The sequence below is a fragment of the Streptomyces sp. NRRL B-1140 genome (assembly GCF_001280065.1).
GTDB lineage: Bacteria > Actinomycetota > Actinomycetes > Streptomycetales > Streptomycetaceae > Streptomyces.
Map to the genome: position 1 here is coordinate 1 of NZ_LGEA01000111.1, position 50392 is coordinate 50392.

The following is a 50392-nucleotide window of genomic DNA, read 5'->3' on the forward strand; positions in this document are numbered from 1 at the left end:
TCCTCCACGTCTACAACTACCATCGCTGCCACACCGCACTCGGAGGCCAGCCACCGATCAGCCGTGTGAACAACGCTCCAGGTCAATACACCTAGGTCGCGGTCGGGGCGATCCCTATGAAGGTTGGTGTCCCCGCCATAGTGCACGAGATCGGTGTCCCTTGTCAGCTCGACCGTGCCCGATTCACACCGGTTCGAGCCCCCCGCGTTTCCCACGTGACGGGATTCGCACAGCCTGTTTGCCCTGTTCACGGCATTAGTCACGAAGATTCTTCGGGGTGGAGTGTCACACCGACCCCGGTCCGCGGCACCTATACCGAGAGGGGGGCCCATGTCCTCCTGGCGGCGCCGGCCGCCGCGGTGCTCCGGAGCTCCGTCCCGTGGGGCGGGACGCGATCCGAAGTTCCTGCCCGCCGGGCGGGAGGGAGCAGGCATTTCACCGCTGCTCGGAATCTGTCCACAGGCAACCTGCGCAAGGCTGCCGAGATGATCTCTTTCTCGTCCGTGTGTGTGGGCCGATGAGCGCGGTCGCGGCGTCGGCCGCTGCCGTGGAAGAGTCCGCGCCGGTTCGGCGGCAGCGGGTGCGGGTGCCGATGCGTCTGGTGTGGTCGGCGGCGTACGCGGATGTCGCGCTGTCGGTGTACGTGAAGGTGAAGGCGCTCGGGATGCGTCCGGAGGGGTGCCAGGCGAAGTCCACGACGATCGCCTCGTATCTGGGGATGTCGCCGGCGTCGGTGGAGCGGGGGATGACGCAGCTGTGCCGTCCGGGCCCGGACGGTGTGGTGGAGCTGTTCTCGGACCGTCGGACGCTGCCGGGCGGCACGGGCACGTCGGCGGTGCGGACGGTGCGGGCGATGACGCGTACGGAGGCGTTCGTGTGGCTGCCGGTGGCGGCCGCGGAGGACCTCACGCCCCGGCAGCTGCGCGCGTTCGCGTTGATCGCCTATGCGCAGGCTCGGGGGATCGCGCTGACGGAGGCGGAGCTGGCGGCCGGCCTGTTCCACCACTCGGGCAAGAAGGCGGGTCAGCCGATCTCGGTGACGGCGGCGTCGGCGGTCGTGGACGCGGTGGAGGCGGCTCGTTGGGTGACGGTGCAGCGGCGTGCGGGGGCGCAGGGGCGCAACCGGTACATCGCGCACGACATCGCCCCCGAGGCCCGTCCGGACGGTGGCTGCGCGGCGGTCGCCGGGGCTGCTGAAGCGGCTGTGACCAGTGGTTCTCAGGAGTCGGCTAGTTCCCAAGTTGGTGAGGGATCGGGTTCGCCGGTTGGTGAGGGATCCCTCGCGAATGAGGAATCACATAGGACTGACTCACCGGATGACGAGCGCGCGTTCTTCTCACCCGCCGTAGGCGAGGTACCGGTAGTTGAGGGCGCTGGGGTTGTGGAAAACCCGGCTGACGCTGCTGCGCGTACGGAGACCGGCGGTGGTCTCGCGCTTCGCGCGGGTGGAAACAGCCAGCCCTCCCCCTCGAAGCCGGAAACGGAAAAGCGCAGCAGCAGGGGCGGGGGGTCGGCGCGGTCGTCGTACGACGGACCGCAGTTGGCCATGAGCCCGCACATCTACGCCGTGCTGGAGCCGGTGCACCTGCTGCTGGAGCGGGTGACCAGCGACTTTGTCGCCCGGCAGATCGCCCGTGAGGTGGGCCGCCAGCTGCGCGAGGGCACCGACGCCGAACGCCTGCAGCACCGGCTGACCGTCCGGTTCGCCAAGGTGATGGTCTCGGAGATCCGCGACCCGGGCCGGTGGCTGCTGGGTGTGGCCCTGCCGCGCTGGGGCTGCGGTTACCAGGACTGCGAGGCTGGCGTGCTGTGGTCGACCGGCAAGGACTGCGAGGTGTGTGCGGAGATCGTCGAGGACAAGGCCGCCGCCCGGCGCCGTGCCCAGCGCATCGAGCAGGGCCTGTGTCCCGAGCACGGCACCCGTCCCGGCCCGGGCGGCCGCTGCGTCGACTGCGTGCTGGACGACGCGGCCCGCAACCCGGTGCCGGCCCCGGCCCCGGCGCAGCGCGAGGTGGAGGGTCCGCCGCGCGGTTCCTGCGGGGACTGCGGCGCCCGGATCGTCGGGATCGGCCGCGCCCTCGAGGACGGCCTGTGCAAGCTCTGCCGAGAGGAGGCCGCCGTGCTGGGCGCCGTCGTCGTGCCCGCGCAGACTGCCCCGGCCGGGCAGGAGACCTGTTCCGGTCGGGACGGAGACGTGCCGTGCAGGCGCAAGCCCCTGCCGTCGCGCAGCGTCTGCGGTGTCCACCGCGTCCAGGGGCTGGCCGGGGAGGTCGCGTGATGACCGAGACTCCGCAGCTCAGTGGCGTCGACCTGGCCCGCGTCGCATTGCGCGCTGCCAAGGTGGGCGGTGCAGAAGAACGGCGGCGGCCGTACGGTGCAGCCCAAGCCGCGCACGGCGTCGGTGGTCCGGCGCGGCGGGCGCGAGCCGATGGGGCTCGGTGCCGCGATCGGCGCGCTGGTGACCGAGCGGGCCTGGGAGCTCCCGGCCGCTGGCGCGACGCTGCGGGATCGGTGGGCGGCCATCGCCCCCGAGCTCGCCGGGCACGTCGCCGCCGTGTCGTACGACGCCGACTCTGGCCGGCTCACCGTGTGCCCGGAGTCGTCGGCCTGGGCGACGAAGGCCCGCCTGGAGCAGGCCCGCATCATCGCGGCCGCCAACGATTCGGCAGGTCGGACGGTCGTCCGGTCCCTGCGGATCCTGGCGCCCGGCGCGGTGCCGGTGCCCGAGCCGGCCGACGTCGATCCGGAGCCCGCGGTCGCGCCCGCCGGGCCGCCGCGTACCAGGGAGACCGCCTCGGACGGCTACCGCCGCGCGCTTGCCGCGCACCAGGAGGCGGCGCCGCCGTCGCGGGTGGACCCGTACATCGCGGAAGCGGTGGAGCGGCAGACCGCTGCGATGCGGAAGCTGCCCCGCCGCGCGTTCCCCGAGCCCGACGTCGTGTCGGACGATGCGTCGGCTTCGATAGGGCAGGTCCGTGCCGAGCGCCGTCGTCAGGCCGACGTCTCCCGCGCTGCGGCCCTGCGCCGGGCCCGCGCGGAGAAGGCCGGAACGCTGCCCAGCAAAGACGTGCCCCAGTCGTTGGGTAGAACGGCTTGACCGGCCGAACGGAGAGGACGTGACGGATCAGGTGGCGGCATCGCCCTTGCGTACGGGGCCCTCTGGCTGGTGAACGCCCCAGGTGACACGATGAGTTGGCACGATCGGTGAGACGCGACGGGAGCGTTTGTGCAGGCTGACAGGCGGCGGATCCAGACGGCGGTGCTGAGCAGTACGGAGTCGGAGGAGCCGCTGATGCTGCCGATGGAGGCGATCGAGCTGGACGTGTTTCGCCACCGCTACGCGGGCGAGACCTTCTGGTGCGGGACTTTGCTCGGTGGCTGCGGTGGTCAGTTGACCACGAAGTTGTACACGGATCGCGCCTGTCATTTCGCCCATCACCCGGATCCGGACGGGCTGCCGCACGTGTGCGGGCGCCGCGCCCGCGGCGTGAACAGCGCGGATCACCTGTATGTGCGGTCGGCGGCCGCGGCCTGGCTCGCTGATCACGGCGAGGAGGCGAGCTTCGAGTACACCGGCTCGGCCGGGGCGCCGCTCGGCTCCGTCGTCGACATCCGCTGGCCGCGCGGCGCGCTGCGGGTGCACCTGGACCAGGCGGTGGCGCCGGTGTGGGACGACGGCCTGGAGCCGGTGCTCGGCCTGGGCGTCCCGGTCGACCGGGACACGCTGATCCGGCGTTGGTACGTGCACCGGATCCGCCTGGACAGCGAGGGCACGAGCAGGCGGGTGCGGATCGGTACCGAGGCCTTCGCGCGGCCCACCGAGTGGTTCGCCCTGGAGGAGTGCGAGGTGACGGAGCGCGGGCTGTCGACGCCGGCGGTCCAGCGGATCATCCAGGCCCGCAGCGCGGCGGCGCCCACGAAGTGGACGCCGGGGCAGAACACGGACACGGCACAGGACACCCGGGCGCGGGAGCTGCTGCGCAAGCTGCTCTACGCCCGCCGGACCGAGTCCATCGCCCTGGCGGAGTCGGTGTGCCGCGAGATACCGGATCTCGCCGGCGTGAGCCCGCGGCTGCAGGAGCAGCTGGATGCCGCCCTGCGCTCCGGCCTCCTCTGGATCGAGAAGGAAGTCGGGGCCCGCAGGGGGCTGTTCGCCAGCCTGGAACAGGCGGTGGCCGAGAAGCGGGCCGGGAAGGTCAAGAAGCTGTTGCGGCATGCTAAGACGGCCGCCAAAGACGCCTGTTCCGAGGAGGAGAGCCGCGTGATCGACGCGGCTGACGCCTGTCTCACCGCCATCGCGGCGGCCAGGAGCAAGCGCCTGAACACCCTCCTCGACGACCTTGACCAACTTCCCCCGGACCCGGACCCGGACGTACTGCGGCTCAAGGTGCGTGAGCTGCTTCGGGCAGCGAGCGAGGCCGGCAGCATCGGGCCGCATCGTCAGGCAAAGGTCAAGGCGTGGAGGGAGCGGGTACGTCACACCGCAGGCCCTCTCCAGCCCGGACAAGGCAAGCGGCTTCCGCAGCTCCATCGGCAAATTACCCGGAAGAGGTGGCTGGAGAGGCGCTGCCCGCGCTGCGGGGCGGACAGCGGCCAGCAATGCGCCGTCGACACCATGCCCGGCGAGATGCGACAGGTGCCGCACGACGAGCGACTGAAGCCGATCATCGACGAACGCAGGGAACAGCAACGGTTGCGGCGGCCGTGGCGGGTGTACGAGGTGACCTGCCCTGACTGCGGCCAGGAGCCCGAGCAGCGGTGCACCACGTTGGGCGGCCCGCACCGCTCACGGGTCGAACTGGCCAAGGAATACACCCGATTGAAGAAGGCTCACTCGTAGAACACAGCCGAGCTCCACCTGGCAGACCGACCCGTAGCGTGTGCGCCCGTCACCTGGTCCAGAGCTCGCCGGCGAGGTGGCGTGATGACCGAGAAGCGGACCTGGGCGAAGAGCGGCAGACAGCCGTGTCGACCGTGCTCGATCACAAGCATTAGGTTCCTGAACGGAGGTTCGAGACGTGAGGTTACGAGAAACGACCGAGGGTGTACGGATACCGGCGTACTTGCCCGGGTGTCGCGGTCCAAGGGGCATCGTTAGGCAGCACACCGTGGCCGCCCCGGCAGGCACGGCCACGCATGCGAGGGCAGGAGGAGACCGGTGAGCGACCGCAGTGCAATCGAGTGGACCGAGGCGACCTGGAATCCGACGACGGGCTGCGACCGTGTCTCTCCTGGTTGCGACAACTGCTACGCCCTGACTTTGGCAAAGCGGCTGAAGGCGATGGGGGCGGAGAAATACCAGAACGACGGTGATCCCCGCACGTCCGGCCCGGGGTTCGATGTCACGCTGCACCCGGATGCTCTGAACGTTCCCTATGGGTGGAAGAGCCCGCGCACGGTGTTCGTGAACTCGATGTCTGACCTGTTTCACGCGCGGGTGCCGCTCGATTTCGTCCGCCAGGTCTTCCAGGTCATGGCCGACACTCCGCAGCACACTTACCAGGTCCTCACCAAGCGGGCCCGGCGCCTGCGACAGATCGCTCCCAAGCTCGACTGGCCGGACAACGTCTGGATGGGCGTCTCGGTAGAGACCGAGAAGGAGCTGGCGCGCGTGGACGATCTGCGTGAAGTCCCCTCGGCTGTACGGTTCCTGTCCTGCGAGCCGCTGCTGGGGCCACTGGCCGGCCTGCGCCTGGACGGCATTCACTGGGTGATCGCCGGCGGCGAGTCCGGCCCCGGGCACCGGGCTCTGGACGAAGCCTGGGTCACCCAGATCCGCGACACCTGCCAGGACGCTGGCGTCGCCTTCTTCTTCAAGCAGTGGGGCGGGCGCACCCCCAAGGCCGGCGGCCGGCTCCTGGAGGGCCGGACCTGGGACCAGATGCCGCTGCCGGTCGCAGCCTGACCGATCTGCTCGTTGTGGGCCGGGCACGGTCAGGCCCGGCCACACATCAGGCCGCGAGGTTGCCGGGATACAGGGTGATCTCCCGGGTCTTCTTCACGCCCACGCCGTTGCTGGGCGTCCCGCCCTGCTCGTGCAGACGTTGTACCGCTTTGCGCACCACCGGCTCGGTGACCTGTCCATAGAAGGACCCGAAGACCTCCAGCGTGTGGTCGACGAGCCTGACCGGCCGCCGGGTCCGTGCCAGAAGCTTCGCAAGGTTCTCAGCGATCTCCGGCACCGCCTTGGCCTCGACCTCCTTCGGATCCGGGCGCGTCACCGACGCCACGGAGAACAGCGCGTCGTCCTCTTCACGCTCCTCCAGCGTCTCCCACCACGTTGCCCGGGCCCGGGCAACCGTGTCGCCGAACACCCACAGGCCATACGGGCTACGGGTGGCGAACACCAGCCGGTACACGGCCCGCTTGCGCGGCGAGTGCGACACCGGCACCGACTGCACGAGCATCCCGGTACGCCGCTCCAGACGGCGGGCGTACTCGGCCGCCACCGCCTCGATCGCATCCTCAGCCGCGCCGTCCTGGTGACGGGAAGCCACCGCGTCGGCGAAGTACTCCCGCCACCAGGTCCCGCCGCACACGTCGTCGAACCGCTGCAGCGACTTCTCGTTGCCCTTCGGGGAGCGGACGTGCCCGCCCAGACGCCACACGGCCATCATGCTGAAGTTCATCAGCAGCTCAGTCGGAGGCCACTTCTGCGGACGCTTACGCGCGAGGACATCGACAAGGCGGTCCTGCGGCAGAACAAGCCCGCACGGGTCCAGGAAGAGAAACAGCGGCTCCCGGACGGCCCGCTGACCGACCTGGTCAAGAACACCGTCGACCTCACCGCGATGAGCGTGCGCCCGGACACCGCGAGCCAGGTAGTGCTGGACGACCTCCTGTAACCGGCCGAACGACTTCGCCTGAGGCTCGGAGAAGAAGCACTCCAACGTGAGCCCGGGCTTATGACGCAAGGACGAAGCGACCTTCAGCGCGATCTCCGCGGACGCCGGATCGCCGTTCTCGTAGCGGCCCTCACCCGCGTACCCGTCGAGGTAGACGACGCGCTTGTCGTGGGAATGCGTGCCCGTCATCCCGCCGAACTGCGGCAGATACCGCTTGAGGAGATCGTGCTTGAACACGCTGGGAAGCGCTTTATCCGCCCAGTAATCCCCGCCTGTACCCGACGACATCGCCCCACCCCAGGTTCGCCGTAGTTGTCTGATCACAGATGGTGAGGCACTAGTGGGAACAGAGCAAGAGGCCCTGGCCGTGCCCGCGTACGAGGAGCGCCGTGTCGCTCTGCTGCTCCTTCTACGTTTCCGCGGTCGCGCCCGCCAGGGAGTCGAGGAGCTCTCCGAAGGTGATCTTCTCACCGTCGTGGTCGAAGGTCATGGCGGCGGCGAGGGCCTCCCATCGGTCGGCGCTGCGCCCGCAGTGGTCCAGCAGGATCTTCAGGGCGACTTCGGGTTCGTGGCGGGCGAGGATTTCGTCGGCGGGGATCTGGCGCAGGTGCTCCAGGGTGCGGTAGCGGGACTTCACGACGGCGCGGTAGACCTCGGAGCGGGCGAGGATCTCGCCGGTGGCTGGGGAGTCGAGCCAGGACTGCAGGACGGTCGCGGGGTCGGGGTGCTTGCCGAGTTCATCGTCGTCCAGCAGCCGCACCACACCGTCGTCCTCGTCTTCGGGTACCGGGACGGCGGCCGCCGCGGCGAGGAACCAGTCCGGGCCGCCAGCCTTCTCGGCGATCCAGGCCAGTTCGGCGGGGTGCAGCCCGTTCAGGACGTCCGTGACGGCGGCGTGCGGGGTGTGCGGGTTGGCGGCGAGGCCGGCCAGAGCCTGGACCCGGCGGTGCTCGTAGTGGCGTTCCAGGAGCTGGGCTAGGCGGTCGTGGTCAGGATCTGTGTTGTCGATGACGCGGATCAGGGTCCGGCTCGGCGTGGGGGAGACGACGGCCGACTGGGCAGCCGGGCGAGCTGGGCGCAAGCCCCGGCGAGGTGGTCGGGGCCGGCGCTGAGGAGGGCCAGGTCCTCGGCGAGGTGGAGGACGCGGCCGTCGAACTCGTGGTCGCCCTCTTGCTTTTCCGACCAGGTGAGCAGCTGGCCGCGGGTGTCGAGAGCGTCGACGGCCGCGTGCAGCTGATCGGCGGCGAGTTCGGCCAGGCGCGGGTTGCTGCGGACGCGGTTTGCGATGTGGTGCAGGGTCCGGCGGGCGGTCACCTGCGGGTTGGGCAGATCGGCCAGTTCGGGCAGGCACAAGGCCGGAAGGCAGGCGAGCAGCAGATCCTCGCGAGAGCGGGAGCCGGGTCGGCAGGGAGTTCCTCGCCGTCGGGGTCGGCGGCGCGGAGCTGGGCGTCCTCGAAGGCCTGCGTCTCGGCCTGGTCCAACAGCAGGTGCTGGACAGCCGCCCCGAACACGGGATGCGCGGTGAGCTGCGCCCACTGCTATGGGCACCGGGCCAGCATCGCCCAGCCGGCGCGGCCGCCCAGCTCCAGCGACCAGTCCTTCAAGAACGCGGACACGGCCTCCCCGCCTTCTTCGGGCTCCGGGTGAAGCAGGTACGCGGCGAGCGGGGTGAGGCAGGCTTCGAGGACGGCGTCGAACAGTGCCTGCGGCACGGGTGGGGCCGGCGCGGCGCCCTTGGTGCGGGTGCGGTCGGGGTCCCAGTTCCGGACGACCTGCTCTACCTCGTGGCTGGGGAGGCGGGGCAGGAGCGCGATGGCCATCTCGACCTGGTTGGGGTGCCGTGCCAGAGCGGAGATCAGCCCGGCCCAGACCCGGCGGTGCCGCAGGATGGCGGGCACGTCGGCGGCGGTCACGGTGCCGTCGGCCGCCAGGGCGGCCAGCGTCTTCTCGGCGGCGTGCACCAGGAGCTGGCCCCGCAGGCGCTTGGCGGGGGTCCGGGCCGAAGTGGCAAATTCGCAGATTCTTGGAGGGGCACGAGCAGGAACTCGCGCGCTCAACCGCCGACGCGGCGGTTGAGCGCGCGAGTTCGTCTGCTAGACGTTCAGCTCTTGCCAAAGAGCAAACTCATTTCATCCTATTGCACCAATTTCGGTTCACCTGTTGTCTAAGGCATCAAGTAGAGCCAAACTGCGTCCCGCAAGCTCGTGCGCAAGTCTTGTCGAGGGGGCGGGATGACACAGGATCCTGCGGCGCGTGACCGTGCTGATGCAGCATCGGGGGCGGATGGCGACGGTGTTACGGCAGGCACGCCTGAGGCCTCCGGTCCGGCGAGTGTGCCGACGCGAGACGCGGATGCTTCCGACGACGGCGATGCCCAAGCGTCCAAGCGAACTGCGTTGAAGGCATGGGGAGCAGGTGTGTGCGCAGTAATTATCGGAGGCGTGGCTACCGCCTTCTTCACCGGCTGGCTTCAGAACGACGCGCCCGACGTAGTCGACAGGGCCACTGGAAAGCCGCCAATCAAGGTCGCAAACGTCGCAATTTCCGTGGATGAGGGGCCATTTGCGCTGCGAAGCGCGGTGACCAACCAGCGAGACCGGGCCATGCTGGCGGAGCCCGCCGCTAGTGAGCAATGGCAGAACTTTCTGCAACGCCGACGGGCGGAGCCGGTCGGCCAGATGAACGTTGTGGCCGTACTTGAGGGAGGTAGGAGCAAGGCGAGAGTGATTGATATGCGCCCTCGCATCCTGCGGAAGCAGCCCCGGTTGAGTGGGGCGTACTTCTTGCCGGCGACTGCTGGTGAGGTCAGTACGATTCCCCTCGCTGCCAACTTGGACCGGCGCAACCCTGTTTTCGTCATGAACAAGGGAAAGGCGAAGAAGGAAAGCCGAGCCTACTTCCGCACACATCAAATTGATCTAGTGCGGGGCGAGCAGACTACATTAGCAATGTCATTCACCGCACGCATAGCAGCGTACGAGTTCGATGTGTTGGTTAACGTGATCGCGGACGGGAAGTCCAAAGAAGTTGTCATCCGTGCATCGGGTGGTAAACCGTTCCACATCACAGGGCCCCAGGATCGCCCTCGAGGTTACACCCAGATCTTCAACGAGTCCGGAGGGTCATGGGTGCAGGCTCCTCCCGGCAGCTGGTGTGTACAGTCGGCCACTAACCAGAAATGCTGACAGTGAGGCGGTGGGTCCGGCCCGTATTGGTGGCCCTATGTCTGGCGTTGTGGCCCTGGGTTGTGGGGACGGGTGGGCCTGCTCGTGCATGGCCTCCTGCAGTAGGGGTGCGTGAAGTGTGGCACGCGGACCTCAACCTCGGCGAGCTGAACAGTCTGTATGCCGACCAGGGATACATTGTGTCATCAACACGCCAGGGTCGAGGGCTGGTGATTAGCAGAATGGCGACCGGAGGCCGCCTCTCTGAGATCTTCCCTCAGGATATCCCCCAGGGATATAGAGCAGAGCAGTTGCGCATCAGCGGCTCGATACTAGTGATTGCTTGGACAGATGTCGGTTCGGATCCCGTCCTGCTGCGTGGGTACGACGTTGCGACTGGCCGGCAGATATGGCACAGGAATGTCGCCCTCCCTTCCAGGCTAGGGCCGCGTGTGGCCCTCACGGAAAACATCGCCGCAGTCTTCAGCGGTTTTCCGGTGCGCGTCAAGGCATTCGATGCATATACCGGCGTTCAGCGATGGAGTGTCGAGCCCACGATCGCGGACCTACGCTTCCCATGGTTGGAGCACAGCGCCGTATACGCCGGGGCAGGAAGCATCTGGTACGTCTTTATGTGGCACCGATCCCCGGGGTCCCTGGCCAAGTTGACCGCTCTGAACTCCCTCACCGGTGCGAAACTCTGGCAGCGCTCGATACGCATGCCCGCCGAACCTAGTTCTTATGACGCGATTGGGTACCCCTATGAGTTGATTCTCACGCCGTCGAACTCCGGTGACATCGCTGTGAAGGTAGGACAGGAGCTTCGAGTGTATTCCGACTCGGGGCGCCTATTGTCACTTGGAAATAGTTACGCATGGAGCCTGGCTCGGAAAGGGGCGGAGCTTTATGTGCAGGAGAGGGATCCACAGGAGAAGGAACTAAACCCTTCCGTTTGCGCGCCTTCGATGTCAATCGAGGTGAGATTCTTTGGGAACGCTCCGTCTACGCCTCTCTGGAGCTGGAAGGAAGCGCAATGATCGGTCAGATTCGTCACGAATGGCCGATGGCTACATATATCGAGCATTTGACGCTTGACTCCGGACGCTCCGTTCAGGTTCCGGTGCTTAGCAGTGTATTGCACACGGAACTCATCGGATCCCACGGCGACCTATTGGCTATCTAGGAAGAGAAGGGTAATACGGCTGTGCCTCCGGATAGTCTGTTTGGCCGACTCACCGTATACCGTCTTGTCGCCGACCCGCGGAACCTTCACCCGGCCCTCGCTGGCTTGTCGCCAGCCAGATGGCCAGATGCATGTGACCTTCTCCAAATCGGTAAACTGTCAACCAACCCAAAGTACACTCCTATTCCGCAGCGGCGCACTATTTTTGGCACGCGTTTGCCTCGACCTTCGGTCTGTACCTATGTGCCAGATACGGGCGCAGCACCATCGATCCGCATCTCTGTCGAATACACTGCACCTTCCCGACGAGAAGCCGAACGGCTCATGCGTTCCCGATTGGCCTTGGCTCGTCTCAGTTTTCAAACCGCCGAGAGGATCGGGCCACAGCGCATTGCTGTTACGGAGGAACCTCCCAGCGGCAAGGTATACGCCGTATATGCCCGGGTCGGCACGTCCGTGGTGCGGATCACTACCACACCCGCCTCGCCTGCCTTGGTTCGGCGCGCTGCCCAAGCGGTTGAGTTGTCGAGGAGTCACGACTGACCCAGTTGAGTCCTGCTGCGGAACCCTCGTAGATATGAGCTGTCCCGTAACTGGACGGCGCCCCCTTGCCGATTCCGGATCGGACCGTGTCAGTGGCTAGTGACAGGATCGAGGGGTGCTGATCAAGGGATACGACGTCGGCCCGTTGGTGCCGGGCGAGTCACTGCTGGTCCACCCGGGCTTCTGGTCGAACTACCTCCTGGCGATGTGCAGCAATGGGGGGTGTCCCGAGCGCCCGCTTCGAGAGTGGTTCGGCAAGGACGGCGCCGATGTCGATGCCCTGTCCGAGGTCCTCTTCGACCCTGGGGCGCTGGCCAGCGTTCAGGGTGCCGGCCGAAGACGGCCCCGGAGCCGTGGTGGTCTACCGCAACCTGGATGGCGAGTACGGCACCGACTACCTCCTCACCCATCCAGGCAGAAGCTACGCCGAGCAGATCGCCAGCTGGGACGGAGATTTCTCGGGCACTGGGCTGACATGGCACGAACTGATCCGGATCGCTGACAGTCCGTCGCTTGCGGACGAAGGCGTCCAGGACACGGCCACCCGCTTCCTGCTGCTGCTTCCCCTCCTCACCGACCCGGACGTGCCGGAAACAGCATCAGCAAGGCTTATCGCCGCCCTGACCGCAGTCGGCGCGCCGCAAGACACTGCCTCCATCGCGGCGGAGCACCTCCTGGCCCACCTCACGAGGAGATCCCGACACGACCCCACGTGGGCGTCTCCGCTGAGCGGCAGCTGAGAGGTGGGCCGAGCCGCCAGCCACACCATGAAACGATCTTGGTATGGCTGGTGTGATCACGGCGTCGGAAGCTTCCTGGATAGCCCCGTTCTCCGGGCTGAGCCCTCGCGCCTTCGGGAAGCTGGTAACGGTTCTGCGGCGCCAGGGTGCGGACGTGGTCCGCAGGGGCCGGCCGTGGAGCCTTCCGCTGGAGGATCGTGCCCTGCTGGTCGCGGCCTACTGGCGAACGAACCTGACCATGCGGCAACTCGCCCCGCTGTTCGGGATCTCGAAGTCGGCGGCGGACCGGATCATCGACCACTTCGGGCCGATGCTCGCGCTCCAGCCCCGCAAACAGTTCGCCAAGGACACCGTGCTCATCGTCGACGGCACCCTGGTACCCACCCGCGACCACACCATCGCCGAGCGGTCGAAGAACTACCGGTACTCCACCAACCACCAGATCGTCATCGACGCCGACACCCGCCTGGTCGTCGTGGTCGGCCAGCCGCTCGCCGGGAACCGCAACGACTGCAAGGCATGGGAGGAATCCGGCGCCAAAGCCGCCGTCGGGAAGACCACCACGATCGCCGACGGCGGCTACCCGGGCACCGGATTGGTCATCCCGCACCGTCGGCAGCGCGGCCAGACCGAACTCCCGGACTCGACGCTCCTCCGCCATCGCACCTTTCTCCACTCCTGCACCCGCCCCTCGGCAGGCAGGCCCGGACGACGATCATCGCGGCCACGCATCCCTGGCCGACCGCGGGCGGTCAATCGGAGAACCCCGCCACCTCGGTTGCCGGTTCCACGCCCCAGCCTGTCTGCGACTGCTGCTGCGCGTGGCGCAGTTGCCGAGCGGGGCCTGGGAGCCGGTTCGGGTCGGGGCAGTCGATGCCCAGTGCCAGGCGAAGCTGTGACATGTAGAGGTCGACCTCGAAGGCGCGGTATCCGCAGGTCTGGCCTCCGCCTGGATCCCTGAACGTTCCGGGATGCGTTCTGAGCAGGTGTTTCAGGAGGCTTTCATTCGACCGCGTCCGTACCTCTTCGAGGAATTTATCCACTGCGGAGATGTCGTACAGCGGCTGGCTTCCGGTGTCGCGATGGTCCCAGCGCTCCACTGCGAACCGGGGTGCCGGCACCGCTTCGAGGAGCTGGTCCATGGCGTCGGTCCGGCGGCGTGCCTCTTCGCGTTCGGCAGCCTCGTCCGTACGCCGGGCGTCGAGGCCGGCGGTGACGCGCTCCTCCAACTCCGCGAGCCTTTCGGCCGCGGCTGCGAGGGCCTGCTCGAGCACCTCGATCCTGCTCTGGGCTTCGTGAACCTCTGCGGCCAGGCTCTCGCTGGGACGCCGGTGCAGGTCGTCCTGGTGAGCCCGCTGCCATGCCTGATGCCACGGCTCCCAGGTCTGTCCGCATCCAGCCGTGATGAACGCCTTGAAGGTGGCTTCCCGAGGAAAGACCCTGCCGTTGACCAGGCCGGAGACGGTCCCGGTCGACAGGTGTGCCTTATTGGCGACCCGGCTGCCGCTCAGGTCCAGGCAGGCCATGAGCTCCTTCGCTGCGAGGACGAGCTGCAGCGAGGACGTCACGTGTGCCGGATCCGGCAGCGGGCGAGCAGGATAAGTCGTCATGAATCCCCCTCGGCAGTAGGCCAACACCGTAATTGAACGAGCCTTCCCAGCAGGGGCTTTCACTGCAATGCGGCGGTGTTCGCAATTGCCGTGCCATGAGGGGATCTGCTGGGGGTCAGGGGGGCCGGCTCTCTGCTGTCCTGGTCTTGGTTGCTCGCCGAGCCACACGTTCGGTCCCCGCCCCGCCATGCCGGGACGGGCAGACGTTTCCGACCCACGGACCACGCCCACAGGAGGTCGACTCCATGTCCAACGACCCTCAGGACCGCCACTCCGTGGCCATCGCCCTCCTGGGCACGACGCTCGCCGGGCTGATCGCCGTGGCGTACCCGGTCCTGATCCCGGCCCTGGGTATCGCGTTCGCCGCCTTCATGGCCCTGAGCGTGTTCCTGAAACTGTGACCTCGGCCGGCGGCCGGGCGTGAACGGGAGCGGCAGGTTGCCAACTGCTCGACGTCGCCCGCTCCCTCACCGCGATCCATGGCGCGGTCACCGCCGGCACCGAGACGTCTCGCACGCGATACAGCGACCCGGGACGGCGCGGCCGCGCTCGACTACGGCCTGTCCCAGTGCGCCCTGATCGCCGTCTCCGGCCGTAGCGGCGACGTCGCGGAGCCTGATCCGCCCGCCGGCTCACCGCGCTCGCTCACAGCGGCCTCCAGGCACTCGCTGAGGCCACGGTGCGCGCGGTGGTCCGCCAGGCCGTCCGTGACATCCGAACCGCGCCGCCCCGACACCCGCCGATCCATCGGCAGACCCGACCGTCGCCGCGCCGCGCCGCGTCGTCGACGAACTCGCCGCCGACACCCACGCGATCGGCGAGCTGATGCTCGAAGTCGCGCCAGCCTACGTATCCGACACCGAGGCGGCCGACGTCCTTGCCCTGCTCTGTGAGGAGATCGGTGAGCCCCTCGAGCACGGCCTCGCCGCCCGCCGCTACGCGACGTCCGGCGACCCCCGCGCCCTGCACGGCACCGTGCTGTAGACGCTGCTCCTGGTGATGGTCGCCGGCTACAGCAGGGCGGTCTCCTGGGTGCAGCGCAGCATTTGCATGGGCCAGGCGGCACACGGGTGCTGCACGAGCAGCAGCCCGTCCCGGCCGGGTGGAGCACGGCCAGCTGCTGCACGCGCTGCTCGGGCCGTGCTGGACCCGGCCACCGGCTCCTGTTCCGCGGGCTCCAGTACGACGGTGGGCCCGCTGCTGCACTGCATAAGACGGGAGTAAGCGCCCGAGGTGGTTCAGGAGCTCTTGCAGGGCCGGTCAGGGGCCTCGGTGGGCGATATTGGCCACGGGTCGGCCAACACCTGCATGGACAGTGGCCACCACGGAACGACCTGGCGATCAGTGACTGAGTCCTCTTTGGCCCCTGCTACTCAGTCCCTGGGCAAAACTGCAGGTCAAGCGGACATGAGGCTCAGTCGAGGGACTCAAGGGACTCTCATTCGGAATTATGAGCCAGTCTTGTGTGCAGGTGCGCGCGGGCGCATCTGCCTGCCTACAGGTTGTAGCTAGCTCATAATTGAGGATCCCAGTCCCTACGGTCCCTTGCGAGTTGTTCATTGCGCCTCCGACCTGCGAAAATGTTCAGGGACTAGGGTGAGGGACCAAAGGGCTGCGGCCGGCGGCTTCGTCCCTGCCGCTCCGCGGCGGGTTGGCGGTTGCAGCAGCCTGGGGTCATCGCTCAGTGATAAGTCCGGCCTTGTTCACGGCTGCGCTAGGGCTCCAGTCCCTCGCCGCGCGGCAGAGCATGGGTTTGCCGACTGTATGAGAGTGCAGTCCCTCCAACCACTCTCAATTCGGACATTGCCCCCATAGGTTGTGCCGCGGAGCGACTCAAGGGACCGTAGGGACTCTAAAAGCTGATGGGCCGCCACGCGGGGAAGCTGCCGCCCACCATCGTTCTTGGGTCCTAGACTCTCTTCCGAAACACAGTCCCTACAGTCCCTTGGGACCCTCACTACAGCACGCGGTCACTGCAACAGTTAGGCCCACCAGGGACTGAAGGAACTGAAGGAAACGAAAACTTCGAAGAAGGACGACGCGTGCCCGGCCCCACCGCGACGAGAGTGCCTGCAGGCCCTGCTAAGCCTGCCACACCGCATACCGTTGCCCGGTGGTGCGCTGAGCAGGGCTGGCCTGTCCATCCCCTTGCAGCGGGCCGCAAGACGCCCGCAGGAAACTGCGCAGCCTGCAAAGATCAGCACCACCAGCCAGCCGACTGCCCCTGCCTTCCAGCAGGCCGTCCATGCCATGGGTTCCACGCCGCGACGACCAACACCGCGCGCATCGACGCCTGGTGGTCCCGCACGCCGACCTGGGGCGTCGGCGTGGCCTGCGGGGGAGCGGACCTGATCGTCATCGATATCGACGCGCACTCCGCGCCGGTCCCCGACCGCAACCGCCTCCTGCCTGGCATCGCCATCCACGACTCAGTCGACCTGGACGGTTTGGCGTCCGGCTTCGACACCCTCGCGCTCCTGGCGGCACTACGCCGGCAACCCAGCCCCGCCGACGACGACAGCACGTTGCGCGTGCGTACCCCCTCCGGTGGCCTGCACGTCTGGTACCGAAACCCCCACCCAGCCACACGGTTCCGCTGCTCGACCGGCTCCAGCTCCAAGGTCGCCCTTGCCTGGCAGGTCGACGTACGGGCTGACGGCGGCTACATCGTCGCCCCCACCACCCGCACCGCCCAGGGGACTTACCTGCGCGAAGGACCGACCCGACTGCCTGCCCCCCTGCCTGAATGGCTCGGCGAAGAACTCGTGAGGACCGGCCACGTGATCCAGCGCCCACCGGTCCGACCCAAGCCCGAAGTCCCCCGCGCCCGCCGTCCCCGAACCGCTGCCGGCGGGCAACGTGTCCTGGAGCCCCTGCTCCAGGAGGTCGCCGAGTGCGCGGCCACGCGTGAAGGCGCGGCCTTCACCGAGAAACTCAACAAGGCCGCATACACCGCCGGAGGACTCACCGCAGCCGGGCATCTCGACGAACCCACTGCGCGAGCCCAACTGCTCGCGGCTGCCGAGGCTGCGCGCCCCTGGCAAAGTGCCCGCAACGTACGAATCGTCGACGACGCCCTCGCCGCCGGGGCCGCCCGCCCGCTCCACCTCAAAGGACGTTCATGAGCAGCGCCGAGACCCCGCGCTTCGACGCCAGCGCCGCCGCTCAGCAGATGCTGGACCTCGAACAGGCCGCCCCTCCGCCCGCAGCCCTGCCCGCCCAGGCCAACGCCTCCCCAGCCACCCCTTCCTGGGCGGAGCCAGCCCCATTGCCCGGCACGCTCACAGACCGCGGCAACGCCAAACTGTTCGTCAAGCTCTACCGCGACCAGTTCCGCCACGTCGAAGGCCTGGGCTGGTTCTCCTGGGACGGCTACCGCTGGAAGCGCACCGGCGGCGAGAAAGCCGCCCTGTGGGCCGCAGGAGAGATGGCCGAAGACATGCCGGACAGCGACCCGCGCGGCATCTTCAGCGACCGCGAGCTCCACCACCACAAAAAGCGCACCCTCTCCACCACCGGAATGAAGGCCCTCCTCACCCAGGCCAAAGCCTCCCCGGACCTCTCCGTCGATCCCGACACCCTCGACGGCGACCCCTACGCCCTGTGCACCCCCGCCGGCGTCGTCGACCTGAACACCGGCCTGCTCCGCAAACCGGACCCCACCCGCGACTTCCACTCCCGCGCCACCAGCGTCGCCCCCCAGCAGACCCCCACCCCGCGCTGGCACCGCTTCCTGCACGACACCTTCGGCGACGACGCCGAAGGCCAGGAAATGATCAACTTCCTGCACCTGCTGCTCGGCTACTCCATCACCGGCGATGTCGGCGCGCAGGTCCTGCCCTTCCTCCACGGACACGGCAAAAACGGCAAATCCGTCCTGCTTGACACCATGATCCAGATCCTGGGCGACTACGCCGACGCCGCCCCACCCGGATTCCTCATGGACCGCGGCGCATTCTCCGAGCACTCCACCGAACTCACCGAACTCCACGGCCGCCGCCTCATCGTCTGCAGCGAACTCAAACCCAACGACAAGTTCGACGAAGCCCGCGTCCGGCTCCTGACCGGCGGAGACAAAATCAAAGCCCGCCGCATGCGGCAGGACTACTTCTCCTTCAGCCCCACCCACCACCTGTGGCTACTCGGCAACCACCGCCCCGAAGTGTCCACCGGCGGCTTCGCGTTCTGGCGCCGCATCCGCCTGCTGCCCTTCGAACGCACCGTCCCCGACCACCGCAAGATCGACAACCTGGCCTTCGAACTCGTCCGCGACGAAGGCCCCGGCATCCTGCAGTGGCTCATCGAAGGCGCCCGCCGCTACCTCACCACCCGCGACAACCTCGAAGGCCCCGACCGCGTCCGCATCGCCACCACCGCGTACGCCAACACCGAAGACCACATCGGCCGCTTCCTCACCGAATGCTGCACCCGCGACCTCGAAGCCCAGCCCGACCTACGCGTCGAACAAGGCCTCCTCTACACCACCTACGCCTCCTGGTGCAGCAGCGGCGAAGGCATCCGCCCCGCCGGCGCCCGCGCGTTCGCCACCCGCGTCCGGCAAGAGGTCGGCCTCGCCTCACCCGCCGACATGATCAAATCCAACGGCCGCAAGTACTACCCCGGCCTTGCCCTGCTGGACACACCCTCATGAACCCACCCCCGCACCACCACACCAAACCACCGCGCCACCGCCCCGCCGTCCATCAGGGCACCCAGACGCCCCTACCCGCCCTCACCGGCCCGGCCTACCATGAAGCCGCCAGAGCAGGCTCTACCACAGGCGGCACACCACACCACGAGGCGGACCGCCGTCCGGCCCGGCACACCAAGGAGGGCAACCAGCTATGAGCTCGCTACTGACCGAGGGCGATCTCACCCACGAAGCACACGTCGTGTGGCTGGAAGACCCCGACAACCTCGACTACGTGCGCCAGGCCCTCGACAAGACCCCCCGCCGCCGCAACAAACCCCGCTACGCCCGCGACGGCCGCATGGTCGGCTACGCCGAACTCGACGACCACGCCGAAGCCGACCCCGACAGCGGCCTCTACCGCCGCCGCGTCTTCTTCCTCCTCCCACACGACCGCGACGCCCAACCCGAAGGCCTCTACCAAGAAGGCGCCCCCGGAGAGGCCGTCGACCCCCGCACCATCGACGTAAGGAAGGTAGGGGAGAAGACCCCCCGATCACAGAGGGGCCCTGCCGCCATAACCGGTACACGCGCATGACCTCCCTGCGCGGCGTAGCGCGCTGGTTGCAGTACTGCTCGACTCACCGCTCACCCCGGCCGGCGCTGGCACAGCTGCTCCTCGGCAGTCCGCCCGCGTCGGTGCCCACGGCTCGGGCGGCCCGGCGGCGCTGGACGGCCAGGACCGCGACGGGACGTTGTTGCAAGGAATCTGCGGCATCGCCATTCACCCCTACGTGCGGTGTGGCAATCCATGAAGAGCGCCGCAAGCAATCGTGTGTGCCGCTAGCTTGATTGGGCATCACTTGCAGGGGGGATTCACATGAGCCTATGGGGCAAGATCACCCAGCTACTTGGGTTGAAGGCTAAGGGGGCGCCGGACGGTACGAGGGTGCTCTCGTTCACCCACACCGTGGACGGCGCCACATACAGCATCCGCTTCACCTCCGCCGACATGCCCTTTTCGATGGTTCATCAAGCGTTGTCAGACACACCGCTCCGCCAGGACCTTGAAGCGGCGCGGCGCATCTACCGCTTCATCACGCGCAACGATCCGAAGCCGACTCTGGGAGACCTGTGGTCTGCGCTCGTCAGTGAGGGTCTCACTGAGCGAGTGCCGCTTGGCCCCGATCTCACCGACCCGGCCCTCGTCACGTTGGCCGTATTCCGACACCTAGAGGAGCGGGTCCACGACGACGTCGTGCTCCTCAACGAGGTACAGGAGATGCAGGGCGCAGTGGTCTCGGCTCTTCGGCACGACCTCATCGCAGCCACTTCCTCCAGGGCCAAGCCGCAGCTTGGAGGGCAGCCGTTGGGCCGCGAGGAGATCGAGGACGTGGCGCCGGCGGCGGAGGAAACTATCGATCACACACTGGCTCGCTTGTTCCTGCGTCTGGGTCCTCCTCCGGAGTCCACCACGCTCGACTACACGCCCGCGGGCAGAGGTGGCGGAGGCGCGCAACAGTGAACCCCGAGAACAGCGCAATACCCGCACCACGAGAAGACGACCCGCTGCTTTCTGCGGGAATGAAGATCGCGATGCAGTGGGGGCAAGTCCTCGACGCGGACAAGTTGAAAGTCGCGCTGGAGGCCTTGGAACCACAGCTGAAGCGAGAACATCAACTGCGTCTGAAGCAGCTAGATTTGCAGGCGCGCCGACAGGATGCGGAGGAACGTAAGGGAAAGCGTCGACACACGCTGCAGATGACCGGCCTGGTTGCTGGTGCGGTGGTGGGCGTGGCCATGCTGGCGGCCGGCGTGTACACCGTGAAAGACGCCTGGTGGCTGGGTGTGCTGCTGTGTGGTCCGGTGTTCGTGGCGGCGCTGAAGATCTTCGTACTTCGGCGGAGTGACAAGTCGGACGTGGATGCCGTGCTGAGTGCCATGAAGTTGGGGATGCGCGAGGCAGGGCAGACTCAGCAGCCCCCACCGCCTCCGCCGCCGGTCGTATAGGACGGGCCGACCAGGTCACTGGAGCAGGTCAGCGCAGTGGGATCGGACTCCGTGACCGGCGGTGCGGGAGTCGTCATCGTCATTTCCTGTTCTGAGCGACCACCGCCTGTCCACCCCGACCACGCCGACAAGATTGCCGGAATCGTGTTCGATGGCACCGCGCACGTGCAGACCGTCGATCCTGCCGTCGCACCCGCGTACGGGGCGCTGATCGAGCACTTCTACCAGCTCACCGGGGTGCCCGTCGTCGTGGGCAGCCGGGTCGAGTTCGTCCACTGGGGGTCCAGCTCACGGAAGATCACGCGGAAGCCGGCGGCAGCCAGGTTCGGGGCTCTGACGATGCCATTTGGGTCCAGCAGCCGGTGTTGCCGAACAACGGTGGACAGGCGCCTTCCAGGACCGGGTGGGACGGGATGACGGGCTCGTCGTCCCGGAAGACCGAGACGGGCAGGGCGAGCGGCAGGCGGCTGGTCATGCGTCGAACTCCACGTGTGCCGAGAGAGGGAGAGGCAGGGCCGCCTTGCCTTCGGCGATCTGGCGGCGGGCCTGAGCGATCTCTGCGTCGGTGCGGGCCTTGATCGCTTCGGTGACGTTGACGCGGCTCTGTCCCCAGAGCGTGTGGAAGAGCTGAGGCGACAGCCGCAGCTGAAGGCGTTCGAGATGGTCGGAGAAGAGCAGAAGCTGGGGCAGGTTCGCGGGCAGACGAACGCGTTGCGGCATTCGAGGCCGCGGGTGGGGGCGACCGGGCAGAGCTGGCCGCCGCGTCCGTAGGGAGAGGCGAAGGGGTCCCTGCAGCTGGAGACGCCCATGTCGAGCTGCCCGGTGCGCAGCTGTTCCACTTCTGCCTCCGACAGCCCCAGGGCGGCGGCAGAACCCGGCTGGCCCAACGACTGCTCGGCTTGACATACCCGCTGCAGCCCAGGGCTCAAGCCCATGATCGAGGGTCACCAAACGAGACACGCCCCCCCCCGCGGCCGGTACTTCAAGCCCCAGCGCCTGCATGCGGACAAAGCATACGACCGGGCTGACCTGCGCAGGTGGCTCCGCGGCAAGCGCATCGGAGTCCGCATCGCCCGCGCGCGCCCTGATCAACGCCAACCTCTACGTCGACCGGACCGGCATACCCTGGCGCTACCTGCCCCACGACTTCCCGCCCCACCAGACCGTCTACGGCTACTTCGCCTGCTGGGAAGCCGACGGCATATTCGACCAGCTCACCGGCCTCTTACGTGGCAAAGTCCGTCCGCTAGGCGGAAGGCCGCACCAGCGAGCCCAGCGCCTGCCTGATCGACAGCCAGAGCATCAAAACCTCCGCCACCATCCACCTGACCAGCCAAGGCATCGACCCGGCCTAGAAAATCATCGGACGCAAACGGCACATCGTCACCGACACACTCGGCCTCCTGCTGGCCGTCGCCGTCACCGCCGCCAGCGTCCACGACTCCGCCGTCGGCACCCAACCCCTGACTCGAGTCTGGGACCCCACCACCCCACCATCACCAAAGCCTGGGCCGACAACGGCTACAAGGCCAAAGCCGTCGAACACGCTGCCCAGATCGGCACCGACCTCGAAATCGTCCAGCGCGATCCCGCCGCCCGCGGCTTTCATGTCCACCCCGCCGCTGGGTCATCGAACGCACCCTCGGCTGGCTCATGCACCACCGCCGCCTGGCCCGCGACTACGAAACCCACCCCCACCGATCAGCCGCCATGATTGAGCTCGCCGCCATCAACCTCATGACCCGCCGCCTCACCCATGAAGCCACCCCGAACTGGCGCGGCTAAACGAAATGAAACGGACGAGCAAGCACCAAACGCTCATTAAGCGTGCTTGCCGGGTAATCAGCGCGTGGATTTGGACAGCCCAAGTCGTATTCGGACAAGTGTGCGTGGTGCGGATCACACTCGATTGACTCGCTCAGTGACTCTGCATTAACTCTGAGCTTTCTGTGTGAATTCTGTGACGGAGGGTGGGCTCCGTGATGCGGGGGGTGCGGTCTGTGTTGGGTCTGCGTGCGCGAAGAACGCGCGGGGTGTTACTGGGGGGTGTGGCCGCCTCGCTGGTGCTGTCGGCACTGCCAATGTTGCCGGCGAGGGCTGCGGCGCAGTCAACAGCCGCTGCGGCCACGGCGAGTGTGTTGGACGAGGCGACCGCGCTGGCGCAGGCGGCATCCTCCGGCGAGCCCGTGGAGGTGATGGCGGACCGTACGGAGTACTCCACAACGCACGCCAATCCGGACGGAACGTTCCTTCTCACCCAGTCCTCAACACCGCAACGCGTCCACCAATGGGACGGCAGTTGGGGGCCGGTCGACCCTGTCCTGGAGCGCCGGCCTGACGGCCGGATCGCCCCCAAAGGCGCTGTGGTCGACCTGTCGTTCTCTGGCGGTGGTTCCGGCTCTGACATGCTGCGGATGGGCAAGGACGGCCGGTCGATCACCCTTGGTTGGACTGACGCGCTGCCTGAGCCGACCCTGAAGGACGCAACAGCCACCTATGCCAACGTGTTGGACGGGGTGGATCTGCAGCTGACCGCGACCGCCGAGGGGTACCGCGAGGTACTCGTCGTGAAGACACCGGAAGCAGCCGGCAATCCTGAGCTCGAGCAGGTCAAGCTCACCGCATCCGGAGACGGTCTAGCCGTGGTACCGGGCGCCGGCGGCGGGCTGCGGGCCATTGACGAGGACGGCAACGCCCTCTTCCGTGGGCCGGCTGGCCAGATGTGGGACTCCGCCGGTGATGACACCGAGTCCGGCCCGCAGCCCCAGCTCATGGTGGCCGACGTGCAGACTGCCGTGAACGAGCCCGAGGACAACGATCCTGCGCAGCCCGGTAATGGGGACGCCAGCGCGGTCCTGCCCGTCAAGGTCGACAACAACACCGTCGCCGTACACCCCGACCTCGACCTGCTGCGCGGCAAGGACACCGTCTACCCGGTGTTCATCGATCCTTCGGTCGGCCTGGGAGCCCAGGAGCGCACGAAGATCTCCTCCGACGGTGACAAGTTCTGGATGTTCGACGGCGACAAGGGCGTCGGCAAATGCGGAACGGCTGATGGTTATTCATGCGGATCCGGCTACATCGACCGCATGTACTTCGAGTTCGCACCGACGAAGCTCTCCGGCAAGCACGTGCTTGACGCCACCTTCCGTGCCCGCGAGACGTGGTCGTACAACTGCACGCCCTACTGGGTGGACCTCGAGCGCACCGACAACATCTCCGAAGGCACCAGGTGGCCGGGCCCCAAGCAACTGGACCAGATGGGCGACCGGTACGTCGCCGCCGGGCGCGGTGACCTGTGTACGCCCGATCAGCCCGACGCCTGGATCGAGTTCAACGACAACCCCGATGAGGCGGACGAGAACCTGAAGAACACCGTCCGCTCCTTCGCGGACGGCAAGATCAGCCGCCTGACACTGATGCTGCGGGCCAAGGACGAGAGCGAACCGCGCGCATGGAAGCGCTTCGACGACAGTGCTGAGCTGCAAGTCATCTATGCTTACAAGCCGGGCACGCCGTCGGACGTTGGTCTCATCCCCGGTGATGGCACCACCGACTACTGCAAGAAGTCCTCGAGCGACCCGCTGATCGTCACCCGCAAGGATCCGATCGTGCAGGCCCGCGTTCAGACGCGGGTCGAGTCCAACAAAGGCGACCAGGAAGGCTCTCTGCAGGCCGAGTACGTTGTGGAACGCGGCGACGATGCGGCTTGGCACCGAGTGTGGACTGGCCACGCGCCCGATACCGGCTGGCACCCGGACGGCACGCTGGAAAAACTCCGGATGAGTGACCGCGCGGAGGGCGGCCTGTACCGCTACAAGGCCCGCACCCAATCCCACTGGTCCTACAGCGGCAAATCCGGCGACCTGTTCTCCGGCTACAGCTCCTGGTGCTACTTCAAGATCGACTCGACGGCGCCGAAGCCGCCCCGCATCACTGCCGGCTCTCCGTACACCGCATGCGCGGCGAACGTCTGTGAAGGGAAGGGAGGGCCGGGCGTGCCCGGCTCCTTCACCTTCCAGCCCAACACCGCCGACATCAACTCCAGCGGCAAGACCGACGTCACAGGCTATGAGTGGAAGTTGCTGTCCACTCCCGCTAAACCCGTAGCTGGCACCCTCAAAGTCACTGTCCCCAACGTGACCCCGCCCCTGTCGGGCACTCAGGTGCTATCGGTACGCGCCAAGGACGTCTACAACCGGTGGGGCGCCTACCAGGAGTTCACCTTCAAGGTAGCCACGGCCGAGGCAGCCGTGGGCCGCTGGCACCTGAACGGAGTTCCAGGCTCGGGCACCGTTACCGCCAAGGACACCGCCACCGTCGGCACCCGACATGACGCCACACTGGTCGGTGAGCAAGGGACCGGCTGGTCGACCAGGGCCCGTCGCGGAGAGGCAGACTACGCGCTGCGCCTGAACGACGACACCAGCGACCCGGCTCAGCAAACCGGCTACGCAGCCACGTCCGCCCCTGCGGTCAACACCCGAGACTCCTTCACCGTGTCCGCCTGGGTACAGCTGTCCAACACCTCCGCCAACCGGGCGGTACTGTCCGCGCCGGGAACCAACGGCAGTTCCTTCACGCTCTACTACTCCGCCGCGTACAAGAAGTGGGTCTTCAACCGCGCCGACAAAGACACAGCAAGCCCGGTGTACATCCGCTCAATGTCCGACCAGGAAAACCCGCCGCTCAACGTGTGGACACACGTGACGGGCGTCTTCAAGACCGAAGGCGATGACAACCTCCCGGACACTGACCCCGCCAACGACACCATCCAGCTGTTCATCAACGGCCAGCCCCAAGGCCAGCCGGTCGGCCTGTCCAAGGCCGCACCCACCTACACTCCTTGGACTGCAAGCGGGGGATTGCAGTTTGGGCGCTCCAAGGCGGGCGGCAGGTACGTCGACCACCACTTCGGTCTGCTCGACGAAGCCGCAGTGTGGCAGCGAGCCCTGCAGCCGGCTGAGGTCGCCAACGAAGCCAGGGTGCTGCAAGACGGCGTGCCGGCCAACGAACTGGTCGCACACTGGGACGCCACCACCGCAAAGGGCACTCAGGTTGCCGAGACCACGGCCTATTCGCTCTCGGCCATGACCCTGTCCGCCTCCGGCGCCACGCTGAACGAGGAAGACAACGCGCTGTTCCTGAACGGCACAGCCGGGTACGCCGCCGCAACCGGTCCGGTGGTCGACGAGACCGGCTCGTTCACCGTGTCTGCGAGCGTCCGCCTCGATTCCGCTGCCCTCAACGCCAAGCCGGTCGGCTACCAGGCGCAGGTGGCCGCCCAGCGCCTGAACTCAGAGTCCTCATGGGCTCTGTGGGTCACGAAGCCCGGCGACGGCATCTACCAGTGGAAGTTCACCCGCACCGCAGTGGGACCGGACGGCAAGGTCACCCAGAGCGCACAGGTGCCCGCAGCAGACGTGGCCGCCACCGACACCTGGGTCCAGATCACAGGCACCTTCGACGCCCAGGAAACCTGGGAGTGGACCGATGCGACCGACGGCACCACCGAAGTCCGCTACGGCCAACTTCACCTCTACGTAGGTGAATTCGACCAACCCTCAGAACAAGCAGCTGGCTTCACTACCCCGCAGCAGGGCAGTGGTGAGCTGAGCCTCGGCCGCGGGACCGCCTCAAGCAAAACGGGCAACTATCTGCCGGGCGGCCTGCAGGACCTGAGGGTCTGGACCGGAGCTATGACCGCCGACCAGGTCCGCTCTCAGGTGCTGGACACGCCCGACACCACCTGAGACCTGCCCCGAGCCAGATCTGCCGGTACTGGGTGGCCAGCCGCGCGAGCGCGCCCGACCCCAGCACCGGCAGGCCGGATCCGCTTTCCCTCCTTCTTTCCACCGTCTCAGCGGCCCGCGTCCGGCGCGCCGCCCCGGCGCCGTACAGGAAGACACCACATGAAATCCCTCGGCATACCCGGCTCTGGCCCGGGCCGCAGGAGCGGGACCACCAGACGCTGGTCCCGCCGCCTGGCCGCCGCCACCGGACTGGCCATGCTCCCCGGCCTGCTCACACCCGTAGCATTCGGCGCTGAGCCCGATCCCCTGGGCGCTCCCCGCCTGCAAAAGCCCCGCTCGGCCAAGGTCAGCCCGTTCACCGCGAAGGTGAACAAGAAGGCCGCCGCCACGGTGAAAAAGTCCGAAGAAGCGGACCAGACAGCGATCGCCCGCGCACACCGTGACCGGTCGAAGCGGACTACGTGGCCCAAGGCCGGCAAAGCATTGATGAACCTGCCGGCCAAGGGCACCGCCAAAGCCACCCCCGGGTCCCTGCCCATCACCCTGACTGTCCCGGGCAAGAACCAGACGGCTGAGCCCGTCACGGTTGAGGTCCTCGGCCAAAAGACGGCGGCGAAGCTCGGTGTCAAGGGCGTCGCCCTGAAACTTACGGGCCCCAAGAACGGCGGCAAGACGCGGCTGGGCCTGGACTACTCGGCCTTCGCCTCCGCCTACGGAGGCGACTGGGCCGGCCGCCTGCAACTGACGCGTCTGCCCGGCTGTTCGCTGACGGATCCGGCATCGGCGAAATGCCGCAAACGCCTCACACTCGATTCAACCAATGATCGCTCCAAGAGCCAGGTATCGGCGCCTATCAACCTGCCGTCCTCGGGCACGCCGGTGATGCTGGCGCTGGCGGCCGGGACTCAGTCCGGAGCCGGCGACTACAAGGCAACCCCGCTGTCGGCCTCCTCGACCTGGGAAGCGGGCGGCTCGTCGGGCACGTTCACTTGGTCCTACCCGTTGCGGGTGCCGCCGGCCGCGGCCGGGCCCCAGCCGGACCTGTCCATCTCGTACGACTCCGGCGCCGTCGACGGACGCACCGCGAGCACCAACAACCAAGGCAGCCAGATCGGCGAGGGCTTCGACCTGACCTCGTCCTACATCGAGCGCAAGTACGGCTCCTGTGACGACGACGGCCAGGACGACAAGTTCGACCTGTGCTGGAAGTACGACAACGCCTCCCTCGTCCTCAACGGCCAGGCCACCGAGTTGGTCAAGGACGACACCACCGGCAAATGGCGGCTGAAGAACGACGATGCCTCCACCGTCACCCGCTCCACCGACGCCGACAACGGTGACGACAACGGCGAGTACTGGACGGTCATCACCGGCGACGGCACCAAGTACGTCTTCGGCCTGAACAAACTCGAGGGCGCCGGAACCGACGACCGCACCCGGTCGGTGTGGACTGTACCCGTCTTCGGCGACGACGAAGGCGAGCCCGGCTACGCAGACGGCACCAGCTTCTCCGGCCGCGCCAAGCCCCAGGCCTGGCGGTGGAACCTCGACTACGTCGAAGACACACACGACAACGCCATGTCCTACTGGTACACAGCCGAACACAACAACTACGACAAACTCGGCAACGACAACACTGGCACCGACTACGTCCGCGGTGGCTACCTCAAGGAGATCCGCTACGGCCAGCGTGCCGGCGCCTTGTTCTCTGGCTCTCCCGTCGCTTCGAACAAGGTGGTCCTCAACTACGCGGAACGCTGCCTCGCCTCCGGCACCGGTTGTGACTCGCTGACTGAGGACAAGCGGGACAACTGGCCAGATGTGCCGTTCGACGCGGTCTGCAAGGACGACGACAAGTGCACCGGCAATACCGGCCCGACGTTCTTCACCCGCAAGCGGCTGAGCACCGTCACCACCTATGCGTGGAATGCGGCGGCCACGACTCCCGCCTTCGACCCGGTGGACGTCTGGTCTCTGAAGCAGAACTACCTGGACCCGGGTGACACCGGTGATTCGACGGATCAGTCGCTGTGGCTGGACGAGATTAAGCACACCGGCAAGCGTGGCGCCGACCTGTCGTTGGACCCCGTCAAGTTCACGCACGAGATGCGGGCCAACCGGGTCGACGGAACTGACGACATCCTGCCCTTGCACAAGCCACGTCTGAAGAGTGTCACCTCCGAGGCCGGCGCGAAGACTATCGTCACCTACCTAGACGCCGACTGCGTCGCCGGCCAGACCATGCCGAAGGCCGACCGGAACATCAAGCGCTGCTACCCGGTGTACTGGTCTCCCAACGGCGAGAAGGACCCCATTCTCGACTGGTTCCAGAAGTACCCGGTGAGCTCGGTGCAGACCGTCGATGAGCGCGGCGGCTCGGAGGCGCTAGAGGACACCTACCAGTACAGCGGCGGCGGCGCCTGGCACTACGACGAGGACCCGCTCACCCCGGCCAAGGAGCGCACCTGGTCCGTCTGGCGCGGCTTTGAGAAAGTCATCCACCTCGCCGGCATTTCGACGGGAACCCAGAGCAAGACGGTCACCGTGTACCTACGCGGCATGCAAGGCGACCGCGTCCTGGGACCGGACGGCAAGACACCCGATTCAGACGCCCGCAAGACGGCAGAAGTCACCGGCATTAAGGCTGGCAAGATCACCGACTCCGACCAGTACGCGGGTTTCACCCGCGAGACGGTCACCTACAATGGCGCCGCCGAAGTCGCCGGCACGATCAACGATCCCTGGTCAAAGCGGACGGCAACCCAGCACAAGTCGTACGCGGACATCGAGGCGTACTACGTCCGCACCGGCGCCACCCATTCCAGCACCAACATCACCAGCAAGCTCGACCCATACGACCGGGTGCGCACGGTGAAGACCACCTTCGACGACTACGGCATGGCCGCCACCGTCGAAGACCAAGGCGACACCGCGGCTCCCGGCGATGAGAAGTGCACCCGCACCTGGTACGCCCGCAACGACGCCAAGGGCATCAACTCCCTGGCATCGCGCACCCGGACAGTGGCCAAGCCCTGCTCCACGGCCGAGTCGGCACTCGACTTGCCGGCGGACTCCAGCCGCCCCGGCGACGTCATCGCCGACACCGCCACCGTCTACGACGACGCGACAGCCACCGTCTGGTCGGCCGCCCAGACACCCACTAAGGGAGACCCGACCTGGACCGGACGGGCCAAGGGCTACGGCAGTGACGATGCGCCCGCCTGGCAGAAGGTGGCCACCTCGACCTTCGACACGCTCGGCCGCCCGCTGATCGTCAAGAACACCAACGGCCTGCAGGTCTCCAGGACCACCTACACGCCGACCGCAACCGGCCCTCTGACCACGACCGCTGCCGAAGACGCCAAGCTGTACAAGACGACGACCACCGTCGACTTCGCCACAGGCACGCCACGGAAGGTGACCGACCCCAACAACAAAATCACAGAGACCGAGTACGACAGCCTCGGGCGCCTGACCAAAGTCTGGCTGCCGAACCGCCTCAAGGCACTGAACAAGACGCCGAACCAGGTCCACGCCTACAACGTCACCAGCTCCGCAATGTCCTGGGTATCCACCGGGACCTTGAAGGGCGACGGCTCCGGCTACAACACCAGCTATACCTTCTACGACTCACTGCTGCGCACCCGCCAGACCCAGTCCCCGACCCCGCAGGGCGGTCGGCTCGTCTCGCTGAAGCTATACGACACCAGGGGCCTGGAGGTTAGCCAGCAATCAGATATCTGGGACAGTAGTTCAGCCCCCGCTCCCATGCCGGTGGAAATCTCCGCGGGTCAGGCGCCGATTCAGACGGACACCACGTACGACGGCGCTGGCCGCCCGATCAAGGCGGTCACCAAGGCTCACGGCGTTACGCGCTGGACGACGACTACGTCCCACTCCGGTGACACGGTCAGCACCAGCGCCCCCAACGGCGGCCAGGCCACCGCAGTGGTGACCAACGCCCTGGGCCAGACGACCGAACGCCGTGAGTACGGCGGCCCGCAGCCGACGGGGACCGACTTCACCAAGACCGCACTCACCTACACCCCGGCAGGCCAGCAGGACACCATCACGGGCCCTGACCAAGCTAAGTGGTCCTACACCTACGACCTGTTCGGCCGGCAGGTCACGGCCACTGACCCGGACAAGGGCAAGAGCGCCACCGAGTACAACGCCCTCGACCAGGTCGTCAGCACCACGCCGAACGCCGACACGAACAAGAAGCTGCTCTACGACTACGACGATCTCGGCCGCAAGACGGGCATGTGGCAGGTCGCCAAGACGGACAGCAACAAGCTCGCAGCCTGGACGTTCGACACCCTCGCCAAAGGTCAGCAGGACGCCGCGGTCCGCTACGACGGCGGCTTGGCCGGCAAGGCGTACACCCAGAAGGTCACCGCCTACGACAACCTCTACCAGGTCACCGGCAGCCAGCTGCTTCTGCCCGACACCGAACCGCTGGTGACGGCAGGCGTCCCGAAAACCATGTCATTCAGCACGGGCTTTAATCTGGACGGGACGACCAGCCAGTACGCCTCGCCCGCGATCGGTGGACTGCCCACCGAGACGGTCTCTTACGAGTACGACTCGACCGGCCACCAGATCAGCTCCAAGGGCACCACCGGCTACCTCCAAGGCGCGACGTTCTCCCCGCAAGGCGATCTCGGCCAACTCGCTCTCGGCATGGACCCCGCTGACTCGTCGAAGAAGGCGTACCTCAACTGGTCCTATGAGCCGGGCACCCGGCGACTCAGCAGCGCCTACGTCACCGATGACGTACACGGCTACATGCCGCAGGAGTTGAAATTCACCCGGGACGACGCCGGTAACGTCACGTCGATCTTCGACGGCACCACCCAGGGCGGAACGACCAAGACGGACTTCCAGTGCTTCGCCTACGACGGCCACAGACGTATGGCCGAAGCCTGGACACCGAAGACGGCCGACTGTGCGGCAACGGGGCGCGTGACGTCCAACATCGACGGCTCTGCCCCCTATTGGACCTCGTACACCTACAGCGCAGCGGGGCAACGCAAGACTGAGACCAAGCACACCTCAACAGGTGACCACACCACCAACTACACCTACGACACGACGAAGGACAACAAGCCACACACACTGGACGTCACCACTGGCGCCCGGGCCAGCAGCTACACCTACGACATCAGTGGCAACACAACGTCCCGCCCCGGCCCCACGGCGCAGCAGACACTGGCCTGGAGCGCCGAAGGCAAAGTGACCAAACTCACCGAAAGCGCGAAGGAGACCACCTACCTCTACGACGCGTCCGGCGAACTGCTGCTCCGTAGGGCCAAGGGCGACGGTGACACCGTCCTCTATCTGCCCGGCGGGAATGAGGTCCGCCTAACCGTCAAGGGCACAACGAAGATCCTCTCCGGAGCCCGCTACTACACCGCCAACGCCCAGACCATCGCGGTGCGCACGGCGGTCTCGGGTACCTCCGGCACGAAGCTCAACTTCCTGGCCGCAGATCACCACGGCACGTCGAGCGTCGCCCTGGACGCGACCACGTATGCGGTCACCAAGCGCTACAGCACCCCCTTCGGTGACACGCGGGGCACGAAGGCGAGCACCTGGCCTGATGACAAAGCCTTCTTGGGCAAGCCAGCCGACGGAGGAACCGGTCTTACCCACATTGGCGCCCGCGAGTACGACCCATCAGTCGGCCAGTTCATCAGCGTCGACCCGCTACTCACACTCGATCAACATCAGTCCCTCAACGGATACGCCTACGCCAACCAGCATCCGGCCACGAGCAGCGACCCGACTGGTCTGTGTGATGACCCGGTAGGGAACGGACATTGTCGGCCAGGGAAGATCGGCAAAGAAGCAGTAGACCCCGCCTACCCCCCAAACCTCAACCCGCCGGCATCTACGGGGCGAAACGGCGGGACGGCCAAGACCAAGAGTACTGGTCAGTCGATGTACAACTACAGCACGGGCGAAACGCTGGCGTGTGCTTACGGTCACTGCATCGGCCATGTCGATTCCACGGACACTGAACTTAATTTCGGCAACTATCTTTCAAGTCTCCTGTCTAATGGAGACTTCTGGTCTGGACTCATCGAGACCGCCGGCGGGGCATTTGGGACCGCCGGAGGCGGCGTACTTTTTGTCTCTGGAGTCGTCGAATGCGGAGTCGGCGTCCTGTGTGCAGCCGGAGTTCCTTCCATGGCTGGCGGCGGCGGACTCGTCGTTGCCGGAGGGGGGATGATCGATTCCGGTTCGGATAAACTGGGACAAGCGTTCCGTGAAGCCGATGGCGCCAAGGGGGGGCGAGCGGCGCAGGAACACGGTGACGCCTACGAAGGATTCCTTCACGAGAAGCTTGGCGGCGGCGGAGGTTTTTCTGAGAAGGGTCGCCAGTTCGATGGTGCCTACGTAGACCCAACGACCGGACGAGGCACATGGTATGAGGCGAAATCGGGTAAGTTCTTCGAGAACACCCTGAAAGACCCTAAGCGCCTGAGCAAGTTCTATTCCACCGAGGGGCAGAAGTCCGGGATAGCTCAGGAGGCCGGCATCGACTACAAGGTGATATCTGAGAATCCCATACCCGCTCAGATTACGAACTGGCTCAACAAGAAGGGAATCCCGTGGGAAGTAATCTCAAGATAGCCGAACCGGCGGAGGAGGTGAGATCATGAGTCGATCGGTTGATATCGACTTCACCTTCAACGGATCCATTGATGCTCCGACTTTCGTGCGAGCCCTATTGGGGGGTGGCCTGAGAGCATCAAGAGACGGGAAGGTGACATACCTCATCGATGAGGACGGTATGTTCGACTGGGGAAACGCGCCCAGTTCTCATCTGAATGAGATCTTGTCGAGGATGGAGAAAAGCAGTTCAGCGGGTCGAACCGTGGGAATCACGCTTCTCTTCACCGGTGAACACGGAGGTGATTTCCTGATTCACCCGGATCGAACTTCTGCTTCTTTCGTGATCGGAATCAACCCCAAACCTCTCGCGGGCTCCCAGAAGTTCTGTGACCTTGGCTGGTACCTGGCGCAACTGGTCCCAGTGTTTGAGCCTCTAGGTTTGTCGGACATTGAGGCGCGTGACTCGGTGTAAGGGGAACGTGCTTAGTTCTTGGTGAGGGCTCAGGAGGAATGTCCTGCCCTGAGCCCTCGCTGTAATTCCATAGGAACATCCGGCGGGAGCGTTGCGCTGGGCGGTGATTTAAGCGCACCGGCATATAATTCCGCCGGGGAAACTGCAGCTTGCTCCCCGCCAGGGTCACTTCCTGCTTCGCCCTCTGGACTGTGTCGGTTGCAGGTGCGCTGTGGCGGCCGGTTGGTGCTGCGTGGTCTGCTTTGCCTGTTGGAACGCGCGGCGTCCCGTGACCTCCCGGTCGTACAGCTGCGGGTACTTCTCGGCGATCGTGGCGCGCAGGGTCTTCTCGGCGCGGGCGTCGGCGGCCTGGGCGCGGTGACTGGCGGCGTAGGCCCGGAACTCGCCTGCCCTGCGGGTGGCGCGGCCGACGTCGTCGCGGTCCCGCTTGTCCATGCTGTGGCCGCGCTGCTCGGCTTCGGAGCGCATCTCCACGAGCCGCTCGGCGACCTTCTCCACGTGGTCGGGCACCGGTGTGCTCGCCACACCGAAGCTCTCGGCGAAGCGGCTCTGCCGCACCACGTCTCATGCCTCGGCCAGGGCCTGCCGGGCGTCCTGCCTCGCGTCGGCCTCCATCTGGAGGTACCCGGCGCGCTCCCTGGACAGGTGCCCGGTCAGCTCGCGGTACTCCTTCAGCGACGTCCCCGCCAGGCGCAGTGCGATGCGGCTCTTGCCCTCGCTCTCGGCCCCAGGGGAGTAATTGGCCCCCTTTCATCCGTACGAAGCCGGGGACGTTCATGTGTACACCGACAGTTCCTGCCCGTGCCGTGGGTGTTCACGGGATCCGGGCGCAGCAATCCGCGCCACTGTGGAGGCATCCTTCCACCGGCAGATACGGCATCTGCACGGCGCCAGGGCAGGCGTCGGGCGCCACCACCACGCCGGACCACCTTCAGGACCGGGCCGCATCTGGCGCCGTGCCCGTTGGCCTGTGTCGTTCTGGCCGACGTCCTGCAGGCGGGACATGAACCTCAGGAACGCGCACGGCAGCTGGCGTGCACTGGTGAACGGGTACGTCGCGGGAAAAGGCCGGTGAGCAGGACCAGAACCTGCTCACCGGCCACCGACGTCCTCCTGCCCTGCTCGGGTCACTTCTTCCCGCGAGGAGTGCGCCAACGCCAGAACTGGTCGGTCCAGGGGCCGAACTGTTCTACCTCCAGCGTCGTCTCGCCTTCCTGTCGGCCTTCCTTGGGACAGATGACCAGCTGGTTGTCCAGCATGGAGGCGATCACGAAGTCAGCTTGCGCGGTGTCCGGGGAGATCAGACGCCAGCACTGGGCGGGTGCTCCCGCCCCGCTGGGGTGCGTGTAGGTGACGGCAGTGTTCGCCGAGGGCTTCGACAGCGTGATGTACCGGTCGTACTTGCGGTTCCTGATCTGCACGACCCGGTCCTGGCCGTTAACCGGCTCGAAGACCCACTGCACATTCTCCTCTTCCTCGGATGCGGCGCCGTAGCGCCACAACCGCAACTCAACATCCTCGTTCTTGCGGAACATCGGGGTGATGTAGAGGCCACTGACGCTGTGCTGGATCAGCTGTGGAACCTTCTCCGGGATCATCTTGTTGACCATGAAGCGGCCCTCCTTCGCTGGTAACTGGTGATCACGAAGGGTATCCGCCCGGCCACCTTCAGGAGTCGGCTGCCGCCCGGAAGATCGTTTCTCCATCAGGGACGAACACCCGCTCGGCCGAGTGTCCAAAGCCTGCAACAGGCCATCGCCGATCCGGCACGGGCTGACGCAGGTGTACCAGCCGGCCTCTGATGACCGGCGTCTGCCCAGCCTGCGAGCAGACACGGGCCCATCGCACTGAGCGGCCGGAGAAAGACGGGGTCTGTCAGGGCGCGGGTGTGTAGGTGACGGTCTGGTCGGGGCAGGCACTTGGCTCGCCACCACCGGCGGCAACGACAAGAGCGTGCGGATCTGGAATGTCGCCCAAGGAGCCAATACGGCGACCGGAGAAGCGACACAACTCGGCTCGGCGGCTGCTCACGTCGCGGGCACGTTTGCAACTCCCGCATGGCGCGCTCGCTGGTGTTGGGCGAAGATCGCTTGGTTTCGTGCAGGTCCTGGGCGCGGCGGTGGACCGGGCCGGTGCGGTAGTCGTCCCACTAGTGCTGTATCTGCGCATCAGGTGAGCAGCCCGCCGCTTCGCCGCCCGCGCGTTCATCCAGTGGTACCGCGACCCGAAGGCTCGCTCGCCTGCCACGGCAAGTTCGTAATCAGCCCCCCAATCACATGAGTACACCTCCCCTTCGGTTCGCACCAGACCTTCTGCCTGATCGGCAAGAGGCCGGACTGCGCTCGGCGCGCATCAGGAACGACGCTCCGGGGCGATCTGCGGGGATACCGCCGATCGCCCTTCCACTGTCTCACCACACGACGGTGCCCAGCCGGAGCGAATCGTCTATGGACGGTTGCTGCGGGGCGCTGCTTACGGCGTTGGCAGCGGCGCGGTCAGCCTAATCATCATGTCGTGGCAAGGTCACTGACCTGCGAGTAGATCGCAAGATGCCCCCACCCAAGGCGGGGCCATCTGCATGCCAGGGCAGGACGACAGCAGCGCCTTGGGGCACGACTCAGCGCCCCGATCCTCGAACCCCCGAGACACCGATGTGCGCGTCGATGATGCTGGCTACAGGAGGCGTTCCAGACAGATGAAGGCGATGCCGATTGCTCCGGTGCCGATGCCGTAGCAGGCGCCGCGCAGCATGTGGGACAGGGCGATGCGTCGGCGGCGGGCGATCCGCTGCCGGAGCGTGGTGCGTCGTTTCCTGCCTGCGCGGGGTGGGTGGTCGTTAGGCTGCATGGCAGACGTCCTTTTCTGAAGCGGCGTTGTGTGGGGAGTCCGCCTGGCCGTGGCCTCGGAACCGGTGGCCTGGGCGGGGCTCCCCTTTTTGCTGTGCTGGATGACCTGGTCAGCGTCCTGCGGTGAACTCCTCCAGGCGGGCGACCAGCTGGCGGTCGGGCCGGGCGACGATGACGGAGCAGTCAGGCGTGCGTGCGGCGAGCCGGTCGACTTCGCTCTCCAGGCGGCCGCTGGGAGCGAGTGCGCGGGATCCGTTGTGGCGTACGTACCGGGCGACGATTTCCAGGCCCTCGAGGAAGGCGGCGTCGGGCGGGGTGGTGTCGGCCATGGAGTGGGTGAGCTGGTGGAACCAGTGCCACGCTGCGCGGGTCTCGCCGAGGGCCAGGTGGTGCAGGTGCAGGCAGTAGGCGGCGGCGCGGCTGCCGGCGCCGGCGGCGAGCTGCCACCAGAACTGGGCGGATTCCTGGTGGCCTGTCAGGTACAGCAGGCAGGCGAAGACGAGCGCGCCGTCGAGGTCCATCTGCTCTTCGGTTAGTGGTCCGCGTCCCGGGCCGTCGGCGATCTTGTCGACGTGGGCGGCGGCGTCCGGCTCGTTCAGCAGCCACCGGCACACCACCTCCAGGCGCTGTCCGGCCTGGGCGGCGCGGGCGGTCTCCACGGTGGGTGTCCGGCGGGAGGCGTCGGCTGCCAGCCGCCGCAGGGCGGCGGCGACATCGAAACGCTTGGTGCTGGAGACGGGAATCTGCGCTTCGTTCAGCAGGGTGTCGATGGCGGTGGTCACGGTCATTCCCCCTTCTGCTTGTGCTTGGGCTTCTTGCGGTCGTCGGGCAGTCCGAGTTTCACGCGCAGACGCTCCTTGCCGCGGCGCAGGTGATGACCGACGGTGCGCTCGTCGATTCCCATGAACCAGGCGACCCTCGAGGTGGGGTAGCCCAGCAGGTAACGCAGGACGATCACCTCGAACTGCCGGTTGGGGAGCTCCGCGATCGCCTCGTACAGGCCGGTCGTGGACTGCATCCTCTCCAGCCGGTCCTTGGTCGCGGCCAGCGCCTGCGCGATAGGGCCGTTGATGATGAAGGCCGGCGCACGCCCCTCGGACTCCAGGCGGTCGCGTACGGCCCGCCGCACGATCGCCCACGCGCCCTGCTCCACGTGGCCGGAGCCCAGCAGCTCCGTCCAGCCGGCGTGGATCTCCAGAAAGACCTCGTGTATGACCTCTTCCGCGGCCGCGCGGGTACCGAAGTGGACTTCCGCATACGCGTGGAAGGCCTCCTGGTGCGCCAGGTAGAACGCCTCGAAGTCGATCGGCAGGTCCAGCGGCACGTACATGGACTGGGACAACCCGAGGCCGTGCTCCTGCGCGGAGGGTTCCTGTGCGTCGTCGTGACTCACGAACGCCTCCCGTCGGCAGGGGACATGAGCGAGTTCCTCTCCATTGAGGGGTGTGGGACCCGGCGCCAACTCGCATGCGCCGACGGGCCGTTGGGCCTGCCTCCTACCTAAGTGATTCACGGGCCCGATCACTCATGCCGTCCCGCAGAAAATCACCGACCGCACCCACCCGACAGCCCTGTGCAACATTCAATAAGCGCTGCTAGTTACGCTAAGTAGCGCCCTGACCAGGCATAACCCCGCTGCACGAGACTGCGAACACTCCTCCGCATGCCGAACGTGTTCTGCGTCACACACCGTGTTCCACCCGGCGCACGCCAGCTCTACACCAGCGCACCCACCACGGTGGGCGCCGTATCGATCTCCTACGCAACGCTCTGCCTGAGCGTGCCGTCGTTGCCTTCGCCGCCACGCCTGCCCGCAGGAAAGGCGTGGCGGCCTGCCCTCCCTGCGGAGCTGCCCCAGGGCCGGGGGGCTGCACAGCCCCCCGACCCGGTCCGTCCTCACGTGATGAGCGGAACGACGACGGCCAGCAGCGCGATCCACAGCGACATGATGCTGAAGGCCACCATGCTGCCCCAGCCGATCGCCTTGTCCACCGGGGCACCGAGCAGACGAGAGATGCCGTACCCGATGAGACCGGCGAGGGCAGAGAAGAGGATGCCCATACCGAGTACGAGCATCAGGAACATGAGCAGGCGGCTGGTCACGCGGCACCTCGCTGGGTGCGGCGGCGGGTGCCGGCCTTGATGTGGAGCTGCTCGGGGATCCAGATGCGCCGCTCTCGGGCCGCGTCGTACAGCGCCTTACGGAAGCGGGTCTTGCGCATGCGGACAGCGGCGTGGGTGATGTTCAGCTCGTCGGCGATGTCGGTGTCGTTGTAGCCCTCGATGGTCAGGCTGATGACCGCCCGGGTGACGGCGGGCTGCTCGGCCAGGATGTCCGCGAAGTTGGTGCTGAGTACCGCAGCTTCGGTCTCGGAGACGGAGCCCGCCGCCAGGAGCCGACCGAAGAGCCTCGGGTTCTCGCGCGCGGTCTCCTCGGCGCCGTCGTACAGCGCGTGCAGCTCCGCCCACCGCTGGCGGTTCTTCGCCCATGTCGTGTACACCCGGCGGAACTCCCAGATGCACTGGCCCACAAAGTACGTGGTCAGGCAGCTGGCCCCCCGGCCCCCCTTGTAGTCGGGGTTCCAGCCGCCCTCGACCAGAGCCTTGCGCCTGAACGACTTCAGCGCCCGCATCAGCACATCGACGAGGATCTCGTCGCGGGCCACGGGACTGGAACGCAGCAGAGCCATGTCGTCGGGGTGAACCCAGAAGGGCAGGCCCCGCTCCTGACACCACTTCAGCGCGATCCGGGGAAGCCGGCCCTCACGGAGCATGCCCCGCAGGATCGGCCAGGCCTCCCGGCACAGGTCGTTCTCGAACACCTTGTAGGCCAGCCCGTCGAAGCCGCTCTCGGCCAGTTCGTCGACCCGAGCGGCATCGCGCTGAATCCGGACCGTCCGGTTGCCGGGCAGGTCCGCATCGACGGCCTCCACGACCTGATGCACCGCACGCATGTAAATTCCTCCGTCTTGGACCGCCCTGACCCCTCGACCACCGCCCTTGTCGCGCGCGTAGGGATTCACAGGCAGTCGCCTGGTTGTACTGCGTGATGTGCGGTGCGGAGATGTGAATGTCACACACCGATCCAAAGTTTTTTCGGCGGCAGCTTTTTGACTGCTGCACATTGCTGCTGGCGCCCCAATTGACACGGCAGATGCGTCCTTCAGCGATGCAGGACAGGCACTGAAACGGACCGGCGGCCGATCATCTACGACTCCCTGCGCGGCTGTCCGTGGGTCAGACCGGGAGGCCCGGCACGGGGCTAGCCGTTCTGACGGGCTGCGTGCCGGTCACGGAAATCTGTCCACAGGGAGATCGTTTTAGCGTCCGTGTCCGGCGTGGGTGTCCGCTTCTCGCGGCACCGTTGCGCCCCGCACAACCGGTACGAAGGGCGCTCAACGGCATGGCACAGACAAAGTTCGACAAGCAGCTGGAGGAGTCCGCCGACTCCCTCGTACGCGGGATCGGCCGGGTCCTGGCGGGCCGGGACCTGGACGGCGTGAAGCGGACCGACGCCACGTTCTGGCGCTCGGGCACCCGCGTCCTGCCGAAGGTGGAGGGTAAGGTCCGGCGCCGCTCCTACAAGCCCGGGTGGCGACGCCTGTCCTTCCGCCTGGCGCTGGGCGCCGGCGTCTGGGAGATCGGCTACCTGGCCACCCAAGACCTGGACGCCACCGTGCAGAACACCCAGGAGCTGTGGGACAACCGGGAGCAGGTCCTGGCGACGCTGGAGAGCGGCGGCATCGGCGGGGCCTGCGTGCTGACCGTGGGCACCGCGGCGTACATGGCGCTGACCCGCGAGCGCCGGGAGCTGATGCGCGAGTGGGTCGGTCCGCTGCACGACGCGATCCACCGGCCGCTCGGGCTGGCGGAGCAGACCGACCCGCGCCGCTACCTCCACATCCCGAAGAACTTCTCCGACGACGACGCGGAGATACGCATCGACCTGCCCCGTCATCTGGGCTTCTCCCGCGACGTCGTCACCGACCTCATCACCCAGAAGCTCGCCCTGGAGGGCGTGACGTTCGACTGGCACCCTGAGGGTCGCAAGCCATACGTGCGGGTGAAGAAGACCCGCAAGCCCCCGGCGAAGGCCCTCTTCAAGGACCCCAAGGTCCGCGAGCTGGTGTCCAAGGCCCCGGAGTCCGCGCCCATCATCGGGCTCGGCTCCGCAGGCCGGATCGTCTCCGTCGACCTGGACGCCGACTCCCCGCACATCCTGGTCAACGCCTCCACCGGCGGCGGCAAGTCGGCCACCCTGCGCTGCATCGCCTGCCAGATGCTCCACCACGGCTCGCTCGTCTACATCCTCGACACCAAACGCATCTCCCACCCGTGGGCCCACGGCATCGACGGCGTCACCTACTGCCGCGACATCGCCGACATCCACGACCAGCTCATCGAGCTCGGGCAGCTAGGCCGGCTGCGCACCCGGATCGCCGACGAACTCGGCATCGACGCCGACCCGAAAGCCATCGGCCCCAGGGTGCTGATCCTCCTCGAAGAGATCAACGCCACCATGAAGCAGCTGGCCCGCTACTGGGAGAAGATCCGCGAGTCCGGCGACCCGAAGGTCTCCCCGGCCGTCGACGCCCTCAACGAGATCCTCTACATGGGCCGCCAGCTGCGCATGCACGTGCTCCTGGTCGCCCAGTCCGCCACCGCCCGCGCCCTCGGTGGGCCCGAGGTCCGCGAGCAGTTCGCCACCCGCATCCTCGCCCGCTACAGCGTCAACGCCTGGCGCATGCTCGCCCCCGAGGTCCACCCGGCGCCGAAGTCCACCAAGCACCACGGCCGCGCCCAGGTCGTCATCGGCGGCACCGCGCGCGAGACGCAGATGCTGTTCTTCACCGAGGCCGAAGCCCGCGAGTGGGCCACTACAGGCAGGTCGGCAACAGCGGCCGGGAAGCTCCCCGCAGTCCCCGCGCAGCCCGCCCCAGCCGAGCTCCAGAAGGCCGCTGAAGGGCCGCAGGCCACCGGCCCGGACGACCAGATGCCGACCCCGTCCACGAAGCCGGAGACGCCCGCACACGCCGCTCTCCCCGCCCAGCAGGACGACGACGCCGACCCGCCCGGCACCACCGCGGCGACGTCGCCGGCGACCCCGGTCGGGGACGTCGACGACCAGACGGTGGGGCTGCGCCAGGCCGCCGAACACCACCTGCCCTACACCCTCGCCGCGCTGCGCTACGCCCGCGCCAACGACCCGTCCTTCCCGAAGCCGGTCGACAAGCGCGGCGCCGAACTCCTCTACCGCGTCGGCGACCTCAAGCGCTGGGCACGCAACCGGCCCCGCGCCGCCACCGGCACCACAGATCTCGACTGAACGGCCCTGTCCGCTCCAGCCGACACGACCCCTCGCCCTGGAGAACACCCGGTTCACCAGGCACAGCACAGAAAAGGAACCCCCGGCCATGTGGAAGATCGCCAAGAAGAGCACCCTCCCGCAACTGGTGCGCCTCACCGACTCCACCGTGCGCGAGCAGCTGGAGGCGCTGCCCGCCTCCAAGGCCCTCATCGGCCTCGGCAGCAACGGACGGCCGGTCTGTGTCGACCTGGACACCGAATCGCCGCACGTCCTGGTCTGCTCCGCCGCGGGCGGCGGCACCTCGACCGTCCTGCGCACCCTGTCCGCCCAACTCCTGCGCCATGGCGGGCACGTCCTGGTCCTCGACACCAAGCGCATCTCCAAGCCATGGGCGCGAGCCCTGCCGACGGCGACGTACCGCAGCGACATCGACGGCATCCACGACGCCCTGATCGGCCTCCGCGACGAACTGAAGCGCCGCATCAGCCACGTCAACGAACACGGGAACACCGACAACCTGCCCCGGCTGACGGTCGTGTTCGAGGCCGCCGGCCACACCCTGCGGCAGCTGGCCCGCCACTGGGACACGGTCCGCCAGGAAGGCGACCCAAGGACGTCCCCGGCCGTCGACGCGTACGAGGAACTTCTCTTCGCGGGGCGCGAAGCCCGCATCCACGTCCTCGCCGGCGCCCAGAGCTACAACCCCGCACTGGGACACGAACAGTTCTCCACCGTCCTCCTGGGACGGGTCACTACCCGCACCTGGAGCCAGGCGGCCCCCCAGATCGCCACCGTCCCGAAGGCCAGCGCCCACCGGGGCCGCTTCCGCACCGTGCAGGGCCTCACCGCCCACCCCACGCAGGTCCTGCTCATGACCGACGCCGAAGCCGCCGCATGGGCCGCCGCCACGGAGGCCGAAGAGGACTGATGCCGAACCGGCCGGACCGGGCGCCGTCCGGCCGACACGCACCCTCGCCGCGAGAACCACCCGGTTCACCAGCCACAGAACAGAAACGGACCACCGCACCATGACGAACGCCACCGCACTCCCGACGGTGCTGCACTTCACCGACCCCGGCCTGCGCGAGCAGCTGGAGGCACTGCCCGCCTCGGCAGCGCTGATCGGCATCGGCACCGACGGAACGGCGATCGCCGTCGACATCGACAACGCGCCGCACATCCTGGTCTGCACCGACACCGGCGGCGGCAGCACCACCATCCTGCGCACCCTCGCCGCCCAGTTCCTCCACCAGGGCGCCCACGCCCTGGTCCTCGACGCCACGCGCATCTCCCACCTGTGGGCGAAGGAGCTCCCGACGGTGACACACCGCGGCAACGTCGCGGGCATCCACGACGCCCTGGTCGGCCTCGACCTCGAGCTGAAGCGCCGCATCGACCTCGAAGGCGATCGCGATGACGCGCCGCGCCTGATAGTCGTCTTCGACGAGGCCGACAACACCCTGCGGCACCTCACCCGCTACTGGGAGACCTTCCGGCAGAAGGACGACCCGAAGAAGTCCCCGGCCATCACCGCGCTTGAGGACGTCCTGCACGAGGGACGCCAGGCCCGCATCCACATCCTCTACAACGGCCGTGCCGCCGGCCGCGCCCTCGCCCCCGCCGCCCGCGACCAGTTCGCGGCCGTCATCCTCGCCCGGGTCAGCACCGGCATCTGGCAGCGGCTTGCCCCGATAGACGACCCCACCCCGAAGACCAGCGCCCACCCGGGCCGCGTCCACGTCGTCCAGGACGGCGACGCCCACCCGACGCAGGCCCTGCTCATGACCGACGCCGAAGCCGCCGACTAGCTCACCGCCACGGCGGCCGGGAAGATCTGACCGCGTCCGCACACACCACGGGCCCCGGGGGAGACGACCTCCCCGGGGCCCGGTGTATGGAGTCGTGCTGGTCAACGACGGCGCGACGCTGGCGTCACGCAGGGCCCGCGACCTTCGCCGTGCCCAAGTAGCCCTGTATGCACGGTGGATGAGCGCGGATACCCTGCCGGGCATGGGTGGTCTTGATGACGCGATCAGGGCGTCTCGCTCCAAGGCGAACATGTGGGAGAACAGCGAGCGCCAGCGGGAGGAACGAGAACGCAAGGAACGAGCCGAGGCTCAGCAGTTGTTAGCCGAGGCAGCTGTACGGCTGCGACCGTTCGGCAGCGAGACCTTCGTCCGGGTCAAGCCCGTGATGATGTTCGGGGACTACACCGGTCCCGACGGGCAGCGCTATCGCCGGGTGTCGCAGCAGCGGTGCTGGCGGATCGTCCGCATATCCGGACGCCGTGAGGTCGACGGAGAACTGAGCAACGTGTGGATGGACTCTCCCATCCTGCTTCTGGAGGACGGCAGCGCCGGCCGCTTCTGGCTCGATCCCGAGCTGCGGCCCGCTCGGGAGGGAGAGTACGTGTCGTCGACCGACCCGGACCCGCTCAGCAAGCGCTCCTTCATCGACCCGCGCGGCGGTTTCGTTGACGAGCTCAAGCGGTACCTGGCCGACGCCATCGTCCGCTATGAGCGCGGGGACCGCTGAAGCCCCTGCCGGGCGGGCCCGGTGGTCTGCCCCGGAGAGCATCAGGCCGACGGCGGGTAGTCCGGGATCACGGTGGCCGCGGCGACCGCGGGGAACCCTGTCGGGAACCTGCGGTACACCTGGCGGCATGAAGTTGAGCGACCTCAGCCCGCTGATGGCACGCCGCCAGGACGGCGGCCTCAGCTTCGCCCGCTTCCGCGCCGACCCGGCGCTGGTCTCCCTGCAGTGGCCGGACGACGTCCTCGAGCAGTTTCTCTTCGACCACGGCGACAACGCCGCCTTCGTACGCGACTACGGCGGCATCGACCTGCGCGACGTCAGGTGGCGGCTGGAGACGATCCCAGCCGCGGACTTCGTCAAGATGCCGACCGGAGCGTCCGATGCCGGCTGTATCGAGAGCTACGCCGAGAACCCGGTGCACTGGGTCAACGTTCGCCGCCCCGAGGTGGGCCGGCACTGGGAAGAGCACGGGACATGGCTGCGCCCGCCGATCCTGATCGCCCGACACCTCCTGGACCCGCCAGACAGCGGGCTGCAGGTCGTGGAGGGCAGGACACGCGTTGGTGTCCTGCGCGGCCGCCTGCGCGAGGGGCTGCATGTCGCGTCCCACCATCAAGCCTGGGTCGGGCGCGTGTGACAAACGCTTCGCGCACAACAGTGCGTACGCTGCGAGCGTTTGACCGTTTCGAGGAAGAGCTGCGGATGACTGAGAACCCGTCGGTGCCCGGGCCGCGCCGGGACCTGGCGATGCACAACGACTGGTGGGCTTCGGGCTGGGACCACGTCCTGCCCCGCCAGGGCTTCCCGCTGACGATGCTGATCGGGACCGCGAGTCAGCCCGGTTTCACCGGCTCCCTGGACGACCTCCTTCAGGAGATCTTCGAAGGCCACTGGGACATGATCGGCGGCGATCTCGACGGCGCGCTCACGTTCTCGTGGCCCGATGAGGAATGGGACTACGAGGAGGCGCCGGAGGGGCGTGAAGCGAACGAGGCACATCGCTGGGAGAAGTTCGGCGCCATGCTCACGGCCGCCGGCTACCCGGTGCCCAAGACCGTGCGGGACCTTTCCGAGCTGTACCTCACGTGGGGCCTGGCGCGCCGCGAGGAGACACCGGACGGCACCCGGTGGTCGATGCCCGCCGCGCTGCCGTTGCCTGGTGACCTGCTGCCCCTGGACGCCGACCTCGCCAAGCGGCTCGATGGGATCCGCTGGACCTTGCGCACCGGCCCTCTCGTCGACGGGCTCATCAACCACTTGGTCGACGATCTGGGCGAACCGCAGGAGATCCTCACGTCCCTGGACCGACTGGCGGCCGCCACCAGCCAGGATGCCGACGACGTCCGCATCGCCCTCGCGGAGCTCGTGCAGTCCGGCGACGCCCGTGTGCAGCGCGGCCAGGAGCCGGCCGACGCGGAACGCCTGGAGGCGCACCAGCGCTTCCGCCTGGTCATGGACTGGGACCACTTCCACGAGCACCGACTGCAGCTGACCATCAATGGCGACGACGCGTGACGGAGAGCGTGCCGGGAACCGTAGGAACGGAGGACACGCGACTGATCGTGATCCGGGGCAACAGTGCCTCGGGGAAGTCGTCCGTCGCGGCTGGCCTGCGCGAGAAGTTCGGCCGCAACCTCGCGATCGTCGCCCAGGACAACCTGCGCCGCATCGTGCTGCGCGAACGCGACCGGCCCGGCGGCGCCAACATCGGCCTGATCGACCTCACCGCCCGCTACGCCCTGAACAACGGCTTCCATGTCGTCGTGGAGGGCATCCTGTACGCCGACCGCTACGGCACGATGCTCCAGGACCTGGTGCGCGCCCACCGAGGTGTCTCACGCTGCTACTACCTCCACGTGCCCTACACCGAGACGCTGCTGCGGCACGCGACGAAACCCGATGCCGAGTACCTCAAGCACGTCACCGCTGACCACTTGCGCGACTGGTACCGGGAGAAGGACCTGCTGCCCGACGGCCTGGAATCCGTGATCGACGCGGCAAGCACGCTGGACGACACCATCCAGCAGATCCTGCGCGAGAGCGGCCTGGACCAGGTGCTCCCGATCGACCGCTGACGCCCCTACCGGCCCCGCGTCCGGACACACCACGGGCCCCGGGGAGTGAAGGCATCCCGGGGCCCGGTGTATGGAGTCGTGCTGTTCAACGACAGCGCGACGTCGGCGTCACGCCTCGGGCTGTGAAGGCTCCACCTGGCGCAGGCAGTACACGCACCGGGATGCCGAGTCGACGCGTCCCATGCACCGCCGGCAGTCCCCGCGTTCACGCACCGGTCCCCGGCCGTCCGCGCAGCCGGGGCAGGTCATCACCGGCTGCCGGAAGCCGAAGCTGACCACCCACCCGTCGCCTTGGGCGGCGTCGCGCGCCAGCTGCGAGACCTCGGAGGCGGAGCGCGTGTCTTCGTCGTCGCCGGTCTCCACCGCCAGGTAGACGGCGAAGCAGTCGTCGGTGTCGCACACGACAGCCACTCCTGTAGGCATTCGATCCCCTCTCAAGCTGCAACTGCGCCCAACAAGACCATCTTGCTGACGGGAACGTCCTCGCACTGGCGTCCCCACAAAGCCGGGTCCGAGTGACTCGAATTCGAGTCGGATCGTTCGAATCGGACGCGGGGAATCGAACCCCACGCGGCACTGCGCCGCGGCCGCCGGCCTCGAGCTGCCTGGCTACCGCCTGAGCTGAGCAAAGCCCCTTGGCCTCCTGCTCAGCTATCCCCGGCGTAGCCTGCTCGGGAGCACGGGCCGTGACGATGCGCCTGGTTCGGCTCCACACGCTGCGGGGAGAGGGAAGCCGGGCATGGCGAACAACGGGCAGACGGACACGGCCGCACTGTTGGCGATGCTCAGCGAGCGCGCCGCCGTGAACGTCCGGCTGGCACTGGTCGCGGACGCACAACAGTGGCAACTGCACCATGGCCAGGTCACCCTGGACGACACCCCGCTGACGCAGCGGGCCTGGCGCTACAGCACGGCGAGCTTCCTGGAACTGCCCCTGCCCGGCCCGACGGTCGCCGCGCTGCTGCGGGGTGAGGAACAGGACGTCCACGGTCTCCACGTCGTCGTCCCCGGCCCGCCGGCCTCCAGCGCCTCCACCTCTCGGCTGCGCGGCCAGGAAGAGTGGGGCCGGGTGGCCACGCCGTGGCCGCGCACCGAGTGGACCATCAACCGGGACGCCAACATGCTCCAGACGGGCCATGACCTGCTGGTCGGGGACGGCCCCCCTTTCCTGAACTTCGACCAGGCCCTCAGCGCTTTCCTGCACCAGCGCCCCCACGACAGCAACGCGGGCCGCTCGGATCTGTGGCGTATCACCCTGCCGCAGCGTGCGGGCTGGCTTTCGCAGATCACCATCGGGCCCGACCTGCTGACGGCCGTCGTCGACGGCGAGGCCCTGGACGGCGCGGTACTGGAGCTGAGCTGGGCGGCGGGCAACGAGCGTCAGTCCGTCGATGGCGCCGGCGCCTACAGCTTCGCGTTGCCCGACGGACTCGCGCCCGACAGCCTGCTGATGCTCCGCCGCGAGGACCAGCGGCTGGACTGGCGCAGCTTCCCCGCTCCTACGTACGGGCGCGCCCGTGATGCCTCGGTTGTCTGGGAGCAGCCCGGCCCGGAGCTGGACCTTCTCCTGGCGAACGGTGAGGGACAGCACCTGGAGTGCAAACAGCAGGTCCCGGAGGGCGACTCGCGGAAGAAGATGCTCAAGACCATCGCCGCCTTCGCATCGCAGGACGGCGGCACCGTCCTGATCGGCGTCCGGGACGACTTGCAGATCGTGGGCCTGCCCGAGGGCACGAACGTCGACAAGCAGGTCCTCCAGGTCGTCGGCATGATCCGGGACAACCTGGAGCCGGTGCCGTCCTACGAGCCACGCGTGATCGAACACGATGGCAAGACGGTCCTCGCCCTCGAGGTCTCTGGCGGGGGCCAGATGTACGCCTACCGCGACGGACAGCGCGCGGAGTTCTACGTCCGCGTCGGCCCGAACACGGTTCCCGCACGCCACCATGAGATCGCCGCCGGATTCCGGCAGGCTCCGACCGCCGCAACGTTCTGAGAGCCGCCGCACCGGCCGCGTGGGTCAGTTCCACTTAATCCTGTGACGGAAGGGGGCGGTTCGGGCAGTATCGAGCGTCATGGTTGCTCTTCGCTCCCGTCGTCTGGAAGGGCTCTTCGGAGCCCGACTGGACGCGGTCTCGTACGCCCAGATCGTCGCGCTGAAGACGAACGCGGTCTCCGAGTCCTACGACTTGGAGTTCAAGGGGGAGCTCTACGGCGGCAACGACAAGGCCAAGCGCGACCTGGCGGGTGACGTGGCAGCCCTGGCCAACACCGCCGGCGGAGTCCTGCTGCTCGGAGTTGCCGAGGATGACCAGGCCCGGGCGGCTGAACTCCCCGGCGTCGCGCTCAGTGACGGCGAGGTGCTACGGATCCGCAACATCGTGGCCGACCTGGTCCATCCCCTGCCGACCTTCGACGTCCGGCAGATCGAGGACCCCAACCAGCCTGGCCATGGCGTCCTGATGATCGCGGTGCCCCGCAGTCCCTCTGCTCCGCACGGGGTCCTAGTCAACGAGGGCCTGCGCTACCCCCGCCGGAATGGCGCCAGCATCATCTACCTGACCGAGTCGGAAGTGGCTGCCGCCTACCAGGACCGCTTCGACCGCCGCCAGACCCGCTACGACGATCTGCTCCGCTACGAACGCGACCTGATCAGCCGCCTGGACACGGGCGAGCAGACGTACGTCGTCGTCACCCTGGTCCCTGACGTCAATGGGGACTTCGCCCTCGACACCAAGGCCTGGCGCACCTTCCGCCAGGAGACGATCGACAAGGATCTGCTCGTCATCCCGCGCGGTGTGACGGTCCGCCACGTCACGGTGGGCAGCCGTCGCCTGATCGCGCACGGCGGCTCCGAGCCCGCGAAGGCCAAATGGATCGCGTGCGAGCTCCACCAGAGCGGCGCCGGCGCCTTCGCCGCCATCGCAGCCAACCGAACCGACCTCGCCCGGCCTGGCCAGGTGGATGAGAACACGACCGCCAGCCGGATCGAGGACGAGGACCTGGTCCTCGACATCTGGTCCGGACTCCGGCTCCTGGCCCGCCACGCGCGGGACCGGTCAGCGGCCGGAGGCACCGCCACGGTCCGCGCGACCATCGCGCCTGTCACTCCCGATCTGCCAGCTGAACTCCGTCATCCGCGAGGCTTCGGTGGCTCGCTCGGCAGCCACCAGGTGACCGAGCAGCCCCAGGCGACGTCCGTCTTCGACATCGACGACCTCGCCGAAGACGGACCAGGCCTCATTGCGGCCACCTCAGTCCTCGCCGCAGGCTTGATCCAGCACTTCGGCTACCCGGAGACGCTTCAGATGACCACGGACGGCGCCATCCGCACCAAATACTGGAGTTCCCAGCGCTACGGTCCACGCGTACAACAGTGGGCCACACAGGCCAAGGTCGACCTTACGGACGACACGGTCGAGTGAGCCTGCCCGAGCACATCCTGCGTACACGAACTGGCGCCCGCCCAGGGCATAGCTCCGGGGCGGGCGCCGTCGCGTCCATGCCCCGTGTTCTCCTTTTTGCGGAATGGTTCGCGTAATCAGAAAGGAAATCCCGGCCCGGCGGGTGCGGCTCGGGGGGTGTGGTGTCTGTACCCAGACTCTACACAGTGCATCACCGTGATGCATCCTCCTTGCGTCAACTTCCACCCCCAGGGTGATGCATGGCCGAACCTCACCCCGTAGAGGCCGGTTGTCCTGTATCCTGGCGGGGTGTTGTTGGGCTTGGCTATGCAGGCTTCGGGAGTTGAGGGGGTGTCAGGGTGGAGCGTAAGCGGAACCCGTCACTGCGGTGGGGCCAGCACCCGTCGTGCCGATGGTCCGTCACTTCCGTTGCGGGGGTGGTGGCCGGGATTCCCAGTGGCTACACAGGCCCGAGCGTGATGCACTTCCCCTTGCTGCCAGCCGTGGCGACCGCGCTTGCGCGGTCGCTCGCAATTCGCGCTTGCGCGAATTGCCCTGCCTTTTGAATTCCGCTTGCGGAATTCCATTCCGGCGCTTGCGCCGGAATCCGAATTGCGCTTGCGCAATTCGCGCTCTATGCCCCGGCTTGCCGG

At 67.3% G+C, this 50392-nt stretch carries 42 protein-coding genes and 3 pseudogenes; 28 read left to right on the forward strand and 17 right to left on the reverse strand.

From position 1 onward, the window contains the following. Positions 1-517: 517 nt before the first annotated feature. The 4 genes from ADK65_RS25525 to ADK65_RS25540 all read left to right on the forward strand — a co-directional run bounded on the left by ADK65_RS25525 (position 518) and on the right by ADK65_RS25540 (position 5905). Positions 518-2278 carry a hypothetical protein gene (locus ADK65_RS25525; RefSeq protein ID WP_234352952.1) on the forward strand — a complete coding sequence of 587 codons (1761 nt, stop codon included), beginning with the start codon at positions 518-520 and terminating at the stop codon, positions 2276-2278. Between the two features lie 69 nt (positions 2279-2347). After that, positions 2348-3097: a DUF721 domain-containing protein gene (locus tag ADK65_RS25530; RefSeq protein ID WP_324614305.1), complete on the forward strand. Its 750-nt coding sequence runs from the start codon at positions 2348-2350 to the stop codon at positions 3095-3097. A gap of 129 nt (positions 3098-3226) precedes the next feature. After that, positions 3227-4840 (forward strand): hypothetical protein, encoded by a 1614-nt coding sequence (locus ADK65_RS25535; protein ID WP_053673009.1) that lies wholly within the window; start codon positions 3227-3229, stop codon positions 4838-4840. Between the two features lie 318 nt (positions 4841-5158). Continuing rightward, on the forward strand, positions 5159-5905 hold the full coding sequence (locus ADK65_RS25540) for a DUF5131 family protein (protein ID WP_053673011.1): 747 nt from the start codon (positions 5159-5161) through the stop codon (positions 5903-5905). Between the two features lie 46 nt (positions 5906-5951). Here the strand turns inward: ADK65_RS25540 and tcmP are convergent, their stop codons facing one another. From tcmP to ADK65_RS25560, 4 genes are all read right to left on the reverse strand, one after another. After that, complete coding sequence (gene tcmP, locus ADK65_RS37415) at positions 5952-7082, reverse strand: three-Cys-motif partner protein TcmP (protein WP_159038821.1); 1131 nt, start codon at positions 7080-7082, stop codon at positions 5952-5954. Between the two features lie 172 nt (positions 7083-7254). Beyond that, positions 7255-7926: a hypothetical protein gene (locus ADK65_RS25550; protein WP_053673013.1), complete on the reverse strand. Its 672-nt coding sequence runs from the start codon at positions 7924-7926 to the stop codon at positions 7255-7257. Further along, positions 7863-8198, reverse strand: coding sequence for a hypothetical protein (locus ADK65_RS25555; RefSeq protein WP_053673014.1), 336 nt, complete (start codon positions 8196-8198; stop codon positions 7863-7865). The genes ADK65_RS25550 and ADK65_RS25555 overlap by 64 nt, the downstream gene beginning before the upstream one ends. A gap of 185 nt (positions 8199-8383) precedes the next feature. Then, complete coding sequence (locus ADK65_RS25560) at positions 8384-8806, reverse strand: hypothetical protein (RefSeq protein ID WP_053673016.1); 423 nt, start codon at positions 8804-8806, stop codon at positions 8384-8386. A gap of 480 nt (positions 8807-9286) precedes the next feature. Between ADK65_RS25560 and ADK65_RS38640 the strand changes: the two genes are divergently transcribed. From ADK65_RS38640 to ADK65_RS37425, 3 genes and pseudogenes are all read left to right on the forward strand, one after another. Further along, positions 9287-10030, forward strand: a complete 744-nt coding sequence (locus ADK65_RS38640) for a hypothetical protein (protein ID WP_159038822.1) — start codon at positions 9287-9289, stop codon at positions 10028-10030. Positions 10031-12088: 2058 nt separating this feature from the next. After that, positions 12089-12475 (forward strand): hypothetical protein, encoded by a 387-nt coding sequence (locus ADK65_RS39355; RefSeq protein WP_234352953.1) that lies wholly within the window; start codon positions 12089-12091, stop codon positions 12473-12475. A 43-nt stretch (positions 12476-12518) separates the two neighbouring features. Beyond that, positions 12519-13118: pseudogene (locus ADK65_RS37425) on the forward strand (transposase family protein); the annotation flags it as partial. A gap of 109 nt (positions 13119-13227) precedes the next feature. On the opposite strand, the gene ADK65_RS38950 reads toward ADK65_RS37425, so the two are convergent. Beyond that, complete coding sequence (locus ADK65_RS38950; protein WP_199825707.1) at positions 13228-14001, reverse strand: hypothetical protein; 774 nt, start codon at positions 13999-14001, stop codon at positions 13228-13230. A gap of 329 nt (positions 14002-14330) precedes the next feature. Between ADK65_RS38950 and ADK65_RS38645 the strand changes: the two genes are divergently transcribed. Both ADK65_RS38645 and ADK65_RS38955 read left to right on the forward strand, forming a co-directional pair. After that, positions 14331-14486, forward strand: coding sequence for a hypothetical protein (locus ADK65_RS38645; RefSeq protein ID WP_159038824.1), 156 nt, complete (start codon positions 14331-14333; stop codon positions 14484-14486). Between the two features lie 424 nt (positions 14487-14910). After that, on the forward strand, positions 14911-15069 hold the full coding sequence (locus ADK65_RS38955) for a hypothetical protein (RefSeq protein WP_199825703.1): 159 nt from the start codon (positions 14911-14913) through the stop codon (positions 15067-15069). 26 nt (positions 15070-15095) lie between these two features. Here the strand turns inward: ADK65_RS38955 and ADK65_RS38650 are convergent, their stop codons facing one another. Continuing rightward, positions 15096-15296, reverse strand: a complete 201-nt coding sequence (locus tag ADK65_RS38650) for a hypothetical protein (protein WP_159038825.1) — start codon at positions 15294-15296, stop codon at positions 15096-15098. Positions 15297-16151: 855 nt separating this feature from the next. On the opposite strand from ADK65_RS38650, the gene ADK65_RS25580 reads away from it, so the two are divergent. The 5 genes from ADK65_RS25580 to ADK65_RS25600 all read left to right on the forward strand — a co-directional run bounded on the left by ADK65_RS25580 (position 16152) and on the right by ADK65_RS25600 (position 20725). Then, positions 16152-17210, forward strand: a complete 1059-nt coding sequence (locus ADK65_RS25580; RefSeq protein WP_053673067.1) for a bifunctional DNA primase/polymerase — start codon at positions 16152-16154, stop codon at positions 17208-17210. Then, positions 17207-18736, forward strand: coding sequence for a DNA primase family protein (locus ADK65_RS25585; RefSeq protein WP_053673022.1), 1530 nt, complete (start codon positions 17207-17209; stop codon positions 18734-18736). The genes ADK65_RS25580 and ADK65_RS25585 overlap by 4 nt, the downstream gene beginning before the upstream one ends. Before the next feature lie 193 nt (positions 18737-18929). After that, entirely contained in the window at positions 18930-19313 is a 384-nt protein-coding gene (locus tag ADK65_RS25590) for a DUF6009 family protein (RefSeq protein ID WP_053673024.1), read from the forward strand. Positions 19314-19664: 351 nt separating this feature from the next. Beyond that, positions 19665-20240, forward strand: coding sequence for a hypothetical protein (locus ADK65_RS25595; protein WP_159038826.1), 576 nt, complete (start codon positions 19665-19667; stop codon positions 20238-20240). After that, on the forward strand, positions 20237-20725 hold the full coding sequence (locus ADK65_RS25600) for a hypothetical protein (protein WP_053673028.1): 489 nt from the start codon (positions 20237-20239) through the stop codon (positions 20723-20725). The genes ADK65_RS25595 and ADK65_RS25600 overlap by 4 nt, the downstream gene beginning before the upstream one ends. A gap of 15 nt (positions 20726-20740) precedes the next feature. Here ADK65_RS25600 and ADK65_RS38655 read toward each other — a convergent pair whose 3' ends face one another. Genes ADK65_RS38655 through ADK65_RS25605 form a run of 3 tightly spaced genes read right to left on the reverse strand, consistent with a single transcriptional unit; the run spans position 20741 to position 21445 of the window. Then, positions 20741-21001, reverse strand: a complete 261-nt coding sequence (locus ADK65_RS38655; RefSeq protein WP_159038827.1) for a hypothetical protein — start codon at positions 20999-21001, stop codon at positions 20741-20743. Positions 21002-21023: 22 nt separating this feature from the next. Beyond that, positions 21024-21200 (reverse strand): hypothetical protein, encoded by a 177-nt coding sequence (locus tag ADK65_RS38660; protein WP_159038828.1) that lies wholly within the window; start codon positions 21198-21200, stop codon positions 21024-21026. After that, on the reverse strand, positions 21197-21445 hold the full coding sequence (locus tag ADK65_RS25605) for a hypothetical protein (protein WP_053673030.1): 249 nt from the start codon (positions 21443-21445) through the stop codon (positions 21197-21199). The genes ADK65_RS38660 and ADK65_RS25605 overlap by 4 nt, the downstream gene beginning before the upstream one ends. 183 nt (positions 21446-21628) lie before the next feature. On the opposite strand from ADK65_RS25605, the pseudogene ADK65_RS38960 reads away from it, so the two are divergent. The 5 genes and pseudogenes from ADK65_RS38960 to ADK65_RS38665 form a co-directional block, all read left to right on the forward strand. Further along, positions 21629-21835 (forward strand): annotated as a pseudogene (locus ADK65_RS38960) (IS5/IS1182 family transposase); the annotation flags it as partial. Continuing rightward, positions 21804-22510, forward strand: a pseudogene (locus ADK65_RS25610) (IS5 family transposase); the annotation flags it as partial. The pseudogenes ADK65_RS38960 and ADK65_RS25610, both read left to right, overlap by 32 nt. A 296-nt stretch (positions 22511-22806) precedes the next feature. Then, positions 22807-26478, forward strand: coding sequence for a LamG domain-containing protein (locus tag ADK65_RS25615; RefSeq protein ID WP_199825706.1), 3672 nt, complete (start codon positions 22807-22809; stop codon positions 26476-26478). Between the two features lie 159 nt (positions 26479-26637). Continuing rightward, positions 26638-33117, forward strand: coding sequence for an RHS repeat domain-containing protein (locus ADK65_RS25620; RefSeq protein ID WP_234352954.1), 6480 nt, complete (start codon positions 26638-26640; stop codon positions 33115-33117). 25 nt (positions 33118-33142) lie between these two features. After that, positions 33143-33571 carry a hypothetical protein gene (locus ADK65_RS38665; protein WP_159038829.1) on the forward strand — a complete coding sequence of 143 codons (429 nt, stop codon included), beginning with the start codon at positions 33143-33145 and terminating at the stop codon, positions 33569-33571. Between the two features lie 165 nt (positions 33572-33736). On the opposite strand, the gene ADK65_RS25625 is transcribed toward ADK65_RS38665, so the two are convergent. From ADK65_RS25625 to ADK65_RS25650, 7 genes are all read right to left on the reverse strand, one after another. Next, positions 33737-34132 (reverse strand): hypothetical protein, encoded by a 396-nt coding sequence (locus ADK65_RS25625; protein ID WP_159038830.1) that lies wholly within the window; start codon positions 34130-34132, stop codon positions 33737-33739. 566 nt (positions 34133-34698) lie between these two features. Then, positions 34699-35181, reverse strand: a complete 483-nt coding sequence (locus ADK65_RS25630; protein WP_053673036.1) for an RICIN domain-containing protein — start codon at positions 35179-35181, stop codon at positions 34699-34701. A 1063-nt stretch (positions 35182-36244) separates the two neighbouring features. Beyond that, the gene (locus ADK65_RS38965) at positions 36245-36418 is read right to left on the reverse strand and encodes a hypothetical protein (RefSeq protein ID WP_199825704.1); all 174 of its coding nucleotides are present in this window, start codon (positions 36416-36418) and stop codon (positions 36245-36247) included. 109 nt (positions 36419-36527) lie between these two features. Next, positions 36528-37205, reverse strand: a complete 678-nt coding sequence (locus ADK65_RS25635) for a hypothetical protein (RefSeq protein ID WP_053673038.1) — start codon at positions 37203-37205, stop codon at positions 36528-36530. After that, on the reverse strand, positions 37202-37810 hold the full coding sequence (locus ADK65_RS25640) for an RNA polymerase sigma factor (RefSeq protein ID WP_053673040.1): 609 nt from the start codon (positions 37808-37810) through the stop codon (positions 37202-37204). The genes ADK65_RS25635 and ADK65_RS25640 overlap by 4 nt, the downstream gene beginning before the upstream one ends. Before the next feature lie 503 nt (positions 37811-38313). Beyond that, positions 38314-38520, reverse strand: a complete 207-nt coding sequence (locus ADK65_RS25645) for a hypothetical protein (protein ID WP_053673042.1) — start codon at positions 38518-38520, stop codon at positions 38314-38316. Continuing rightward, positions 38517-39371 carry a hypothetical protein gene (locus tag ADK65_RS25650; RefSeq protein WP_053673044.1) on the reverse strand — a complete coding sequence of 285 codons (855 nt, stop codon included), beginning with the start codon at positions 39369-39371 and terminating at the stop codon, positions 38517-38519. The genes ADK65_RS25645 and ADK65_RS25650 overlap by 4 nt, the downstream gene beginning before the upstream one ends. 449 nt (positions 39372-39820) lie before the next feature. On the opposite strand from ADK65_RS25650, the gene ADK65_RS38970 reads away from it, so the two are divergent. The 7 genes from ADK65_RS38970 to ADK65_RS25685 all read left to right on the forward strand — a co-directional run bounded on the left by ADK65_RS38970 (position 39821) and on the right by ADK65_RS25685 (position 46335). Continuing rightward, on the forward strand, positions 39821-41743 hold the full coding sequence (locus tag ADK65_RS38970; RefSeq protein ID WP_053673046.1) for a pRL2-11: 1923 nt from the start codon (positions 39821-39823) through the stop codon (positions 41741-41743). A gap of 88 nt (positions 41744-41831) precedes the next feature. After that, positions 41832-42653, forward strand: coding sequence for a hypothetical protein (locus tag ADK65_RS25660; RefSeq protein WP_053673048.1), 822 nt, complete (start codon positions 41832-41834; stop codon positions 42651-42653). 100 nt (positions 42654-42753) lie between these two features. Beyond that, positions 42754-43533 (forward strand): hypothetical protein, encoded by a 780-nt coding sequence (locus ADK65_RS25665; RefSeq protein WP_053673050.1) that lies wholly within the window; start codon positions 42754-42756, stop codon positions 43531-43533. Positions 43534-43735: 202 nt separating this feature from the next. Continuing rightward, the gene (locus ADK65_RS39360; protein ID WP_234352955.1) at positions 43736-44260 is read left to right on the forward strand and encodes a hypothetical protein; all 525 of its coding nucleotides are present in this window, start codon (positions 43736-43738) and stop codon (positions 44258-44260) included. A 127-nt stretch (positions 44261-44387) separates the two neighbouring features. After that, the gene (locus tag ADK65_RS25675; protein WP_053673052.1) at positions 44388-44897 is read left to right on the forward strand and encodes a hypothetical protein; all 510 of its coding nucleotides are present in this window, start codon (positions 44388-44390) and stop codon (positions 44895-44897) included. A 65-nt stretch (positions 44898-44962) separates the two neighbouring features. Then, a complete protein-coding gene (locus ADK65_RS25680; RefSeq protein WP_053673054.1) occupies positions 44963-45775 on the forward strand; it encodes a DUF6042 family protein in 813 nt (270 codons plus the stop codon). 8 nt (positions 45776-45783) lie between these two features. Further along, complete coding sequence (locus tag ADK65_RS25685; protein ID WP_420709078.1) at positions 45784-46335, forward strand: kinase; 552 nt, start codon at positions 45784-45786, stop codon at positions 46333-46335. A gap of 108 nt (positions 46336-46443) precedes the next feature. Here the strand turns inward: ADK65_RS25685 and ADK65_RS25690 are convergent, their stop codons facing one another. Continuing rightward, complete coding sequence (locus tag ADK65_RS25690; protein ID WP_234352956.1) at positions 46444-46737, reverse strand: hypothetical protein; 294 nt, start codon at positions 46735-46737, stop codon at positions 46444-46446. A 337-nt stretch (positions 46738-47074) separates the two neighbouring features. Between ADK65_RS25690 and ADK65_RS25695 the strand changes: the two genes are divergently transcribed. Continuing rightward, the gene (locus ADK65_RS25695) at positions 47075-48331 is read left to right on the forward strand and encodes a helix-turn-helix domain-containing protein (protein ID WP_053673060.1); all 1257 of its coding nucleotides are present in this window, start codon (positions 47075-47077) and stop codon (positions 48329-48331) included. 79 nt (positions 48332-48410) lie between these two features. Continuing rightward, the gene (locus ADK65_RS25700; protein WP_053673061.1) at positions 48411-49760 is read left to right on the forward strand and encodes a helix-turn-helix domain-containing protein; all 1350 of its coding nucleotides are present in this window, start codon (positions 48411-48413) and stop codon (positions 49758-49760) included. The last annotated feature ends 632 nt before the right edge of the window (positions 49761-50392 follow it).

Excerpts from the sequence above, each read along its gene's own strand:
- ADK65_RS25525 (WP_234352952.1), top strand. The coding sequence starts at position 518 with ATGAGCGCGGTCGCGGCGTCGGCCGCTGCCGTGGAAGAGTCCGCGCCG.
- ADK65_RS38950 (WP_199825707.1), bottom strand. The coding sequence starts at position 14,001 with ATGGCCTGCCTGGACCTGAGCGGCAGCCGGGTCGCCAATAAGGCACAC.
- ADK65_RS38645 (WP_159038824.1), top strand. The coding sequence starts at position 14,331 with ATGTCCAACGACCCTCAGGACCGCCACTCCGTGGCCATCGCCCTCCTG.
- ADK65_RS38955 (WP_199825703.1), top strand. The coding sequence starts at position 14,911 with ATGCTCGAAGTCGCGCCAGCCTACGTATCCGACACCGAGGCGGCCGAC.
- ADK65_RS38650 (WP_159038825.1), bottom strand. The coding sequence starts at position 15,296 with ATGCAGTGCAGCAGCGGGCCCACCGTCGTACTGGAGCCCGCGGAACAG.
- ADK65_RS25585 (WP_053673022.1), top strand. The coding sequence starts at position 17,207 with ATGAGCAGCGCCGAGACCCCGCGCTTCGACGCCAGCGCCGCCGCTCAG.
- ADK65_RS25590 (WP_053673024.1), top strand. The coding sequence starts at position 18,930 with ATGAGCTCGCTACTGACCGAGGGCGATCTCACCCACGAAGCACACGTC.
- ADK65_RS38660 (WP_159038828.1), bottom strand. The coding sequence starts at position 21,200 with ATGACCAGCCGCCTGCCGCTCGCCCTGCCCGTCTCGGTCTTCCGGGAC.
- ADK65_RS25605 (WP_053673030.1), bottom strand. The coding sequence starts at position 21,445 with ATGCCGCAACGCGTTCGTCTGCCCGCGAACCTGCCCCAGCTTCTGCTC.
- ADK65_RS25615 (WP_199825706.1), top strand. The coding sequence starts at position 22,807 with ATGTTGCCGGCGAGGGCTGCGGCGCAGTCAACAGCCGCTGCGGCCACG.
- ADK65_RS25620 (WP_234352954.1), top strand. The coding sequence starts at position 26,638 with ATGAAATCCCTCGGCATACCCGGCTCTGGCCCGGGCCGCAGGAGCGGG.
- ADK65_RS38665 (WP_159038829.1), top strand. The coding sequence starts at position 33,143 with ATGAGTCGATCGGTTGATATCGACTTCACCTTCAACGGATCCATTGAT.
- ADK65_RS25630 (WP_053673036.1), bottom strand. The coding sequence starts at position 35,181 with ATGGTCAACAAGATGATCCCGGAGAAGGTTCCACAGCTGATCCAGCAC.
- ADK65_RS38965 (WP_199825704.1), bottom strand. The coding sequence starts at position 36,418 with ATGCAGCCTAACGACCACCCACCCCGCGCAGGCAGGAAACGACGCACC.
- ADK65_RS25635 (WP_053673038.1), bottom strand. The coding sequence starts at position 37,205 with ATGACCGTGACCACCGCCATCGACACCCTGCTGAACGAAGCGCAGATT.
- ADK65_RS25650 (WP_053673044.1), bottom strand. The coding sequence starts at position 39,371 with ATGCGTGCGGTGCATCAGGTCGTGGAGGCCGTCGATGCGGACCTGCCC.
- ADK65_RS38970 (WP_053673046.1), top strand. The coding sequence starts at position 39,821 with ATGGCACAGACAAAGTTCGACAAGCAGCTGGAGGAGTCCGCCGACTCC.
- ADK65_RS25660 (WP_053673048.1), top strand. The coding sequence starts at position 41,832 with ATGTGGAAGATCGCCAAGAAGAGCACCCTCCCGCAACTGGTGCGCCTC.
- ADK65_RS25665 (WP_053673050.1), top strand. The coding sequence starts at position 42,754 with ATGACGAACGCCACCGCACTCCCGACGGTGCTGCACTTCACCGACCCC.
- ADK65_RS39360 (WP_234352955.1), top strand. The coding sequence starts at position 43,736 with ATGGGTGGTCTTGATGACGCGATCAGGGCGTCTCGCTCCAAGGCGAAC.
- ADK65_RS25675 (WP_053673052.1), top strand. The coding sequence starts at position 44,388 with ATGAAGTTGAGCGACCTCAGCCCGCTGATGGCACGCCGCCAGGACGGC.
- ADK65_RS25680 (WP_053673054.1), top strand. The coding sequence starts at position 44,963 with ATGACTGAGAACCCGTCGGTGCCCGGGCCGCGCCGGGACCTGGCGATG.
- ADK65_RS25695 (WP_053673060.1), top strand. The coding sequence starts at position 47,075 with ATGGCGAACAACGGGCAGACGGACACGGCCGCACTGTTGGCGATGCTC.
- ADK65_RS25700 (WP_053673061.1), top strand. The coding sequence starts at position 48,411 with ATGGTTGCTCTTCGCTCCCGTCGTCTGGAAGGGCTCTTCGGAGCCCGA.